This is a genomic window from Escherichia sp. WS1451, from assembly GCF_046487365.1.
Taxonomy (GTDB): domain Bacteria; phylum Pseudomonadota; class Gammaproteobacteria; order Enterobacterales; family Enterobacteriaceae; genus Escherichia; species Escherichia coli.
Window position 1 is genome coordinate 1 of record NZ_JBJQJP010000024.1, and the last position, 57,671, is coordinate 57,671.

The window sequence follows — 57,671 nt, forward strand, 5'->3', positions numbered from 1 at the left end:
ATTACCGACAAGAAGGGAAAGGGCCTTCCCGAGAGTGGTAAAGGAGAGGCCCTGGAAATACCCCACAGCCCCGAAAAAGAGCCAGTCAGTTGCTTAACTGACTGGCATTACAGCCTTGAGCTGCCGTTTTTTTATTCTGTTAGTTGTGAAACTGAAGCGATTTAGTCACTATCGATCTCATCAAATATGGCTCGCTTTGAGATATTCCTCAAGTAAAAAAACACCTCTTCCTGCGATTTCTCACAAAAAAGATTCGTTGACAAAAAGTGACAAAATTATGAGATTTCCATCACACATTTTGACATCAGGAACGGTATGCTGAATTCACCAAGACGGGAAGACAAGAGGTAAAATTTATGACAATGAACATTACCAGCAAACAAATGGAAATTACTCCGGCCATCCGCCAACATGTCGCAGACCGTCTCGCCAAACTGGAAAAATGGCAAACACATCTGATTAATCCACATATCATTCTGTCCAAAGAGCCACAAGGGTTTGTTGCTGACGCCACAATCAATACACCTAACGGCGTTCTGGTTGCCAGTGGTAAACATGAAGATATGTACACCGCAATTAACGAATTGATCAACAAGCTGGAACGGCAGCTCAATAAACTGCAGCACAAAGGCGAAGCACGTCGTGCCGCAACATCGGTGAAAGACGCCAACTTCGTCGAAGAAGTTGAAGAAGAGTAGTCCTTTATATTGAGTGTATCGCCAACGCGCCTTCGGGCGCGTTTTTTGTTGACAGCGTGAAAACAGTACGGGTACTGTACTAAAGTCACTTAAGGAAACAAACATGAAACACACACCGTTTTTCTTCGCATTCTTTTTTACCTTCCCCTGAATGGGAGGCGTTTCGTCGTGTGAAACAGAATGCGAAGACGAACAATAAGGCCTCCCAAATCGGGGGGCCTTTTTTATTGATAACAAAAAGGCAACACTATGACATCGGAAAACCCGTTACTGGCGCTGCGAGAGAAAATCAGCGCGCTGGATGAAAAATTATTAGCATTACTGGCAGAGCGACGCGAACTGGCCGTCGAGGTGGGAAAAGCCAAACTACTCTCGCATCGCCCGGTACGTGATATTGATCGTGAACGCGATTTGCTGGAAAGATTAATTACGCTCGGTAAAGCGCACCATCTGGACGCCCATTACATTACTCGCCTGTTCCAGCTCATCATTGAAGATTCCGTATTAACTCAGCAGGCTTTGCTCCAGCAACATCTCAATAAAATTAATCCGCACTCAGCACGCATCGCTTTTCTCGGCCCCAAAGGTTCTTATTCCCATCTTGCGGCGCGCCAGTATGCTGCCCGTCACTTTGAGCAATTCATTGAAAGTGGCTGCGCCAAATTTGCCGATATTTTTAATCAGGTGGAAACCGGCCAGGCCGACTATGCCGTCGTACCGATTGAAAATACCAGCTCCGGTGCCATAAATGACGTTTACGATCTGCTGCAACATACCAGTTTGTCGATTGTTGGCGAGATGACGTTAACTATCGACCATTGTTTGTTGGTCTCCGGCACTACTGATTTATCCACCATCAATACGGTCTACAGCCATCCGCAGCCATTCCAGCAATGCAGCAAATTCCTTAATCGTTATCCGCACTGGAAGATTGAATATACCGAAAGTACGTCTGCGGCAATGGAAAAGGTTGCACAGGCAAAATCACCGCATGTTGCTGCGTTGGGAAGCGAAGCTGGCGGCACTTTGTACGGTTTGCAGGTACTGGAGCGTATTGAAGCGAATCAGCGACAAAACTTCACCCGATTTGTGGTGTTGGCACGTAAAGCCATTAACGTGTCTGACCAGGTTCCAGCGAAAACGACGTTGTTAATGGCGACCGGACAACAAGCTGGTGCACTGGTTGAAGCGTTGCTGGTACTGCGCAACCACAGTCTAATTATGACCCGTCTGGAATCACGTCCGATTCACGGTAATCCGTGGGAAGAGATGTTTTATCTGGATATTCAGGCCAATCTTGAATCAGCGGAAATGCAAAAAGCATTGAAAGAGTTAGGGGAAATCACCCGTTCGATGAAGGTATTGGGCTGTTACCCAAGTGAGAACGTAGTGCCTGTTGATCCAACCTGATGAAAAAGTGCCGGATGATGTGAATCATCCGGCACTGGATTATTACTGGCGATTGTCATTCGCCTGACGCAATAACACGCGGCTTTCACTCTGAAAACGCTGTGCGTAATCGCCGAACCAGTGCTCCACCTTGCGGAAACTGTCAATAAACGCCTGCTTATCGCCCTGCTCCAGCAACTCAATCGCCTCGCCGAAACGCTTATAGTAACGTTTGATTAACGCCAGATTACGCTCTGACGACATAATGATGTCGGCATAAAGCTGCGGATCCTGAGCAAACAGTCGCCCGACCATCGCCAGCTCAAGGCGGTAAATCGGCGAAGAGAGCGCCAGAAGTTGCTCAAGCTGAACATTTTCTTCTGCCAGGTGCAGCCCGTAAGCAAAAGTAGCAAAGTGGCGCAGAGCCTGAATAAACGCCATATTCTGATCGTGCTCGACAGCGCTAATACGATGCAACCGAGCGCCCCATACCTGAATTTGCTCCAGAAACCATTGGTATGCTTCCGGCTTACGTCCATCACACCAGACCACAACTTGCTTTGCCAGGCTACCGCTGTCCGGGCCGAACATCGGGTGTAACCCCAGTACCGGGCCATCGTGCGCCGCCAGCATGGCCTGTAATGGTCCATTTTTCACCGATGCCAGATCAACCAGAATACAATCTTTCGGTAAAGGCGGTAATTTGCCGATAACTTGCTCAGTAACGTGGATTGGCACACTAACAATCACCATTCCGGCATCGGCAACAATATCAGCCGCTCGATCCCAATCATGTTGCTCCAGAATCCGCACCTGATAACCCGATAGTGTCAGCATCTTCTCGAACAGGCGTCCCATCTGACCGCCACCGCCGACGATAACCACCGGACGCAGTGACGGACAAAGTGTTTTAAATCCTTTGTCGTTTTCACTGGAGTAAGATTCACGCATCACCCGACGCAAAACATCCTCAATCAGATCTGGCGGTACACCCAGAGCTTCCGCCTCTGCACGCCGCGAGGCCAGCATAGATGCCTCGCGCTCCGGAACATAAATAGGCAGTCCAAAGCGGCTTTTCACCTCGCCAACTTCAGCAACCAGTTCCAGACGCTTCGCTAATAAATTCAGCAGCGCTTTATCGACTTCATCAATTTGATCGCGTAATGCGGTCAATTCAGCAACCATAATAAACCTCTTAAGCCACGCGAGCCGTCAGCTGCCCGTTCAGATCCTGATGAATTTCACGCAGCAAGGCATCGGTCATTTCCCAGCTAATACAGGCATCGGTTACGGATACACCGTATTTCATTTCACTGCGCGGTTGCTCGGAAGACTGATTGCCCTCGTGGATATTACTTTCGATCATCAGACCAATAATTGAGCGATTGCCATCTTTGATTTGAGCAACCACGGATTCTGCCACCGCAGGCTGACGGCGATAATCTTTATTGGAATTACCGTGGCTGCAATCTACCATCAGAGACGGGCGCAGTCCCGCCTGTTCCATCTCTTTTTCACATTGCGCAACATCCGCAGGGCTATAGTTCGGCGCTTTACCACCGCGCAGGATCACATGCCCGTCCGGATTCCCCTGAGTTTGTAGCAACGCAACCTGCCCTGCCTGGTTAATGCCAACAAAACGGTGCGGCTGGGCGGCGGCACGCATAGCGTTAATAGCCGTTGCAAGGCTGCCGTCGGTGCCGTTTTTAAAACCAACCGGCATGGAAAGCCCGGAGGCCATTTCACGGTGTGTTTGCGATTCCGTTGTACGAGCACCAATTGCTGACCAGCTAAACAGATCGCCCAGGTATTGCGGGCTATTAGGATCTAACGCTTCCGTCGCCAGTGGCAGTCCCATATTCACCAGCTCAAGCAGCAATTTACGCGCGATCTGCAGCCCGGCTTCTACATCAAAAGAGCCATCCATATGGGGATCGTTAATCAACCCTTTCCAACCGACAGTGGTACGGGGTTTTTCAAAATAGACGCGCATTACCAGATAGAGGCTATCGCTGACCTCTGCGGCAAGGGCTTTAAATCGACGAGCATATTCCAGAGCAGTTTCCGGATCATGAATGGAACAAGGACCACATACTACCAACAGACGAGGATCGCGCCCGGCGATAATATCTGAAATGGTTTTACGCGAGTCAGCAATCTGGGCTTCCTGTTGCAGGCTTAATGGAAAAGCGGCCTTCAGTTGTTCCGGAGTCATTAAAACTTGTTCGTCGGTAATATGTACGTTATTCAGCGCGTCTTTTTGCATGATGGCGATCCTGTTTATGCTCGTTTGCGATAGTTGATCCTCAGCGAGGATGACGTAACGATAACACATAAAGTAAAGTTTTCAATCCATATTTCGTACATTTTTCTTTACAAAAGCAATTTATTCGCGCTTTTAACCCTTGTTTATGTATAAATAAATTTACACCACCTTTGAAAACAATCCGCTATGCTTTGAAAAAGGAGAAAGAAATGATGAAAAAGTTTATCGCCCCCTTGTTGGCTTTACTGGTTAGCGGATGTCAGATTGATCCTTATACTCACGCGCCAACCTTGACCAGCACCGACTGGTATGATGTTGGTATGGAAGATGCGATATCGGGCAACGCCATAAAAGATGACGATGCATTTAGCGATTCACAGGCGGATCGCGGTCTATACCTTAAAGGATATGCCGAAGGACAAAAGAAAACTTGCCAGACCGATTTTACTTATGCCCGAGGACTTTCCGGTAAAAGCTTTCCTGCCAGCTGCAACAATGTTGAAAATGCCAGCCAACTGCATGAAGTATGGCAAAAAGGGGCTGATGAAAATGCCAGCACAATACGATTAAATTAATTAAACCCCCACAAATAAATTAAACATGAGATTCTACTCATTGTGTTTTATTTCTCACATTGATGACGACCGCATGAAAGAATGATATTTTAATGAGCATTCTGAAAAAATATCGATGCATTTCGAGCGAAGATGGTGAGGATCCCTGAATGCGTTTTTCTCACCGACTGTTCTTACTGCTGATTCTCCTGCTGACAGGAGCACCAATACTCGCTCAGGAACCTTCTGACGTTGCGAAAAACGTGCGTATGATGGTTTCCGGTATTGTCAGTTACACCCGCTGGCCTGCGCTATCAGGGCCACCAAAGTTATGTATCTTTTCATCTTCACATTTTAGTAACGCCCTACAAGAGAATGGTACGACATCTTTGCCTTATCTACCTGTCATCATTCACACTCAACAAGAGGCGATGATTTCAGGCTGCAATGGTTTTTATTTTGGCAACGAGTCACCGACATTCCAGATGGAATTAACCGAACAATATCCGTCAAAGGCGTTATTATTAATTGCCGAACAAAATACCGAGTGCATTATTGGTAGCGCCTTTTGTCTAATCATCCACAATAATGACGTCAGATTTGCCGTAAACCTGGATGCCTTATCGCGTAGCGGTGTAAAGGTCAACCCGGATGTCTTAATGCTCGCACGGAAGAAAAATGATGGATAACGATAATTCTCTTAATAAGCGCCCCACGTTTAAAAGAGCATTACGCAACATCAGTATGACCAGCATATTTATCACTATGATGCTGATCTGGTTGCTGCTTTCCGTGACCTCGGTGCTGACCCTGAAACAGTACGCGCAAAAAAACCTGGCACTGACAGCAGCAACAATGACTTACAGTCTGGAAGCAGCGGTCGTTTTTGCCGATGGCCCTGCAGCAACTGAAACACTGGCAGCGCTGGGGCAGCAAGGCCAATTTTCAACTGCAGAAGTGCGTGATAAGCAGCAAAATATTCTGGCATCCTGGCATTACACCCGTAAGGATCCAGGCGATACTTTCAGTAATTTCATAAGCCACTGGCTCTTCCCTGCCCCCATCATTCAGCCGATTCGTCACAATGGTGAAACCATTGGCGAAGTTCGCTTAACCGCTCGCGACAGTTCAATCAGCCATTTCATCTGGTTTTCGCTCGCTGTCCTGACCGCCTGCATTCTGCTAGCGTCAGGCATCGCAATTACCCTCACCCGCCATTTGCACAATGGTCTGGTTGAAGCGTTAAAAAACATCACCGATGTCGTACATGATGTGCGTTCCAACCGCAATTTTTCCCGACGAGTTTCGGAAGAACGTATCGCAGAGTTTCACCGCTTCGCTCTCGACTTCAACAGTCTGCTGGATGAAATGGAAGAGTGGCAGCTTCGTTTACAGGCCAAAAATGCGCAGCTTCTACGTACCGCACTACATGACCCATTAACCGGGCTGGCTAACCGCGCAGCGTTTCGTAGCGGTATCAACACGTTGATGAACAGTTCCGATGCCCGAAAAACGTCGGCGTTACTATTTCTTGATGGCGATAATTTCAAATATATCAATGATACCTGGGGTCATGCGACGGGCGATAGAGTCTTGATTGAAATAGCAAAACGGTTAACTGAATTTGGCGGGCTGCGACATAAAGCATACCGCCTGGGCGGCGATGAATTCGCTATGGTGCTCTATGATGTACAATCGGAATCTGAAGTGCAGCAGATATGCTCAGCACTGACACAAATTTTTAATCTCCCGTTTGATCTTCATAATGGCCATCAGACTACCATGACATTAAGCATTGGTTACGCGATGACCATTGAGCACGCCTCTGCGGAAAATTTACAAGAGCTTGCCGATCACAATATGTATCAGGCCAAACACCAGCGTGCCGAAAAGCTGGTGAGATAACAAGGATATATCGATATGATAAAGCACCTGGTAGCACCCCTGATTTTCACCTCGCTAATACTTACTGGCTGCCAGTCCCCTCAGGGAAAGTTTACTCCTGAGCAAGTCGCCGCTATGCAATCTTATGGATTTACTGAATCCGCCGGCGACTGGTCGCTGGGCTTATCAGATGCCATTCTGTTCGCAAAAAATGACTACAAATTGCTCCCGGAAAGCCAGCAACAAATCCAAACCATGGCAGCCAAATTGGCCTCGACAGGGCTAACACATGCCCGTATGGATGGACACACCGACAACTATGGTGAAGACAGTTACAACGAAGTCTTATCATTAAAACGGGCGAATGTCGTGGCCGATGCATGGGCTATGGGTGGACAAATTCCGCGCAGCAATCTCACCACACAGGGTTTAGGAAAAAAATATCCCATAGCCAGTAACAAGACCGCCCAGGGCCGCGCCGAGAACCGCCGCGTCGCTGTGGTGATTAGTGCACCGTAAACGCAATTTTGATAGATAAAAAAAGGGCCAGCCAATTGGCCAGCCCTTCTTAACAGGATGTCGCTTAAGCGAAATCTTAGTTAAGACGCTCTTTGATACGAGCAGCCTTACCAGTACGCTCACGCAGGTAGTACAGTTTAGCTTTACGAACAGCACCACGACGTTTGACAGAAATGCTGTCAACTACCGGAGAGTGAGTCTGGAAGACACGCTCAACGCCTTCGCCGTTGGAAATTTTACGAACAGTGAATGCAGAGTGCAGACCGCGGTTACGAATAGCGATAACCACGCCCTCGAATGCCTGCAGACGTTTTTTGGAACCTTCAACAACCCATACTTTCACTTCCACGGTATCACCCGGACGGAAGGAAGGTACGTCCTGCTTCATCTGCTCTTGTTCAAGTTGCTTAATAATGTTGCTCATAATTTAATCTCTTATCCTGGGTAAACTGATATCTCGGGGGCTTACGCCATCCCATCATGTTTATGTTGCTGTTGTGCGTGTTCCGTTTTGAACTCCGCCAGCAACCTTGCTTGCTCTTCAGTCAGAGCCAGGTTTTCCAGAAGTTCAGGTCTTCTAAGCCAGGTACGGCCCAGCGACTGTTTCAAACGCCAGCGACGTATCTCGGCATGGTTGCCCGACAGTAACACTGGCGGAACTTCCATCCCTTCTAACACCTCAGGCCGCGTATAGTGCGGGCAATCCAGCAATCCTTCAGCAAAGGAATCTTCCGTTGCCGAGGCCTCATGTCCCAGTACTCCCGGAATAAACCGGGAAACGGAGTCAATCAGCGTCATTGCTGGTAACTCACCACCACTGAGAACGTAATCGCCGATTGACCATTCTTCATCAATTTCGGTTTGGATCACGCGCTCATCTATACCTTCGTAGCGACCGCACACCAGAATCAATTTTTGATTCGTTGCCAGCTCGCTGACGCCCGCTTGATCAAGCTTGCGTCCCTGTGGTGACAGATAAATCACCTTTGCGCCTTCACCCGCCGCGGCTTTTGCTGCATGAATGGCGTCCCGCAAGGGTTGCACCATCATTAACATCCCCGGTCCGCCGCCGTAAGGACGATCGTCCACGGTACGGTGCCGGTCATGCGTGAAGTCGCGAGGACTCCAGCTCTGGATGCTCAGCAGGCCATTTTTAACTGCCCGGCCAGTTACCCCGTAATCGGTAATTGCGCGGAACATTTCAGGAAACAGGCTAATTATGCCAATCCACATAGCGCCGTCTTTTACCGTTTATCCGGTGGTTTAAAAACCAGGATCCCAATCTACTTCGATTGAACGAGTAGTGAGATCGACTTTCTTGATAACCTGCCCATCGAGGAACGGTACAAGACGTTCCTTGATACCAAACGCATCTTTCAGGTTTGCCTTAATGACGAGAACGTCATTAGATCCGGTTTCCATCATATCGACGACTTTACCGAGATCGTAGCCTTCAGTGGTTACTACCTGGCAGCCCATCAGGTCTTTCCAGTAGTAGTCACCCTCTTCAAGCTGAGGCAACTGCGATGAATCCACGACAATTTCACAATTCGTCAGCAGGTTCGCCGCATCACGATCGTCAACGCCTTTCAGCTTGATGATCATGTCCTGATTGTGGTGCTTCCAGCTTTCCAGCTGGACTTGCTGCCACTGACCCGCCTTCTGGATAAACCAAGGCTGATAGTCAAAAATGCTTTCGGCGTCTTCGGTGGAAGAAAACACTCTGAGCCACCCACGAATACCGTAAGACGAACCCATTTTTCCCAAAACGATGGGATCAACAGGTGCTTGCGCGGTGAGTTGTTTGCTCATCATGACCACCGTGACAGATTAAGCTGCTTTGTTTACTTCTTTGATCAGCGCAGCAACGCGATCAGAAATAGTTGCGCCCTGGCCAACCCAGTGAGCGATGCGATCCAGATCCAGGCGAGTGCCTTCTTCTTTTTCGCTAGCGATTGGGTTGAAGAAACCAACGCGCTCGATGAAGCGACCGTTGCGTGCATTACGGCTGTCAGCGACAACAACCTGGTAGAACGGACGCTTTTTAGCGCCGTGACGTGCTAAACGAATAGTTACCATAACATCCTCTTGTGTGAATAAAACAACCGGACCCCATCGAGGAACGGAGTCCGGTGTCATATTAAAAGCCCGAAAATTTTACTGATTTCTGGAGAAAATGCAATCAGCAGTTAATAACTCTGTCGCATAAGGTCATTTAGCGACCAGGAAATCCCGGCGGCATCATCCCTTTCATGCTTCTCATCATCTTTGCCATTCCGCCCTTCTTCATTTTCTTCATCATGCGCTGCATGTCGTCGAACTGTTTCAGAAGACGGTTAACGTCCTGCACCTGCATACCGCAACCGGCAGCGATACGGCGTTTACGCGAACCTTTGATGATTTCTGGCTTAGCGCGCTCTTTCATCGTCATCGAGTTGATGATGGCTTCCATACGCACCAGCACTTTATCGTCCATCTGCGACTTGACGTTATCCGGGATCTGCCCCATGCCCGGCAGTTTGCCCATCAGGCTGGCCATGCCGCCCATATTTTTCATCTGGCGCAGTTGCTCAAGGAAGTCATTGAGATCGAAGCCGTCGCCTTTTTTCAGCTTGCTGGCTAATTTCTCAGCTTGCGCGCGGTCAACTTTGCTTTCGATATCTTCGATCAGCGACAGTACGTCGCCCATGCCGAGAATACGGGAAGCGATGCGGTCCGGATGGAACGGCTCCAGCGCCTCGGTTTTCTCGCCAACACCGAGGAACTTGATCGGTTTGCCCGTAATGTGACGAATAGAGAGCGCCGCACCGCCACGAGCATCGCCGTCGACTTTAGTCAGTACCACACCGGTCAGCGGTAACGCTTCATTGAATGCTTTTGCCGTATTGGCCGCATCCTGACCAGTCATGGCATCAACCACAAACAGGGTTTCAACCGGATTAATCGACGCATGGACTTGTTTGATCTCGTCCATCATCGCTTCGTCAACGTGCAGACGACCGGCTGTATCCACCAGCAGCACGTCGTAGAATTTCAGTTTGGCTTCTTTCAGCGCCGCGTTAACGATATCTACCGGCTTCTGACCAACATCAGAAGGGAAGAAATCAACGCCCACCTGCTCTGCCAGCGTCTCAAGCTGTTTGATTGCCGCCGGACGATAAACGTCGGCAGAAACCACCAGCACTTTCTTCTTGTGCTTCTCGCGCAGGAACTTACCGAGTTTACCAACGCTGGTTGTTTTACCGGCACCTTGCAGGCCCGCCATCAGCACGACCGCAGGCGGTTGCGCAGCCAGGTTCAGGGTCTGGTTCTCTTCGCCCATCGCCGCAACCAGTTCGTTACGGACAATTTTGACGAACTCCTGCCCCGGCGTCAGGCTCTTATTAACTTCATGACCAACCGCTTTCTCTTTTACGCGATTGATAAACTCACGCACTACCGGCAGAGCGACGTCCGCCTCCAGCAGCGCCATGCGCACTTCGCGCAGCGTATCTTTTACGTTGTCTTCAGTGAGGCGTCCACGGCCACTGATATTGCGCAGCGTGCGCGACAAACGATCGGTTAAATTATCAAACATTGTCTCTCGCCTGGGGTGGAAACGGTTGGCCGCAATCGCGACACATCATCAGTATTTTGCCGCAGTATAACATGAAGGCGTCTTTGTTGTTATGCAACGGTTGGAGCAGCGTTCACCTGACGCTATACTGCTTCTCTTTCTTATTGCTCAAACTGTCGACATTACTATGCCCGTTTTTGCTCTGCTCGCGCTTGTCGCCTACTCCGTCAGTCTTGCGCTGATTGTTCCCGGTCTGCTGCAAAAAAACGGCGGCTGGCGGCGCATGGCTATTATTTCTGCGGTCATTGCGCTGGTCTGCCACGCAATCGCTCTGGAAGCCCGCATCCTGCCCGACGGTGATAGCGGACAAAACCTCAGCCTGCTGAACGTTGGTTCATTGGTCAGTTTGATGATCTGTACGGTAATGACCATTGTGGCTTCTCGCAATCGTGGCTGGTTGCTGCTACCCATTGTCTATGCCTTTGCGCTTATCAACCTGGCGCTGGCGACCTTCATGCCCAATGAATACATCACCCATCTGGAAGCAACGCCTGGGATGCTGGTGCACATTGGCTTATCGCTCTTTTCCTATGCCACGCTGATTATCGCCGCCCTGTACGCGCTGCAACTGGCGTGGATTGATTACCAACTGAAGAACAAGAAGCTGGCGTTTAACCAGGAAATGCCGCCATTGATGAGTATCGAGCGTAAAATGTTCCACATCACGCAGATTGGCGTGGTGCTGCTAACGCTCACTCTTTGCACTGGCCTGTTCTACATGCACAACTTATTTAGCATGGAAAATATCGACAAGGCCGTGCTCTCTATCGTGGCGTGGTTTGTCTATATTGTGCTGCTGTGGGGACATTATCATGAAGGATGGCGTGGACGCCGCGTCGTCTGGTTTAACGTTGCGGGTGCAGTCATTCTGACACTGGCCTACTTCGGCAGCCGAATTGTCCAGCAGTTAATCAGCTAAACCCAGAAAAGGAGTTTCCCCTGGAACACATTTCTACTACTACGTTGATCATTATTCTGATCATCATGGTGGTCATTTCAGCCTATTTTTCCGGGTCCGAAACCGGAATGATGACCCTCAACCGCTATCGTCTGCGACATATGGCGAAACAGGGTAATCGCTCGGCCAAACGCGTCGAAAAATTGCTGCGTAAGCCAGACCGCCTGATTAGCCTGGTGTTAATCGGCAATAACCTGGTCAATATTCTTGCCTCCGCGCTAGGCACTATTGTTGGGATGCGTTTGTACGGCGATGCGGGCGTGGCAATTGCGACTGGTGTGCTGACTTTTGTCGTGCTGGTTTTTGCTGAGGTATTGCCGAAAACCATTGCCGCGCTGTACCCGGAAAAAGTCGCTTATCCGAGTAGTTTTCTGCTGGCTCCGCTGCAAATTTTGATGATGCCGCTGGTCTGGTTGCTGAATGCTATCACCCGTATGCTGATGCGCATGATGGGTATCAAAACCGATATCGTGGTTAGCGGCTCTTTGAGCAAAGAAGAGTTGCGCACTATCGTGCACGAATCGCGCTCACAAATTTCCCGTCGCAATCAGGATATGCTGCTGTCGGTGCTCGATCTGGAAAAAATGACCGTTGATGACATCATGGTGCCGCGCAGTGAAATTATCGGTATTGATATCAACGATGACTGGAAATCGATTCTGCGCCAACTCTCCCACTCACCTCACGGACGTATCGTGCTCTACCGTGACTCGCTGGACGATGCCATCAGTATGCTGCGAGTACGTGAAGCCTGGCGACTCATGTCGGAGAAAAAAGAGTTCACCAAAGAGACGATGCTGCGTGCTGCGGACGAAATCTATTTTGTCCCGGAAGGTACGCCGCTCAGCACGCAGTTGGTGAAGTTTCAGCGCAACAAAAAGAAAGTCGGCCTGGTCGTCAACGAGTACGGAGACATTCAGGGGCTGGTGACGGTTGAAGATATTCTGGAAGAGATTGTCGGCGATTTCACTACGTCGATGTCGCCAACACTTGCCGAAGAGGTCACGCCGCAAAACGACGGGTCGGTAATTATCGATGGCACCGCCAACGTGCGAGAAATTAACAAAGCCTTTAACTGGCATCTACCGGAAGATGATGCTCGTACTGTTAACGGCGTCATTCTGGAAGCGCTGGAGGAGATCCCGGTAGCAGGCACCCGCGTGCGTATTGGCGAGTACGATATCGATATTCTCGACGTACAGGACAATATGATTAAGCAAGTAAAAGTTTTTCCTGTAAAACCGCTGCGCGAGAGTGTGGCGGAGTAACGAAAACGGCCCGGCATTCGCATGCTGGGCCGTGATTTATTACGAAAGCTGAAATTAAGCTTTTGCTTTCGCTACAGTAACCATCGCCGCACGAATTGTACGACCGTTCAGCGTATAACCCTTCTGCATAATGCCCAGTACGTTACCTGGTGCAACGTCATCAGATTCCACCATTGCGATGGCCTGATGCACATTCGGGTCCAGCGGCACGTTAGTTTCGGCGATCACTTCAACGCCAAACTTACGCACAACATCCAACATCGACTTCAGCGTCAGCTCAATGCCTTCAACCATCGCGGACATATCCGGGTTAGCTTTATCAGCCACTTCCAGCGCACGATCCAGGCTATCAATCACCGGCAGCAATTCGTTGATGAATTTCTCCAGCGCGAATTTGTGAGCTTTTTCAATATCCAGTTCAGTACGACGACGCAGGTTTTCCATTTCGGCTTTTACGCGCAAAATGCCGTCACGTTCACGGGTCTGGGCTTCAGCCAGCTGAGCTTCGAGATTCGCAATTTTTTCATCGCGCGGATCCACCTGCTCAGCAGAAGCTTCTGGCTCAACTGCCTCAATCTCTTCGTGCTGATCCATGATAATTTCTTCCGGGGCTTGCCCCTCAGGCGTTTTCTGTTCTTTACTACTCATGAATTTCTCCGCGTTTTTTTCGCATTCATCTCGCTAACTTCGCTTATTATGGGGATCAGTTTCAGGGTTTCAAGGGAAGCACTCACATTGTCATCAATCTTCGCAACAAGGACCTCGGAAAAATGAATAATCATTTCAAGTGTATTGGCATTGTGGGACACCCACGGCACCCCACTGCACTGACAACACATGAAATGCTCTACCGCTGGCTGTGCGCAAAAGGTTACGAGGTCATCGTTGAGCAACAAATCGCTCACGAACTGCAACTGAAGAATGTGAAAACTGGCACGCTCGCGGAGATTGGGCAACTGGCAGATCTCGCGGTAGTTGTTGGTGGCGACGGTAATATGCTGGGCGCGGCGCGCACGCTCGCCCGCTACGATATTAAAGTTATTGGAATCAACCGTGGCAACCTGGGTTTCCTGACTGACCTTGATCCCGATAACGCCCAGCAACAATTAGCCGATGTGCTGGAAGGCCACTACATCAGCGAGAAACGTTTTTTGCTGGAAGCGCAAGTCTGTCAGCAAGATTGCCAGAAACGCATCAGCACGGCGATTAACGAAGTGGTACTTCATCCTGGCAAAGTGGCGCATATGATTGAGTTCGAAGTGTATATCGACGAGATCTTTGCGTTTTCGCAGCGTTCCGATGGACTGATTATTTCGACGCCAACAGGCTCCACCGCCTATTCCCTCTCTGCGGGCGGTCCTATTCTGACACCCTCTCTGGATGCGATTACCCTGGTGCCCATGTTCCCGCATACGTTGTCAGCACGACCACTGGTCATAAACAGCAGCAGCACGATCCGTCTGCGTTTTTCGCATCGCCGTAACGACCTGGAAATCAGTTGCGACAGCCAGATAGCACTGCCGATTCAGGAAGGTGAAGATGTCCTGATTCGTCGCTGTGATTACCATCTGAATCTTATTCATCCGAAAGATTACAGTTATTTCAATACATTAAGCACCAAGCTCGGCTGGTCAAAAAAATTATTCTAATTTTACGCCAGCCTCTTTACTGTATATAAAACCAGTTTATACTGTACACAATAACAGTAATGGTTTTTCATACAGGAAAACAACTATGTTGGCACAACTGACCATCAGCAACTTTGCTATCGTTCGTGAGCTTGAGATTGATTTTCATAGCGGCATGACCGTAATAACTGGCGAGACCGGCGCGGGTAAATCTATTGCAATAGATGCCCTCTGTCTTTGTCTCGGTGGTCGCGCTGAAGCCGACATGGTGCGTACCGGCGCTGCTCGCGCTGACCTGTGCGCCCGTTTTTCTCTGAAAGATACGCCAGCGGCCCTGCGCTGGCTGGAAGAAAACCAGCTTGAAGACGGGCATGAATGTTTGCTTCGTCGCGTAATCAGCAGCGATGGTCGCTCCCGTGGTTTTATCAACGGTACAGCGGTTCCTCTTTCACAACTGCGCGAACTGGGTCAGTTGCTGATTCAGATCCATGGTCAGCACGCTCATCAGTTACTCACCAAACCCGAGCACCAAAAATTCCTGCTTGATGGCTATGCCAATGAAACCTCTCTACTCCAGGAAATGACCGCACGTTATCAGTTGTGGCATCAAAGCTGCCGTGACCTCGCGCATCATCAACAGTTAAGTCAGGAACGCGCCGCCCGTGCAGAACTGCTGCAATACCAATTAAAAGAACTTAACGAATTTAATCCGCAGCCCGGAGAGTTTGAGCAAATCGACGAAGAGTACAAACGTCTGGCGAACAGCGGTCAATTGCTGACTACCAGCCAGAATGCATTGGCAGTAATGGCCGACGGTGAAGACGCAAACCTGCAAAGTCAGCTTTACACGGCTAAACAACTGGTGAGCGAATTGATTGGCATGGACAGCAAACTGTCCGGCGTACTTGATATGCTGGAAGAAGCTACCATCCAGATTGCTGAAGCCAGCGATGAACTGCGCCACTATTGCGATCGTCTGGATCTCGATCCCAACCGACTGTTTGAACTTGAACAGCGCATCTCAAGACAGATTTCGCTGGCACGTAAACATCACGTCAGCCCTGAGGCATTGCCACAGTATTACCAGTCGCTACTGGAAGAACAGCAGCAACTGGACGATCAGGCCGACTCACAAGAAACGCTCGCGCTGGCGGTAACGAAACATCATCAGCAGGCACTGGAAACGGCGCGCGCGTTACACCAGCAACGCCAGCACTATGCAGAAGAACTTGCACAGCTGATCACCGACAGTATGCATGCACTCTCTATGCCGCATGGGCAGTTTACGATCGATGTTAAATTTGACGAGCATCACCTGGGCGCTGACGGCGCTGATCGTATTGAGTTTCGGGTAACCACCAACCCAGGTCAGCCAATGCAGCCTATTGCCAAAGTCGCATCCGGTGGTGAATTGTCCCGCATCGCATTGGCAATTCAGGTCATCACAGCGCGTAAAATGGAAACCCCGGCACTGATTTTTGATGAAGTGGATGTAGGGATTAGCGGTCCAACAGCGGCAGTTGTCGGCAAACTGCTGCGTCAACTCGGCGAATCAACTCAGGTGATGTGTGTTACCCACCTGCCACAAGTCGCGGGATGTGGTCATCAACACTATTTTGTCAGCAAAGAAACCGATGGTGCGATGACAGAAACGCACATGCAATCCCTGGATAAAAAAGCGCGGTTACAAGAGCTGGCGCGCCTGCTTGGTGGCTGTGAAGTCACACGTAACACACTGGCGAATGCGAAAGAACTGCTTGCGGCGTAAACTTTTTTCCTGCTTCACGGTCAGAGTAAACAGCAAAACGCCGTAGGACCGGAAAGCAAAAGGTTTTAAAGTGATGAAAGGTCTATTATCATCGGCATATTACAGATGAGCCACGTACTGCTCGGGCCCGAAAAGGAATCAAATCACTATGCGCTGTAAAACGCTGACTGCTGCAGCAGCAGTACTATTGATGTTGACCGCAGGCTGTTCCACTCTGGAGCGAGTGGTTTACCGTCCTGACATCAACCAGGGGAATTATCTGACCGCTAACGACGTATCCAAAATACGTGTTGGCATGACGCAACAACAAGTTGCGTACGCATTGGGTACACCGCTGATGTCCGATCCATTTGGTACAAATACCTGGTTCTATGTCTTCCGCCAGCAACCTGGTCATGAAGGTGTAACGCAGCAAACGCTGACGCTGACCTTTAACAGTAGCGGTGTGTTGACCAACATTGATAACAAACCTGCGCTGAGTGGTAACTAATAATAAAGTTGCTCTCAAAGAGGTTAAAAAAGGTGCTCAATGAGCACCTTTTTTCTGTCTGTTATTTATTCGCTGATTTTTCTGCTCGTTGCCTGCGAAGCTCTTTCGGATCGGCAATGAGAGGACGATAAATCTCCACCCGATCGCCATCATGCACCGTATCGCTCAGTTTGGCCGGACGGCTGTAAATGCCGACTTTGTTTTTAGTTAAATCGATATCGGTACGCAATTCCAGCAAGCCACTGGCGCGAATAGCTTCTTCAACCGTCGCACCCTCCTGCAGCGTCACACGCTGCAGGTACTGCTTCTCAGGTAGCGCATAAGCCACCTCAACGGCAATTTTACCTGGCACTGTAAACCTCTTTCGCACGAACCGTAAAAGCCTGGACCATATTAGCCGCCAGCTCTTTAAACACGCGACCAAAGGCGAGTTCAATCAACTTATTGGTAAACTCAAAGTCGAGATGAAACTCGATACGACACGCCTCCTGGCTCAGCGGCGTAAACTTCCATCCACCGATCAATTTCTTGAACGGCCCATCCACCAGATTCATAAGAATACTTTGGTTACTGGTCAACTGGTTGCGGGTAGTAAACGTTTTGCTGATCCCAGCCTTAGAGACATCTACCGCCGCAGTCATCTGCCCAGGAGTGGACTCCAGAATCCGACTTCCGGTACAACCCGGCAAAAACTGAGGATAAGACTGAACGTCATTCACTAACTGATACATTTGCTCCGCGCTGTAGGGTACCAGTGCGGTCCGGCTAATCTGAGGCATAACAATTTCCATCAACAAAAATCCAACAAATAATATCATTTATCCTGCTGTAAAAAAAACGCTATCCCGGCGCTGGGTAACATCGGGTTCATGCTAAGATAGAGCCTTGTCCCCCGCAGGATTGATATGGGGTGTTTTCGATTTCAGATTACCGATGATTCACGACGCTTATGACGAAGAAAAAAGCACATAAACCTGGTTCAGCGACCATCGCGCTTAACAAGCGCGCCCGTCACGAATACTTTATCGAAGAAGAGTTCGAAGCGGGACTTGCCCTGCAAGGCTGGGAGGTTAAATCCCTGCGCGCAGGAAAAGCCAATATCAGCGACAGCTACGTCCTTCTGCGTGACGGAGAGGCATTTCTGTTTGGCGCTAACATCACGCCAATGGCCGTGGCCTCCACGCATGTGGTGTGCGATCCTACCCGTACCCGCAAGTTACTTCTCAACCAGCGCGAACTGGACTCATTGTACGGTCGCGTCAATCGAGAAGGCTATACCGTAGTGGCGCTCTCCCTGTACTGGAAAAATGCCTGGTGCAAAGTAAAAATCGGCGTCGCCAAAGGTAAGAAACAGCATGATAAACGTTCAGATATCAAAGAACGCGAATGGCAGGTGGATAAAGCGCGTATCATGAAAAACGCCCACCGTTAAACCTGCACTGCAATTATTGACCCGCTCCTCACCGCGCCTCCCTCTCCGGCGGCGCGAATGCACATCTTATTGGCTATCACATCCGACACAAATGTTGCCATCCCATTGCTTAATCGAATAAAAATCAGGCTACATGGGTGCTAAATCTTTAACGATAACGCCATTGAGGCTGGTCATGGCACTCATGAATCTGGTATACTTACCGTTACACATTGGGGCTGATTCTGGATTCGACGGGATTTGCGAAACCCAAGGTGCATGCCGAGGGGCGGTTGGCCTCGTAAAAAGCCGCAAAAAATAGTCGCAAACGACGAAAACTACGCTTTAGCAGCTTAATAACCTGCTTAGAGCCCTCTCTCCCTAGCCTCCGCTCTTAGGACGGGGATCAAGAGAGGTCAAACCCAAAAGAGATCGCGTGGAAGCCCTGCCTGGGGTTGAAGCGTTAAAACTTAATCAGGCTAGTTTGTTAGTGGCGTGTCCGTCCGCAGCTGGCAAGCGAATGTAAAGACTGACTAAGCATGTAGTACCGAGGATGTAGGAATTTCGGACGCGGGTTCAACTCCCGCCAGCTCCACCAATCATGATTGGACGGTGTAAGGACAACACCAATAAAAACAGGAAGTTAGCAGTCTCAGCAGGACACCGACCAGACGGTGAGGAGACAAAAAAGGATACGCAAAGGAGCCGCGGCCCCTGGTGATATGAAAGCCCACAGATGTGGGCTTTTTCGTTGATGGTCAGAACGACCAGTTCACACCAGCCACCGCGTTCCACGGGGATTCCACACCGGCACCATGGCTATACCCCACCCCGAGATGCCCGCTTAACGAACTGCTGAATGAGGCTTTAATACCTGCCTGGTATATTCCACGTCTGCCCGACAAATCATTGACAAAATTACCGTCATTATTCACTTTCACCCGGTTATCATCGACAAATTCTTTGCGCACAGCCGCCTTCAGCCACGGCTCAACTTCCATGCCGTTCCCCAGACGCATGTTGTAACTCAGCGTTGCGCCCAGTTCACGATATATACTGCGGGTATCGACTGATTTCGATTCCATACCATTGGATAAATGATATTCGGGGTTATCAGCGGTGAACCCCGTTAACGATGCATACGGCGTCAGGTTCCAGTTACCATCGGTAAATCGCATCCCGGTTTCAATGTGACCACCCAGCCCGTTGCTGCGATAACTGCCGTTGGCGGCTCCACCGCTGCTCATTTTACCGGCTACGTTACTTTCAAAGCGGTTCAGCTTCACGATACCGTCCAGATAGAAACCACTTTCATGTTCCCAGCTGGCATAGCCCCCCAGAGAATAACTGCCCACACTGCCATGTCCTCCACGATCAAAACCGATATGTGAATGGGAATAACCCATAAAAGCGCCCAGCGTCGCAATCCCCTCAGGAATATCATTACGGCTATCGATCCCCACCGTCATTCCGATCAGCGTCTGCTCAAACCCGGCACCCGCATCGGTGGTGACATTATTACGGGTGTTATACGTCGTCCCCCAGACATTATTGTTGTGTGGACTCGCTTTCATTATGTTCAACCGCTCGCGAATACTGTTTAGCTCAGCATCAAAGACCAACGGTAATGTTGCTGCCATATTGAGTACGGCTGCCGTAGAAGGCGTGATGCGTTTCTCCGGGACGGGTGTCGGCGTTGGATCGGGAGTCGGGTCTGGTTTCGGATCCGGTTTTGGGTCTGGTTTTGGATCCGGCTTCGGATTTGGGGTGGGGTCCGGGTTGGTTTTGACATCATTGGTCAGGTTCCAGTTGCTGTTGCCGTCGCTTTTCAGGACATACTCATAGGTCCCAAGATCAACGAAACCGCCGGTATTACCCAGCGTAAACGAAGCATCCCCTCCCCCTGTTTTCACCAGCGTCATCACGTCGTCAGACTGAGGGCTGACGCCGGTATCCTGAACAAAGATTTTAAAATTACCAGTGGCGTTGTTGTTGACGACCAGTTGATCGCCCCGGGAGCCTGCAACGTTGGTATGCAGGTAGAAATTACCGCTGCCGGAAAGTTCACTGGTTGTCAGCGTATTGTAGATACCGTTAGTTGTGGCAGGCGCTGCTGTTTGTGCTGATAAATAAACATCACCGTCGTTGAGGAGCAAACTGTTTACTCTATATTCGCAGTTGCTGGTACCTGCACAGGAATTATTGCTGTTAAGCCAGACACTGCCCCGGCTGGCAGCCGTCAGGTCGGTAAGCGTCGTATCGACGCCATTTCCGATAGTTAATGTCGCGCTATCGGTAATCCGGATCGCCCCTTCGAGTTTAACTGGCGTAACATTATCCCGTGGCGTCATTAACGACAGGCTTCCTGTCGCGCCACTGACCGATGCATCCGCCAGCGTACCTGCATAGACGATTGCCGTCCCGCCAGCGACCTGGAGATCTTCTGCCCGGGCTAGAGCCTGAAACTCATCTTTTGACCGACCGAGGGTATATTGCCCACCGGAATTAACCTTTGTGGCGAAGTCCTGACCCAGGTTTTGCATTGCCCCACCGTTGCCAACCCTGGAATCGCGGGCTTCGGTACCTGCTAATACCAATAAATTACCGCCATTTTCCAGCAACGCATTGGTCGATAAATTGCCGGCAATGGAAAAGGTGCCGTACTGGTGAGTACCGCTAATTTCAATACCGTTAGCCGTGCTCGTCTGGAGAGCGGCACCGCTGTTCTGGATGATATCTGTCGCTTTGCCATTATCGTTGACTGTCAGCGTACCGCCTTCATTAATCGTTGTTTTTACTGCCTCACCGTTAGCCGAAACTGTTTGTATTCCGCCGTCGTTAATCGTTGTCTCATTCGCCACCCCCTCGACGATTTGTTCGCCGCCGGTGAGCGTCGTGCCTGTCGCAGTGGCTTTTGTTTTGACGATCTCCCGCCCGCCCGCATTGACCTGTGTTTTGGCGGAAGTGGTGTCTGACTCCACGGTTAACACGCCGCCATTTGCCAGCAGGATATTGTTCGCCGCATCCTGCTCAATGCTGAACGCGACGCCATCAGCGCGTGTCCCTGTGACCCGCGTCGCTCTGGTGGTTGCAACCAACGCGCCCTGGCTACTTTGCTGTATCCCCGTTGCGCTGCCTTTCTCCCGCACATCGAGAGTGCCGCCGTCATTAAGCACCGAGTTTTCAGCCAGACCGCCCTCATTAACTACCTGTGAACCGCCATTAATAATGGAACCTTCCGCTGTCCCGTTTACCATAATTTGTTGTAGGCCAGAGACGATATCGGTATTGATCGCCTTACCATAATTCTGAACGGTTTGCGTACCGCCATTGATGTGCGTTTTATCTGCTGACCCACCATCAACAATTTGTTCACCACTTTCGATATTTGCCTCAGTGGCTAAACCATATACCGTTTGCTTGCCACCTTTGATATTTGCTTTTTCAGAAGTGGCACTGGCATATATTGTTTGGGTACCAGCACTATTAAGTACAGTACCAACATCTTTTCCATAAACATCCATTTTGCCGTTGGCATTAATAATCGTGTCAACTGCCCGGGAACCAGTGACGACTGTTAATGAGCCAGCGTTTTCCAGCACTACATTTTTAGCTTCTGAATTCCTGATGTAGAAAGCATCACCATAACTGTTGGTTCCTTCGATAAGTGTTCCGGAGGTCGTGGAAGCAATTAATGCGCCGCCGGATTGTTGCTCAACATGCTTAGCCTCACCACCGTCCTGAACCTCCAGAACGCCGCCATTATTAAGTCTGGTGCTATCTGTTTTAGCCTCCTTCTGGACAATCAGCTTACCGCCAGCATCAATGGTAGTATTTTTCGCCGAGGTTTTAGCCACTACCGTCAGTTCGCCGGTATTTTCCAGCACAACATAATTAGCCTCCCCTCCGATAATAGTGAAGCGAGAGAGCTTGTTGTATCCTTCAATATCAGTCCCTGCGCCCGTGTTGGCAACTAAAGCACTACCCGTCTCCTGGTTAACCCCATGTGCAATACCGCCGGTATAGACAATCAGCGAGCCTCCGGCGCTAATATTGCTGCCAGTTGCCGTACCATCTTTCTCAACAACCTGCCGGCTCCCGGAGGAGATATTTGTCGTGTCAGCTTTCCCGCTGCTCTTGATATTTTGTGTTCCGCTGTTGATATTGGTTCCCGTGGCAATACCATGATTATTTATATTCTGTGTGCCACCATTAATTATGGTATTTGTCGCGTTTCCGGCGACATCCATAACCCCGCCATTATCTATTCGGGTCGCATCAGCTTTAGCATTCGTTAAAACTGACATTGTTCCTTTATCTTTAATTATCGTCCTGGTTGCCGAACCATATACGTCTAAATGACCACCGTTTTCCAGCAACACATTGTCTGCCACGTTATTGTGGATGGAGAATGCCCCTTCACTATTCGTACCGCTCACCGTCAAATCGTAAGTCGTTACTTTTAAAGCGGCTCCATCGTGCTGAGTAACATTTGTTGCCATACCACCTCTAACATCAAGCACGCCACCGGAATAAATTTCAATAACATCCGAGGTGCTGGTGTAATCAACAATTTGCGTACCACCAGAATAGATCTGCGTATTTTTTGCCGTTGAATTACTATTCAGAGACTGAGTTCCGCCTTCAATCGTAGTGTCCAGCGCACGGCTCTCATATACTCTTTGCTCACCGCCATTTTTGATGGTGGTTGTTTCTACTGTGCTCTGTTCAACATACTGTCGACCACCATTTATGGTTGTGTTCGTTGCCAGACTTCCTTGTACTACGTCCTGAGAGCCAGACTTATTTATCGTTGTACTGTCGACATGCCCCTGAGTTGTTACTCGTTGGCTGCCACCATCAATGATTGTTCCATTCGCAGTCCCCCCACTTATGTGTGAATTACCCCCCTTAATTGTCGTTCCATTGCTGATACCACCTGTATAAACGTCCTGATTGCCACTCTCGATTATTGTACCGGTGGAAATACCCCCGTCATGAATTGTCTGTCTGCCCCCGTTAATGGTTGTATTATTAGCCTGCCCCACATAATTGTTATGACGTCCTATATCTTGATATCCACCAGATTCAATAAGACTTTCATTAGATATCCCACCATAAACATTCTGCTGGCCATGGTTGATAATATGAGTGTTATTTGTTGTACCTCGTTCATCTACTTTTTGGCTGCCATCTACAGTCTCATCGTTTACCACACCAATAACATCAGGAGTGAAGGCCGCCATCCCGGGCGGGGCATATATCAAGGCAGATATCAATAAGGAAAGTACTGAGCGGCGACAATAATGGAGACTGGTCCTGTTCATAAATTTCATCCTCTGAAAAGTGAATACTGAGTAGCGTTTAAGCGACCTTAGCTTTGCTGCAACATCAGCCCACAGGCACCAGACCAGGGGATTCATCCTGAAGAGACAGCGCAAGTGTATTGTGTTCACCGCTCATCAAAGACATCATGATGAAATGATGATATTCCGCATAAGAATGAGGCATTTTTTAAACGCAGTGCGCTGAAGTGTGGTTGGATAAAAAAGTGAATCTATTCAGGAAACACGGGCGTATTCTTTTCTTTTGACAATCAGGCAGTCGGCAAAATAAAATGATTTACATAATCGTTTCTGATGAATATCTTCTGCTCACATAAAAATCACACAATAACTCTGAGATCGCAGATTGTTTTACTTTTACAGCTTCCGTCCCCCCATTGTTGGGCAAATATAGATTGGGCCAGAGCACGAAAGTTAATACCACGTTTGCACAGCTCCTCCAACAGCACGACAAGATGCCACATACTGCGCCCCAGTCGGTTCAGTTTACAGACTAGCAGTGCGTCCCCTACCGATAATGTCCTGAGCCGTTTGTTCTGTCCGGGCCTGCTGCCACGGTTATGCGCTGCAGTGGTAACTCTAAGCACGCAGTTATTCAGTCAGGCGTGGTGCACCGTAACGCTGGTATTGCTGGGTAAGATCAAAAAACTTTCAAGCAGCTAAGGAAAGTTGAACCAGACATTAGATGAAATATTTCAACCAATTACAGCACCAGTTCAGACACCGCCAACTCATCAAATAAATCAAGGGGTTACGTGAAAGCGCAGCCCCTTTTACTTTGGTAGTGACAGCAAAATGGATGCAGTGTGAAGAATAATCCCGTTTACTCAATCAATAATACATATTATTTCAATCTACGTTATTATCTCTTTGTAAAAATCGCCATTTATTTACCATTGAAAACTGCTTTTAGAACTTTATACAAGGAGACTAGTCACAACAGGACTATTCTCAACGGGCTCATCCTCAGAGGAACTATCATCAAAGTCATCATCCATAGATGAAATACCATCGAATAGTGCCACGCCCGTGATCATTTTTATTTTTTTATTACGATCAGATAAGACTCCATTTAAACCGTTTTCGCTCACAGGCTTTAATGATTTTTCATAACTCTCATTGTTAGCAGGCGTATTAAAAATACACGGAGTATCAACATCAAACAATGACGTCCCCCAGTTCACATATTTAATATCATAGTTACTGAAGTTCTGTCCAGAAAAGAAGCACCCCTTAAAGTCCAATCCACCTAAATTGTATAAACCACCCTCTTCTTTTGGGAGAGTAATTTTAATTCTGGCTATCTCCCAGACAAAATTGCCATTTTTGTATTTGAATACCGTTTCAAGATCTCCTCCAGACAGCTTGACTTCTGGAAATAATTTGAAATTAAACCCTACATTATTATGTGTCAACGTAGATGAACAAAAGATGGAAAAAGCTTGCAGTGCTGAATTATAGCTATCGATTTTATCTTGAGGCTGCGCTCTTGGTAAAAACTTATAGCAACACTCATAAAAATTAAGTAGAAACTCTGATGACCTTCCATTTTTATCAAATAATACCCGCTGAAAATGCTGCACAAACTTATTCGTTTTTTCTTGAATATCTACGGTGTGTTCCTTTGACTCTGACAAAGATGAAGCCTGTTGAAGTGCATTGCTCATCTGGTTAATGAACATGTGCATTTCTTTAAATTTATCTCCATAGTGACCTTTAACTTGCTGCGAGTTTTTAGCTACAGGTGAAATCTTATCTATTTGGTTGTCATATAAATTATGTGATTCCATACAGTCATTTGGCGGCGTTTCTGAAATAACACTACGTGTTCTACCTGGCTGAAGTGAAGCAACATGAAAATCACTTTTTATTATATTATCGAAAAGGGCCTGTTCATTTCTTTTAGCGGATTGAACATACTGATCAATATTATTTTCTCTCGATAATTTGTTATTTTCAGAAAACACATTTTCTTTAATCTCCGGTTTTAATTTAATGAGAAGATCTTCCCACTCCTACTTGCTTAAACATACTACGTCAGGCTCACCATCAGTAACTAACTCTTCATTATTATCAAAGTGTACGTTGAATACTTTTAAGTTATTTTCATCAACATCATATTTAATACGTTTTAATTGTTCTCCAGCTCCCATAATGACAAAGGCGTTGCCTTCTTGATATATACATTCAGACATTATTTTTTGTAAAGTTTCAAGAGCACCGCGATACATCCCTGAGGCAGCTTCCTTACAAATTAAATTTATAATACTATAAGCTAGTAGCTCCATGGGGTTGGAAGAATTGTTTTCATTACAACTTCCACTACCCAAAACTGTATTAACGTTATGACCATTACTTTTACTAACTAACATTGTCTATTCCTCAGTTAATGTCTACATGGCTATGTTTAACGTTATTACTGTTTGTCATTATAAAAAACCGCTCATTTGAGACAATTGCTGACATTAACTGTTTCACTTGCTACGCATGGACTTTTTAATTAAATTAGCACAAGAATGTTAAATTTAATAAACAAAAAGTTATTTCGCTGTATGATAAAAACCAACCGTTATGATTTATTAGTGGAATTCGTTTTTCGAGTGTTAGAAATTTATATCTAAATAGCGTTAATTAATGAGCAAAGCCAGACTCCTGTAACGCTCATAAGACTCATCTGCCTGCGGCGGGTGTTCTGGTCAGTAGTAGATATTTAAGGCGTGGCAGAGACATTTCATCCTTACTCTACGGCATTGGTCCACATACAAATCGTGGTTGTGACACTTCACTTATCATCAGTGAGCGAACAGAGAATAGTTCAGTGATTTGAGTAATTAACCTGATTAAATGAAGAGGCATGATAAATGATAATACTCTGGCTTTATCGTTAATTACTTAATTCCACATGTAAGCAATTTGCCCGCTTGGCATAGCGGGCATTTTTTCCAGGTACTTTTGAATGAGTACTGATGGATAAATACATTGCAGTGGCGTGCCACGTACCAAAACACCAGCCCTCATTCGAAACCACCCACCGCACTTCTTCCTTTAAATGGCGTTAGTCATGAAATATAGACCGCCATCGAGTACCCCTTGTACCCTTAACTCTTCCTGATACATGAATGATGATTTGGTGGCCCCTGCTGGACTTGAACCAGCGACCGGGCGATTATGAGTCGCCTGCTCTAACCACTGAACTAAAGGGCCTTAAGTATGCAATAACAATACTTATAAACCACGCAATAAACATGATGATCTTATGATGTAAATAACAGATTTTTATGCGTTCTCATCCATCCTGGGTCGTCAATACATGCGACATAAATCCCGACACCGCTTCCATTCGCAAAGTCGATACTCGCAGTCAACAAGCATGTTAATAATAAGCACTATCTATAGTTATCATCGATTCAATGATAGTTTGTAATGATTTTGTATCTAATAATATAACTTTATTACATTAGCTGAAGAGTTTTCGCATCATGACGATATCTGTTACTTTTCACTCCATAAAAATAAACTTCATATTGCAATATATTCTTTTATAGAACTTATTCTGCTAATCATTAGTTTCGTATGAGCGATTTTTGACAGTTGCCTCTCCAGACCAAATCGATAATTAAAAAAACAGATTTAAGCATTATCCTTTCCCATATGAATATTGGATAAAAGTAGGACATCTGTTTGCAATTACTTTCACAACAATTAAACATTTTTATGTTTCCGTATACACCTTATTACTCTACCATTAGAGGAACTTTATTATGTTTTCTATAAAACCAGGACCAGGAAATTTACCTATCGACAACCCCACATTGTTATCATGGAACATTACTGACGGGGATCTAAATTCCAAATTAAATACATTAGAATATCTAAACTGTATAACAAATATTATTAATGCTTGTGGAGTTTATCCTCAGGATTTAAAAGACAGAGAAATTATATCAACTTTTCACGCAGAAAAAGTCATTAATGATCTGTTAAAAAACGATTATAAAATTTCCCTTTCTCCAGATACAACTTACCGAGAGCTGAATAAAGCTGCACAGCGTAGCATTACAGCGCCAGACAGGATAGGAGAAGGGAAAACATGGGTTTATCAACGAGATACAATGGTTGAAAGAGGTGATAACAGCGGTGTTCATCAGTATGGTCCAGCTGAACATTTCACTCACATTATATCTGACAAACCGTCCCCAAAAGATAAGTATGTTGCATATGCTATTAACATTCCTGACTATGAACTGGCAGCTGATGTATATAATATTAACGTAACGTCACCTACCGGCCAGCAAGAAACATTTAAAATATTAATCAATCCAGAACATCTACGGCAAACACTTGAGCGTAAATCTCTTACTGCTGTTCAGAAATCACAATGTGAAATCATCACCCCCAAAAAACCTGGCGAAGCGATTCTTCATGCTTTTAATGCCACCTATCAGCAAATCAGGAAAAATATATCTGAGTTTGCACGTTGTCATTATGGGTATATACAAATCCCTCCCGTAACCACTTTCCGCGCCGACGGACCAGAAACTCCCGAAGAAGAAAAAGGTTACTGGTTTCACGCTTATCAACCCGAAGATCTTTGTACTATCCATAATCCAATGGGAGATTTGCAGGATTTTATCGCATTGGTTAAAGATGCTAAAAAATTTGGTATCGATATCATTCCTGATTATACCTTTAATTTTATGGGAATCGGGGGTAGTGGTAAAAATGATCTGGATTATCCCTCTGCCGATATACGAGCGAAGATCAGTAAAGATATAGAAAGTGGTATCCCTGGCTATTGGCAAGGTCAGGTTTTGATTCCATTTACTATAGATCCAGTAACAAAAGAACGTAAACAAATCCATCCAGAAGATATACATCTCACTGCAAAAGACTTCGAAGCAAGTAAAGATAATATTTCTAAGGATGAATGGGAAAACCTCCATGCATTAAAAGAAAAGCGTTTAAATGGAATGCCTAAAACAACCCCCAAAAGTGACCAGGTTATTATGTTGCAAAATCAATACGTTCGTGAAATGCGAAAATATGGCGTACGAGGTTTACGTTATGATGCAGCAAAACACTCAAAGCATGAACAAATAGAAAGATCAATAACTCCACCGCTTACAATTTATAATGAGCGATTACACAATACTAACTTATTTAAGCCAATATATCATGAAAAAGCCGTTATGAATTACATGGAATACCTGGTAACTTGTCAGTTGGATGAAGAACAAATGTCATCGCTGCTTTATGAAAGAGATGATTTAAGCGCCATTGATTTTTCATTGCTCATGAAGACGATAAAAGCCTTTTCATTTGGTGGCGATCTCCAAACCCTTGCATCAAAACCGGGTTCAACAATCTCAAGCATCCCGTCAAAAAGACGGATATTGATTAACATTAACCACGATTTTCCTAACAATGGCAATCTTTTCAATGACTTTCTATTTAACCATCAACAAGATGAACAATTAGCAATGGCATATATGGCCGCTCTCCCGTTCAGCAGGCCTTTAGTTTACTGGGATGGCCAAGTATTAAAATCAACGACTGAAATTAAAAATTATGATGGGTCGACGCGTGTCGGCGGTGAGGCGTGGCTTAATAAAGGTTGCTCTACCTATCAGCAGCTCTACAATGAATTCCACGCATTATATATAGATAAAGCAGGAATATGGAGCGCATTTGAGGGTGTATTTGCAACTAAAAACGTTCTGGCCTTTAGTCGTGGGGATTCTGTGAACATTAATCACTCTCCTCATGATGGACTAGTTATAATAAATAAAGGAAACGAAGAAGTTGAAGGTACCTGGCCTAACAAATTGCAACCTGGAGTATATAAAAACATGGGGAGTAATAGCGTTAACATTATTATTAATAATACCCGAAAAATTATCCCCCCTGGTAAAGCATTTATGCTTAGAGGCGGAACTCTAAATATCAATATTCCTGGGCGTAGCGCTCTTCTTTTAGGGAAAACTGGAGAACCGCCGAACTATCTCTATTTGTAATTTAATGTTATATCTGCCCCGCTAAAACGGGGCAGATAATATGTTTAGTTTACTAACGGTCATTTTGCAGTGAAGCCATTTACCGTTTTTTATCGACCAGAAAATCTGTTCTCTGATGGTAATCCACCCCTAACCTGTTGCTTTAGTTATTCATTTCCTGTCTCACTTTGCCTTAATACCCTACGTTAAATGTTACCAATTTGTTGCTTTTGATCACAATAAGAAAACAATATGGCGCATTTGTGCGCATTTTTCAGAAATGTAGATATTTTTAGATTATGGCTACGAAATGAGCATCGCCATGTCACCCTACATCTCATAAGAGGATCGCTTCTGATGAATGCACTGACCGCCGTACAAAATAACGCTGTCGATTCAGGCCAGGACTATAGCGGATTCACTCTCATCCCGTCGGCGCAATCCCCGCGTCTGCTGGAACTCACCTTCACCGAACAGACGACCAAACAGTTTCTCGAACAGGTTGCCGAATGGCCCGTGCAGGCGCTGGAGTACAAATCTTTTCTGCGTTTTCGGGTAGGCAAAATTCTTGACGATCTGTGTGCGAACCAGCTGCAACCATTGCTGTTGAAGACCCTGCTAAACCGTGCTGAAGGTGCGCTGTTGATCAATGCGGTGGGTGTCGATGATGTGAAGCAAGCGGATGAGATGGTGAAGCTGGCAACGGCGGTAGCGCATCTGATTGGCCGTTCCAATTTCGATGCGATGAGCGGTCAGTATTACGCGCGTTTTGTAGTGAAAAATGTCGATAACTCAGACAGCTATCTGCGTCAGCCGCACCGCGTAATGGAGCTGCATAACGACGGCACCTACGTCGAAGAGATCACTGACTATGTGCTGATGATGAAAATCGACGAGCAGAACATGCAGGGTGGAAATTCGTTGCTGCTGCATCTCGATGACTGGGAACATCTGGACCACTATTTCCGCCACCCGCTGGCGCGTCGCCCGATGCGCTTTGCCGCGCCGCCGAGCAAAAACGTCAGCAAAGATGTTTTCCATCCGGTGTTCGACGTTGATCAACAGGGTCGCCCGGTGATGCGTTATATCGACCAGTTCGTCCAGCCAAAAGACTTCGAAGAAGGCGTGTGGCTGAGCGAGCTTTCCGATGCCATTGAAACCAGCAAAGGCATTCTTTCTGTGCCCGTTCCCGTTGGCAAATTCCTGTTGATTAACAATCTATTCTGGCTGCACGGTCGCGACCGCTTTACTCCGCACCCGGATCTGCGCCGTGAACTGATGCGTCAGCGTGGCTATTTCGCTTACGCCACTAACCACTACCAGACGCATCAGTAAGCGCAAAGGAATTGAGCGGATGTATGATTTTGTGATTATTGGCGGCGGCATCATCGGCATGTCGACCGCCATGCAACTGATTGATGTTTATCCGGATGCCCGCATTGCGTTGCTGGAAAAAGAGTCCGGCCCGGCCTTTCATCAGACGGGCCACAACAGCGGCGTGATCCATGCCGGGGTCTATTACACGCCCGGTAGCCTGAAGGCACAGTTTTGCCTGGCGGGAAACCGCGCCACCAAAGCCTTTTGCGATCAAAACGGCATTCGCTATGACAACTGCGGCAAGATGCTGGTCGCCACCTCTGAACTCGAAATGGAACGGATGCGCGCGTTGTGGGAACGCACGGCGGCGAACGGTATCGAGCGCGAGTGGTTAAACGCCGAGGAACTGCGCGAGCGCGAACCGAATATCACCGGGCTTGGCGGCATTTTTGTGCCGTCCAGCGGCATTGTCAGCTATCGCGAAGTGACGGCGGCGATGGCAAAAATCTTCCAGGCCAGAGGCGGCGAGATTATTTATAACGCCGAAGTCAGCGCCCTCAGTGAGCATAAAAACGGCGTGGTGATACGTACCCGTCAGGGCGGTGAATATGAAGCATCGACGCTGATTAGCTGTTCCGGGCTGATGGCTGACCGGCTGGTGAAAATGCTCGGCCTCGAACCGGGCTTTATTATCTGCCCATTCCGTGGCGAGTATTTCCGCCTTGCCCCGGAGCATAACCAGATTGTTAACCACCTGATTTACCCCATCCCCGACCCCGCGATGCCATTTTTGGGCGTTCATCTCACCCGCATGATCGATGGCAGCGTGACCGTCGGGCCAAACGCGGTGCTGGCTTTCAAACGTGAAGGCTATCGCAAGCGCGACTTCTCATTTAGCGACACGCTGGAGATTTTGGGCTCGTCGGGGATTCGCCGGGTGCTGCAAAACCATCTACGCTCAGGATTGGGCGAGATGAAAAACTCGCTGTGCAAAAGCGGCTATCTGCGGCTGGTGCAAAAGTATTGTCCCCGGCTTTCGTTAAGCGATCTCCAGCCCTGGCCCGCCGGTGTGCGGGCGCAGGCGGTATCGCCGGACGGCAAGCTGATTGACGATTTTCTGTTTGTCACCACCCCGCGCACGATCCACACCTGCAATGCGCCCTCCCCGGCAGCGACATCAGCAATTCCTATTGGTGCGCATATTGTCAGCAAGGTACAAACGCTGTTGGCAAGCCAGAGTAACCCCGGACGCACGCTGCGAGCGGCACGTAGTGTGGATGCCTTACACGCCGCATTTAATCAATAACCTTTGAAAACAGGATGTAGCGATGAAACTTAACGACAGTAACTTATTCCGCCAGCAGGCGTTGATTAACGGGGAATGGCTGGACGCCAACAATGGCGAGGTCATCGACGTCACCAATCCGGCGAACGGCGACAAGCTGGGTAGCGTGCCGAAAATGGGCGCTGATGAAACCCGCGCTGCTATCGACGCCGCCAACCGCGCCCTGCCCGCCTGGCGTGCGCTCACCGCCAAAGAACGCGCCAACATTCTGCGCAACTGGTTCAATTTGATGATGGAGCATCAGGACGATTTAGCGCGCCTGATGACCCTCGAACAGGGCAAACCACTGGCCGAAGCGAAAGGCGAAATCAGCTACGCTGCCTCTTTTATTGAGTGGTTTGCCGAAGAAGGCAAACGTATTTATGGCGACACCATTCCTGGTCATCAGGCCGATAAACGCCTGATTGTTATCAAGCAGCCGATTGGCGTTACCGCGGCTATCACGCCGTGGAACTTCCCGGCGGCGATGATTACCCGTAAAGCAGGTCCGGCGCTGGCGGCAGGCTGCACGATGGTGCTGAAGCCCGCCAGTCAGACGCCGTTCTCTGCGCTGGCGCTGGCAGAACTGGCGATTCGCGCGGGCATTCCGGCTGGCGTGTTTAACGTAGTCACCGGTTCGGCGGGAGCGGTCGGTAACGAACTGACCAGCAACCCGCTGGTGCGCAAGCTGTCGTTTACCGGCTCGACCGAAATTGGCCGTCAGTTAATGGAACAGTGCGCGAAAGACATCAAAAAAGTGTCGCTGGAGCTGGGCGGCAACGCACCGTTTATTGTCTTTGACGATGCCGATCTCGATAAAGCCGTGGAAGGCGCGCTGGCCTCGAAATTCCGCAACGCCGGGCAAACCTGCGTCTGCGCCAACCGTTTATACGTGCAGGACGGCGTGTATGACCGCTTTGCCGAAAAATTGCAGCAGGCGGTGAGCAAACTGCACATCGGCGACGGGCTGGAGAAAGGCGTCACCATCGGGCCGCTGATCGATGAAAAAGCGGTAGCAAAAGTGGAAGAGCATATTGCCGATGCGCTGGAGAAAGGCGCGCGCGTGGTTTGCGGCGGTAAAGCGGATGAACGCGGCGGCAACTTCTTCCAGCCGACCATTCTGGTGGACGTTCCAGCCAACGCCAAAGTGTCGAAAGAAGAGACGTTCGGCCCCCTCGCCCCACTGTTCCGTTTTAAAGATGAAGCCGATGTGATTGCGCAAGCCAATGACACCGAGTTTGGCCTTGCCGCCTATTTCTACGCCCGTGATTTAAGCCGCGTCTTCCGCGTGGGCGAAGCGCTGGAGTACGGCATCGTCGGCATCAATACCGGCATTATTTCCAATGAAGTGGCCCCGTTCGGCGGCATTAAAGCCTCGGGTCTGGGTCGTGAAGGTTCGAAGTATGGCATCGAAGATTACTTAGAAATCAAATATATGTGCATCGGTCTTTAACTGGAGAACGCGAATGAGCAGCAATAAAGAGTTAATGCAGCGCCGCAGTCAGGCGATTCCCCGTGGCGTTGGGCAAATTCACCCGATTTTCGCTGACCGCGCGGAAAACTGCCGGGTGTGGGACGTTGAAGGCCGTGAGTATCTTGATTTCGCGGGCGGCATTGCGGTGCTCAATACCGGGCACCTGCATCCGAAGGTGGTGGACGCGGTGGAAGCGCAGTTGAAAAAACTGTCGCACACCTGCTTCCAGGTGCTGGCTTACGAGCCGTATCTGGAGCTGTGCGAGATTATGAATCAGAAGGTGCCGGGCGATTTCGCCAAGAAAACGCTGCTGGTTACGACCGGTTCCGAAGCGGTGGAAAACGCGGTGAAAATCGCCCGCGCCGCCACCAAACGTAGCGGCACCATCGCTTTTAGCGGCGCGTATCACGGGCGCACGCATTACACGCTGGCGCTGACCGGTAAGGTGAACCCATACTCTGCGGGCATGGGGCTGATGCCGGGTCATGTTTATCGCGCGCTTTATCCTTGCCCGCTGCACGGCATAAGCGAGGATGACGCTATCGCCAGCATCCACCGGATCTTTAAAAATGACGCCGCGCCGGAAGATATCGCAGCCATCGTGATTGAGCCCGTTCAGGGCGAAGGCGGTTTCTACGCCGCGACGCCAGCCTTTATGCAGCGTTTACGCGCTCTGTGTGACGAGCACGGGATCATGCTGATTGCCGATGAAGTGCAGAGCGGCGCGGGGCGTACCGGCACGCTGTTTGCGATGGAGCAGATGGGCGTTGCGCCGGATCTTACCACCTTTGCGAAATCGATCGCGGGCGGCTTCCCGCTGGCGGGCGTCACCGGGCGCGCGGAAGTGATGGATGCCGTCGCTCCAGGCGGTCTGGGCGGCACCTATGCCGGTAACCCGATTGCCTGCGTAGCGGCGCTGGAAGTGTTGAAGGTGTTCGAGCAGGAAAATCTGCTGCAAAAAGCCAACGTTCTGGGGCAGAAGCTGAAAGACGGATTGCTGGCGATCGCCGAAAAACACCCGGAGATCGGCGACGTACGCGGGCTGGGGGCGATGATCGCCATCGAGCTGTTTGAAGATGGCGATCCCAGCAAACCGGACGCAAAACTCACCGCCGAGATCGTGGCACGCGCCCGCGATAAGGGTCTGATTCTTCTCTCCTGCGGCCCGTATTACAACGTGCTGCGCATCCTTGTACCGCTCACCATTGAAGACGCTCAGATCCGTCAGGGTCTGGAGATCATCAGCCAGTGTTTTGCTGAGGCGAAGCTGTAGCACCGCACCATGCCGGAGGCGACGCTTTGCGGCTTGTCCGGGCTACGAGAATCCAGGTCGGATAAGGCGTTTACGCCGCATCCGACAATCTGTACGTGAACAGGAATAAATCTATGTCGGCCGGATAAGGCGGAGCCGCTCTCCGGCAAAAAGAACCAATAACAATTAAACGCGTGACCCGACGCGGGAAATGTCGGGGCGCTCTCCCAAGTGACACACTTTCGAGAGGATTCAGGATGGGGCAATCATCGCAACCACATGAGTTAGGCGGCGGGCTGAAGTCACGCCACGTCACCATGTTGTCTATTGCCGGTGTTATCGGCGCAAGTCTGTTTGTCGGTTCCAGCGTCGCTATCGCCGAAGCGGGCCCGGCGGTATTACTGGCCTATCTGTTCGCCGGATTACTGGTGGTTATGATTATGCGGATGTTGGCGGAAATGGCGGTTGCCACGCCCGATACCGGTTCGTTTTCCACCTATGCCGATAAAGCCATTGGACGTTGGGCGGGCTATACCATCGGCTGGTTGTACTGGTGGTTTTGGGTACTGGTTATCCCACTGGAAGCCAACATCGCCGCCATGATCCTGCACTCGTGGGTTCCAGGCATTCCCATCTGGTTATTTTCCCTGGTCATTACCCTCGCCTTGACTGGCAGTAATTTATTAAGCGTTAAAAACTACGGCGAATTTGAGTTCTGGCTGGCGCTGTGTAAAGTCATCGCTATCCTGGCCTTTATTTTCCTTGGTGCAGTCGCAATTAGCGGTTTTTACCCTTATGCCGAAGTGAGCGGGATCTCAAGATTGTGGGATAGCGGCGGCTTTATGCCCAACGGCTTCGGTGCGGTATTAAGCGCGATGTTGATCACCATGTTCTCGTTTATGGGCGCAGAAATTGTCACCATTGCCGCTGCGGAATCCGACACGCCGGAAAAACATATTGTCCGCGCCACCAACTCGGTTATCTGGCGTATCTCTATTTTCTATTTGTGTTCTATTTTTGTCGTTGTGGCATTAATCCCGTGGAATATGCCGGGGCTGAAAGCCGTTGGTTCTTATCGCTCGGTTCTGGAATTGCTCAATATTCCTCATGCGAAATTAATCATGGACTGCGTGATATTACTTTCCGTAACCAGCTGCCTGAACTCGGCGCTGTATACCGCTTCCAGGATGCTCTACTCCTTAAGCCGTCGCGGTGATGCTCCCGCGGTAATGGGTAAAATCAACCGCAGTAAAACCCCGTATGTGGCGGTATTACTCTCCACCGGCGCGGCATTCTTAACGGTGGTGGTGAACTATTACGCGCCTGCGAAGGTGTTTAAATTTCTGATCGACAGCTCCGGCGCTATCGCCCTGCTGGTTTATTTAGTCATCGCCGTTTCACAATTGCGGATGCGCAAAATTCTGCGAGCAGAAGGAAGCGAAATTCGCCTGCGGATGTGGCTTTATCCGTGGCTCACCTGGCTGGTCATCGGCTTTATTACCTTTGTGTTGGTAGTGATGCTATTCCGCCCGGCGCAACAGTTAGAAGTGATCTCCACCGGCTTATTAGCGATTGGGATTATCTGTACCGTGCCAATTATGGCTCGCTGGAAAAAGCTGGTATTGTGGCAAAAAACACCCGTTCATAATACGCGCTGATAATGATCAGGAGTCACACCATGACCATTACGTCTCTGGATGGCTATCGCTGGCTGAAGAACGATATTATTCGCGGTAATTTTCAACCGGATGAAAAATTACGGATGAGTTTGCTGACATCGCGTTATGCACTTGGCGTTGGGCCGTTACGGGAAGCTCTTTCGCAACTGGTGGCGGAACGGCTGGTCACGGTGGTGAATCAAAAAGGGTATCGGGTGGCGTCTATGTCAGAGCAGGAGCTGCTCGATATTTTCGACGCCCGCGCCAATATGGAAGCGATGCTGGTCAGTCTGGCGATTGCCCGCGGTGGCGATGAATGGGAGGCAAACGTTCTCGCAAAAGCGCATCTGCTCAGTAAGCTTGAGGCCTGCGACGCCAGTGAGAAAATGCTTGATGAGTGGGATCTGCGTCATCAGGCGTTTCATACTGCAATTGTGGCGGGCTGTGGTTCTCACTATTTGCTGCAAATGCGTGAACGGTTGTTTGATCTGGCAGCGCGTTATCGATTTATCTGGCTGCGGCGAACAGTGCTTTCGGTGGAAATGCTGGAAGATAAACACGATCAGCACCAGACCCTGACTGCGGCGGTACTGGCGCGAGATACCGCGCGCGCCAGTGAGTTAATGCGCCAGCATTTACTGACGCCAATTCCCATTATCCAGCAGGCGATGGCTGGCAATTAACTACTCTTCAGGAATACGCAACACTTGCCCCGGGTAAATTTTATCCGGGCTTTTTAACATCGGTTTATTCGCTTCGAAGATTTTATTGTACAGATTGGCGTTACCGTAGACCTGTTTGGAAATGGCACTCAGAGTGTCGCCAGACTTAACGGTATAAAACTGGCTGGCAGCGGCTGGTGTCGCCGTTTTCACCTGATCATCGACACTGGCAATACCGGAAATATTCCCCACCGCAACAAGGATTTTCTCCTTCGCCTCCTGACTCAGGCCATCACCCGTGACCGTCGCTTTGCCGTCGGCAATTTGAATATTCACTTTATCGGCATCAGGTATACCGGTTTTGTTCAGATGCTCCTGCACCTTCTTCGCCTGATCGTCTTTATCGTGCTGACCTGTAACCGCGTCCCAGAGTTTTTCTCCGGCATCTTTCACAAAATTGAACAGACCCATAGCTACCTCATTCGTTAACGGAAACACTCAGAAAGTGTAGCAGAGGAACGCGGCGCGTTAACGCCGCGGGGGTGAACACAGATTTAATCGCGGGTTTGCACCCAAAACGCGTGAATCAAACCGGGGATATACCCAAGCAGTGTCAGCAGAATATTAATAATGAACGCCCAACCGAACCCTTTACCGAGCAGCACGCCGAGCGGCGGCAGAATGATGGTGATGACGATTCTCCAGAAACCCATATGTACTCCCTATAAGAAAATTACTCATTGTTTAAAAAGAGATTTTATCTCTTAAGCGTAGTAATTTTAGCGGAGCCTGCCAGTTTCAGCTTACGCTTTTACTCTCATTTACGCTGCTGAGGCTGGTATATGTTGCATTTTTAGTTTAGAGTTTGCTTAATTTAGAAAATACTTAAATAACTATGACTGAACTCGCGCAATTACTGGCCAGTGCCGAACAGGCAGCGGCCTTATTGAAAGCAATGAGCCACCCTAAACGGTTGCTGATTCTGTGCATGCTTAGCGGTTCCCCCGGCACCAGCGCGGGAGAGCTGACTCGCATTACCGGACTGAGTGCCTCTGCGACATCACAGCATCTCGCTCGTATGCGGGACGAAGGGCTTATCGACAGCCAACGGGATGCCCAACGCATTCTATATTCCATTAAAAATGAGGCGGTAAATGCCATTATCGCCACCCTGAAAAATGTCTATTGTCCGTAAGGAGTCACTATGGCTTTGACAACCATTTCGCCGCATGATGCACAAGAATTAATCGCACGCGGCGCAAAGTTAATCGATATTCGTGACGCTGATGAATATCTTCGTGAACATATTCCTGAAGCAGATCTGGCTCCATTATCCGTACTGGAACAGTCAGGTCTTCCGCCTAAATTACGTCGCGAGCAAATTATATTCCACTGCCAGGCAGGTAAACGCACCAGTAATAACGCCGATAAATTAGCAGCGATTGCCGCCCCCGCAGAAATCTTTTTACTCGAAGATGGGATTGATGGCTGGAAAAAAGCAGGATTACCAGTAGCGGTAAATAAATCTCAACCCTTGCCGTTAATGCGCCAGGTGCAGATCGCTGCGGGTGGTTTAATATTAATCGGCGTTATACTGGGTTATACCGTAAATAGCGGTTTCTTCTTATTAAGCGGCTTTGTTGGTGCCGGGTTACTGTTTGCAGGAATTAGCGGTTTTTGTGGGATGGCAAGGTTGTTAGATAAGATGCCGTGGAACCAACGAGCTTGAGAAGAGACGCCGGACGCGCCATAGCGGCGGCATCCGGCCTCAGTAATTAGATCAGGAAATCGTCGAGAGATTTACCTTCTGCCAGCGCCTGAGCGATTGGCTTCGGTGTACGGCCCTGACCGGTCCAGGTTTTAGTTTCACCGTTAACATCGGTGAATTTATATTTCGCCGGACGCGGCTGGCGTTTTTTACCAGCGCGTGGGGCAGCCGCAGAGTTATTACCCAATAACTCTTCCGGGTTAATTCCGTCAGCTTTCATCAGCTCCAGCCAGGTGCTAATTTTTTCCTGGCGCTCTGCCAGCTCACGCTGCTGCTGTTCTTCTTCTTCACGTCTTTCTTTAGTGACAACCCTGAATTTTTCGAGCATTTCTTCAAGAACGTCAATGGAGAATTCGCGAGCCATCGCACGGAGAGTGCGAATGTTATTTAAACTTTGTAACATTACGGACATAATAAAGAAAACCTTTTAACGCCAAAACAAAAAAGTATTTCGTCGCGTAGTGTAAGCGATCACTTATTATATTTCCACAAAATTTAATCTATTTACAGTCCTGCACGAGATTATTTCAGCTGTTATTTTCTGAAACTCTCAGAATAATTTCAAGATTATATATTAGCCATTTTGATGAGTAATTTCGGTTATTGGTGAACAGAGCGGCGCTCTCTGCTCGCTAATTCCGCAAGCCTGACAAAACCAAAGTGAATAAAAATGCAACTCAACAGAATAAAAGAAAACATCACTCACTGGTGCTTTCTGCTGTCAATGTACGTTATCTGGCATAAAAAATGCTGAAAATGACCCGGTCACGACATACACCGAATTCTCTACGCTTATAGCGTTACCTCCCCCCAAACCTTCATGAGTGAAAATAAAGGTAAACACATATCCAATTGATTTAATTAAAAATAAATCATATCGGCATGTAAAAACCCACAATGTACAAAAAACGCGCCGTTACGGAATATTTTATCTACAAAAACAGATTAAATAAAAATTTTTCACTAATTGATTAGTCATAGCCAGCGATATACGCTATGCGAAAATGCAGATGGCAATGAGATCCACTGCTTTCACCTCCATTAACATCCCATTACGCTTTTATTAAGGAGCATTAGCATGTTCTCACCGCAGTCACGCTTGCGTCATGCAGTTGCAGATACGTTCGCGATGGTTGTTTACTGTTCTGTCGTGAACATGTGTATTGAAGTTTTCCTCTCCGGAATGAGCTTCGAACAGTCTTTTTATTCCAGATTGGTAGCGATTCCGGTGAACATCTTAATTGCATGGCCATACGGTATGTACCGCGATCTGTTTATGCGCGCAGCACGCAAAGTTAGCCCGTCGGGCTGGATAAAAAATCTGGCGGATATCATGGCTTATGTGACGTTCCAGTCACCGGTGTATGTGGCGATCTTGTTAGTGGTGGGCGCAGACTGGCATCAGATTATGGCGGCAGTCAGTTCAAACATCGTTGTTTCGATGTTGATGGGGGCGGTTTATGGCTACTTCCTCGATTATTGCCGCCGACTGTTTAAAGTCAGCCGTTACCAGCAGGTAAAAGCCTGACCCTTCTTTTCGCGACTGGCATCGCCAGTCGCGTCTTTAACTGGCTTCGCCAAATAAACCATTCAAATAACGTTCAAGCGCAACACGCGAACTAAAGCCATGTGGGATACCGTAATGCTCATGACGTTCACCCGCTAAATAGAGCGGAAATTGCTGGTAATGATCGCAAGTTTTAATATCGGAAGCGGGTTCAGCCAGTGTTGAACTACGTTCTTTTAATGTTGGATGAATCACCAGGGCGGTACGTCCCATTCGCGCTTCGCGATTAACATAGACATAATTTTCCCCACGGCGGTAACCATACGCTTTCTGGGTTACCACATCGACAGTAAAACCGACTTTTTCAAGTACGCGCGCCACCTCGTCTGGTCGTAAATACATATCTGATCCTCGTTATTATCAACCGCGGGCCTACCTTACCTGATTGCGCATTCACAACGCTTTCAGAAAAGTCCATAAAGCCGCGATGAACCTCAGTTAAGAAAATTATGGTCTACACTGAAAATTACATCGAATTCTAATGGGGGATCATATGTTTAACCGACCGAACCGCAACGACGTTGATGATGGCGTGCAGGATATCCAGAATGATGTCAATCAATTAGCTGACAGTCTCGAATCTGTATTGAAGTCCTGGGGCAGCGACGCCAAAGGGGAAGCCGAAGCCGCTCGTAGTAAAGCGCAGGCTCTACTGAAAGAAACCAGGGCGCGAATGCATGGTCGTACTCGCGTCCAGCAAGCCGCGCGCGATGCCGTTGGCTGCGCGGATTCTTTTGTTCGTGAAAGACCCTGGTGTAGTGTGGGTACAGCGGCAGCGGTGGGTATTTTTATCGGCGCACTGTTAAGCATGCGCAAATCGTAGTGCAAAAATGATAATAAATACGCGTCTTTGACCCCGAAGCCTGGCTTCGGGGTTTTTTAGCTTAAGGCTTTACGTAATTGTTGTGCTACCTGTCGCGCCATACCTTCGTTAACGATATTAGTAAACGAAAGCAGTAATCCACCTTCCCCACTTGAACGGATACGCCAGTCGCTAAGTGCCTGCACCGCAAGGCCTGCAGCATTGGCTTTACGCGCATGGGCAATATCATCGCCTATCATTCTGATCACCATCTGGATACCACCTTTCTGCGGCACAACCTGAAATCCTTGCTGCGTCAACGCTTGCTCAATCCATTGCCGACGTTGAGCATAATGCTGACGCATTTTCTTCAGATGCCGCCAGAAATGCCCCTCGCGAAGAAAGTCTGCCAGTGTGTTCTGCCATAGAACAGGTACCGCACATGGAGCCAGTGACGCCTGGTGGCGGAATTGTGCAATTTGCTTCACCGGCACCACCAGCCACGCACAGCGCAATGCAGGAAATAGCGCTTTGCTGAATGTTCCGGCATAAATTACCCGCTGCGGTGCGTCGAGACTTTTTAACGCCGGTAACGGCTTACCGTGATAGCGAAACTCACTGTCATAATCATCTTCAATAATCCATGCCTGACTACGATCTGCCCATTCCAGTATCTGATGCCTGCGCGCTAAAGAGAGCGCCACACCCAGCGGACTTTGGTGTGCTGGTGTTATCAGGGCAAAACGCGCATCAGGATAATTTTGTATTCCGCTTGTGATATCCAGTCCATTGTCATCAACCGGCACAGGCAAAATTTCCACATCATGGCGAGTGACAATCGGGCGAATCAGTGGAAAGCCGGGATCTTCTATCCACATCCCGTTTCCCGGTTTCGCCAGCGCGTGCAGAATTAAAGCTATTGAGGCCGCATAACCGTGAGTGATAAAGACCTGCTCTGGCTGACAATCAATCCCACGTGAAACGCGTAAGTAATCAACTATTGCCTCGCGCAACGCCACCTCACCGCAAACATCGCCTAACGCCAAATCAAAGCGCGTCTGGGTACGAAGGCGACGCCCCATCACCCGCGCCCACAGCTCTCGCGGAAAGAGATCGAGTGCGGGTAATCCCATTTGAAATGGCAACGGTTGCTGACTTTCACCGGCAAAAGCTACAACTTGTACAGTAGATTGTTGCGGATATATCCGCTCACTGACAAATGTGCCAGCCTGTCCCCGCCTGATCAGCCATCCTTGCGCCACCAGCTCAGCATACGCATTTTCGACAGTGGAACGAGACACCCCCAGCTCCTGCGACCAGGTACGACTTGAAGGCAGCCTTGCGCCGGGTTTCAGTTCCCCTTGCTCAATAGCCGTTTTTAACTGACGGGCGATATCCTGATAGCGCGGCATATGGTCTGCTTTTTTAGGTAATTTATGGCTCTCTTTAGCAGTCCATTATAGTGCTACATTGCGGGCGTTAATAAGAGGAGAAACTGTATGACTACATTACGTCAGCCTTACTACGAACTTAGCCCGGCAGTGTATAACGCACTAGTGCAGGCCAAAACGGCACTGGAAAATAGCACGCTGGATACCACGTTGATGGAGTTAGTTTATTTGCGCGTCTCGCAAATCAACGGCTGCGCATTTTGTCTGGAGATGCACAGCAAAGCATTGCGCAAATCCGGCGTGCCACAGCACAAACTGGACGCCCTGGCAGGTTGGCGCGTAAGCCATCATTTTGATGAACGCGAGCGGGCGGCGCTGGCATGGGCGGAATCGGTAACCGAAATTGCCAGAACCCATGCGGAAGACGAGGTTTATCAGCCTTTGCTTGAGCATTTCAGCGCAGCAGAGATCAGCGACTTAACGTTTGCCATCGGGCTGATGAATTGTTTTAACCGTCTGGCCGTTTCCATGCGGATGTAACTTCTTGATGCCGGGTATTCGCCCGGCAAAAAAACACAAAATCCCCTACCCCGTTGAGCCATTCATCGGTGGCGTAATCAATCTAAAATTCCCATATCTTGTGTGGTTGAATCTTTTTTCAACTACATCTAGTATCTCTGTATCAACAGAGAGACAACCCGACGCGTATCATCGCGCCGTATCTTCATTTTAAACGGAAATACGAATCATGCGCATTACTATTTACACTCGTAACGATTGCGTTCAGTGCCACGCCACCAAACGGGCGATGGAAAACCGGGGCTTTGATTTTGAAATGATTAATGTCGATCGCGTTCCTGAAGCGGCAGAAGCGCTGCGTGCTCAGGGCTTTCGTCAGTTGCCGGTTGTGATTGCAGGCGATCTTAGCTGGTCTGGTTTCCGCCCGGACATGATCAATCGTCTGCATCCAGCGCCACACGCGGCCAGTGCATGAGCCAGCTCGTCTACTTTTCCAGCAGCTCCGAAAATACGCAGCGTTTTATCGAACGTTTAAGGCTGCCCGCGGTGCGCATCCCGCTCAATGAGCGGGAACGGATTCAGGTAGACGAGCCTTACATCCTGATCGTGCCCTCTTACGGCGGCGGCGGTACGGCTGGCGCGGTGCCACGACAGGTCATTCGCTTTTTAAACGACGAGCATAACCGGGCGTTGCTGCGCGGCGTTATTGCTTCGGGTAATCGCAACTTTGGTGAGGCATATGGCCGCGCCGGAGATGTGATTGCCCGGAAATGCGGCGTGCCGTGGCTGTACCGCTTTGAACTCATGGGTACGCAAAGCGATATCGAAAACGTTCGTAAAGGAGTAACCGAATTTTGGCAACGACAACCGCAGAACGCCTGACGCAGGAAACGATGGATTATCACGCTCTGAATGCGATGCTTAACCTTTACGATAGCGCAGGTCGCATTCAGTTCGATAAAGATCGCCAGGCAGTAGACGCCTTTATGACAACGCATGTGCGTCCGAACAGTGTGGCCTTCAGTAGCCAGCAGCAGCGCCTGAACTGGCTGGTTAACGAAGGTTACTATGATGAAAGCGTCCTTAATCGCTACTCTCGCGATTTTGTCATTACGCTGTTTGCCCACGCGCACGCCAGCGGTTTTCGTTTCCAGACATTCCTCGGAGCATGGAAGTTTTACACCAGCTATACGTTGAAGACATTCGACGGTAAGCGTTATCTGGAAGATTTTGCCGATCGCGTCACGATGGTGGCGCTGACGCTGGCACAAGGCGATGAAACACTGGCGACGCAGCTCACTGATGAGATGCTGTCAGGACGCTTTCAGCCAGCCACGCCAACATTCCTCAACTGCGGTAAGCAGCAGCGCGGCGAACTGGTTTCCTGTTTTCTGCTGCGTATTGAAGACAATATGGAGTCGATTGGCCGGGCAGTAAATTCCGCACTACAACTGTCGAAACGCGGCGGCGGCGTAGCATTTTTGCTGTCGAATCTGCGGGAAGCGGGCGCGCCAATTAAACGTATTGAAAATCAATCTTCTGGCGTGATTCCGGTGATGAAAATGCTGGAAGACGCATTTTCCTATGCCAACCAACTCGGCGCGCGTCAGGGGGCTGGGGCAGTCTATTTACATGCTCATCATCCCGATATTCTGCGTTTTCTCGATACAAAACGGGAAAATGCCGACGAAAAAATCCGCATTAAAACACTGTCGCTGGGCGTGGTGATCCCGGATATCACTTTCCATCTGGCGAAAGAGAATGCGCAGATGGCGCTGTTTTCGCCCTATGACGTTGAGCGGGTTTATGGCAAGCCGTTTGCCGATGTCGCCATCAGTGAACACTATGACGAACTGGTTGCCGATGAACGCATTCGCAAAAAATACCTCAACGCCCGTGATTTCTTCCTGCGACTGGCAGAGATCCAGTTTGAGTCTGGCTATCCGTACATCATGTATGAAGACACGGTTAACCGTGCTAACCCTATCGCCGGACGCATAAATATGAGCAATCTCTGCTCAGAAATTTTGCAGGTTAACAGCGCCTCAGAATATGACGAGAATCTCGACTATGCTCGTACAGGACATGATATTTCCTGCAATCTAGGGTCGTTGAATATTGCCCACACCATGGATTCCCCCGACTTTGCCCGCACGGTAGAGACTGCCGTACGCGGTTTAACGGCGGTGTCAGATATGAGTCATATCCGCAGCGTGCCGTCCATCGAAGCCGGAAATGCCGCCTCACACGCCATCGGTCTGGGGCAGATGAATTTACACGGTTATCTGGCGCGAGAAGGCATCGCTTATGGTTCGCCGGAAGCACTGGATTTCACCAATCTCTATTTCTATACCATCACCTGGCACGCACTGCGTACCTCGATGTTGCTGGCACGCGAACGTGGTGAAACCTTCGCTGGATTCAAACAGTCACGCTATGCCAGTGGTGACTATTTTAACCAATATCTGCAAGGTAACTGGCAGCCGAAAACGGCGAAAGTTGGCGAACTGTTTGCCCGTAGTGGTATTACGTTACCTACCCGTGAGATGTGGGCGCAGCTGCGCGACGACGTGATGTGCTATGGCATATACAACCAGAATCTCCAGGCGGTGCCGCCAACCGGTTCTATCTCTTATATCAACCATGCCACGTCGAGTATTCATCCGATTGTGGCGAAAGTAGAGATACGCAAAGAGGGCAAAACAGGACGCGTTTACTACCCTGCCCCGTTTATGACTAACGAAAATCTGGCGCTGTATCAGGACGCTTACGAAATCGGCGCAGAAAAGATCATCGACACCTACGCGGAAGCGACTCGCCATGTCGATCAGGGGCTGTCGCTGACGCTGTTTTTCCCCGATACCGCCACCACTCGCGATATCAACAAAGCGCAGATTTACGCCTGGCGCAAGGGTATCAAAACGCTCTATTACATTCGCCTGCGTCAGATGGCGCTGGAAGGCACTGAAATTGAAGGCTGCGTCTCCTGTGCACTTTAAGGAATATCTATGAAACTCTCACGTATCAGCGCCATCAACTGGAACAAGATATCTGACGATAAAGATCTGGAGGTGTGGAATCGCCTGACCAGCAATTTCTGGCTACCAGAAAAGGTGCCACTGTCGAACGATATTCCTGCATGGCAGACATTAAGTGTCGTAGAACAACAACTGACGATGCGCGTTTTTACTGGCCTGACGCTGCTCGACACGCTGCAAAATGTTATCGGCGCGCCTTCGCTGATGCCCGATGCGCTCACGCCTCATGAAGAGGCAGTATTATCGAATATCAGCTTTATGGAAGCGGTTCATGCCCGCTCTTACAGTTCAATTTTCTCGACGCTGTGCCAGACCAAAGATGTCGATGCCGCCTACGCCTGGAGTGAAGAAAACGCGCCGTTGCAGCGAAAAGCACAGATTATTCAGCAACATTATCGCGGTGATGATCCGCTGAAAAAGAAAATCGCCAGTGTGTTTCTTGAATCTTTTTTGTTCTATTCCGGTTTCTGGCTGCCGATGTATTTTTCCAGCCGCGGAAAGCTAACCAATACCGCAGACCTGATCCGTCTGATTATCCGGGATGAAGCAGTCCACGGTTACTACATCGGCTATAAATATCAGAAAAACCTGGAAAAGCTCTCCCTGGCACAACGTGAAGAGTTGAAGAGTTTCGCCTTCGATTTGTTGCTGGAACTCTATGACAACGAGTTGCAATATACCGATGAGCTGTACGCCGAAACCCCGTGGTCTGACGATGTGAAAGCGTTTCTCTGTTACAACGCCAATAAAGCGTTGATGAATCTGGGCTACGAACCGCTATTCCCCGCAGAAATGGCGGAAGTGAATCCTGCAATCCTCGCCGCGCTTTCGCCGAATGCCGATGAAAATCACGATTTCTTTTCCGGTTCAGGCTCTTCATATGTGATGGGAAAAGCGGTCGAAACAGAAGATGAAGACTGGAATTTCTGAGGGGGTTATTTTCAAAAATATCACTACCCGCTGCAGGGAAATAATTCACGCCAAATAGCTTTATATCACGCAAATAATTTGTGGTGTTCTACACTGATACTCTGTTGCATTATTCGCCTGAAACCACAATATTCAGGCGTTTTTTCGCTATCTTTGATAAAAAATATCAACTTTTCTCGATTTGCTCTCAGCCCTTATATCATGGGAAATTCCGGCGATTTGCTCACATCAATATTCATGCCACATTTGCCATCAGGGGTTGCCTCAGATTCTCAGTATGTTAGGGTAGAAAAAAGTGACTATTTCCATTGGGTAATGTATCGACATAAACAAATAACAGGAATCTTTCTATTGCATGGCAATTAAATTAGAAATTAAAAATCTTTATAAAATATTTGGTGAGCATCCACAGCGAGCTTTCAAATATATCGAACAAGGACTTTCAAAAGAACAAATTCTGGAAAAAACTGGGCTATCGCTTGGCGTAAAAGACGCCAGTCTGGCCATTGAAGAAGGCGAGATATTTGTCATCATGGGATTATCCGGTTCGGGTAAATCCACAATGGTACGCCTTCTCAATCGCCTGATTGAACCCACCCGCGGGCAAGTGCTGATTGATGGTGTGGATATTGCCAAAATATCCGACGCCGAACTCCGTGAGGTGCGCAGAAAAAAGATTGCGATGGTCTTCCAGTCCTTTGCCTTAATGCCGCATATGACCGTGCTGGACAATACTGCGTTCGGTATGGAACTGGCCGGAATTAATGCCGAAGAACGCCGGGAAAAAGCCCTTGATGCACTGCGTCAGGTCGGGCTGGAAAATTATGCCCACAGCTACCCGGATGAACTCTCTGGCGGGATGCGTCAACGTGTGGGATTAGCCCGCGCGTTAGCGATTAATCCGGATATATTATTAATGGACGAAGCCTTCTCGGCGCTCGATCCATTAATTCGCACCGAGATGCAGGATGAGCTGGTAAAATTACAGGCGAAACATCAGCGCACCATTGTCTTTATTTCCCACGATCTCGATGAAGCTATGCGTATTGGTGACCGAATTGCCATTATGCAAAATGGTGAAGTGGTGCAGGTTGGTACACCGGATGAAATTCTTAATAATCCGGCGAATGATTATGTCCGTACCTTCTTCCGTGGCGTCGATATTAGTCAGGTATTCAGTGCGAAAGATATTGCTCGCCGGACACCGAACGGCTTAATTCGTAAAACCCCCGGCTTCGGCCCGCGTTCGGCACTGAAATTATTGCAGGATGAAGATCGCGAATATGGCTACGTCATCGAACGTGGTAATAAGTTTGTCGGCGCAGTGTCTATCGATTCGCTTAAAACCGCGTTAACGCAGCAGCAAGGTCTTGATGCGGCGCTGATTGATGCGCCGTTAGCGGTCGATGCACAAACGCCTCTTAGCGAGTTGCTCTCTCATGTCGGACAGGCACCCTGTGCGGTGCCCGTGGTCGACGAGGACCAACAGTATGTCGGCATTATTTCGAAAGGAATGCTGCTGCGCGCTTTAGATCGTGAGGGGGTAAATAATGGCTGATCAAAATAATCCGTGGGATACCACGCCAGCGGCGGACAGTGCTGCACAATCCGCAGACGCCTGGGGTACACCGGCGACTGCACCGACTGACGGCGGTGGCGCTGACTGGCTGACCAGTACGCCTGCGCCAAACGTCGAGCATTTTAATATTCTCGATCCGTTCCATAAAACGCTAATCCCGCTCGACAGTTGGGTCACTGAAGGGATCGACTGGGTCGTTACCCATTTTCGTCCCGTCTTTCAGGGCGTGCGCGTTCCGGTTGATTACATCCTCAACGGTTTCCAGCAATTGCTGCTGGGTATGCCCGCGCCGGTGGCGATTATCGTTTTCGCTCTCATCGCCTGGCAGATTTCCGGGGTCGGAATGGGCGTGGCGACGCTGGTTTCGCTGATTGCCATCGGCGCAATCGGTGCCTGGTCGCAGGCCATGGTTACCCTGGCGCTGGTGTTAACCGCCCTGCTGTTCTGTATCGTCATAGGTTTGCCGTTGGGGATCTGGCTGGCGAGAAGTCCGCGAGCGGCGAAAATTATTCGTCCACTGCTTGATGCCATGCAGACCACGCCCGCGTTTGTTTATCTGGTGCCAATCGTCATGCTGTTTGGTATCGGTAACGTGCCGGGCGTGGTGGTGACGATCATCTTTGCGCTGCCGCCGATTATCCGTCTGACGATTCTGGGAATTAACCAGGTTCCGGCGGATCTGATTGAAGCCTCGCGCTCATTCGGTGCCAGCCCGCGCCAGATGCTGTTCAAAGTTCAGTTACCGCTGGCGATGCCGACCATTATGGCGGGCGTTAACCAGACGCTGATGCTGGCCCTTTCTATGGTGGTCATCGCCTCGATGATTGCCGTCGGCGGGCTGGGTCAGATGGTACTTCGCGGTATCGGTCGTCTGGATATGGGGCTTGCCACCGTTGGCGGCGTCGGGATTGTGATCCTCGCCATTATCCTCGACCGCCTGACGCAGGCCGTTGGGCGCGACTCACGCAGTCGCGGCAACCGTCGCTGGTACACCACTGGCCCTGTCGGTCTGCTGACCCGCCCATTCATTAAGTAACTCTGCACTTGCCCGGTGACGCCGGGCATTATCACCCTGCCAAAAAAAGGAATAACAATGCGACATAGCGTACTTTTTGCGACAGCGTTTGCCACGCTTATCTCTACACAAACTTTTGCTGCCGATCTGCCGGGCAAAGGCATTACTGTTAATCCAGTTCAGAGTACCATCACTGAAGAAACCTTCCAGACGCTGCTGGTCAGTCGTGCACTGGAGAAATTAGGTTATACCGTCAATAAACCCAGCGAAGTGGATTACAACGTTGGCTACACCTCGCTTGCTTCCGGCGATGCAACCTTCACCGCAGTGAACTGGACGCCACTGCATGACAACATGTACGAAGCTGCCGGTGGCGATAAGAAATTTTATCGTGAAGGAGTATTTGTTAACGGCGCGGCACAGGGTTACCTGATCGATAAGAAAACCGCCGACCAGTATAAAATTACCAACATCGCGCAACTTAAAGATCCGAAGATCGCCAAACTGTTCGATACCAACGGCGATGGTAAAGCGGATTTAACCGGCTGTAACCCAGGCTGGGGCTGCGAAGGTGCGATCAACCACCAGCTTGCCGCGTATGGACTGACCAATACCGTGACGCATAATCAGGGGAACTACGCAGCGATGATGGCTGACACCATCAGTCGTTACAAAGAGGGTAAGCCGGTGTTTTACTACACCTGGACGCCGTACTGGGTGAGTAACGAACTGAAACCGGGGAAAGATGTGGTCTGGTTGCAGGTGCCGTTCTCCGCACTGCCGGGCGATAAAAATGCCGATACCAAACTGCCGAATGGCGCGAATTACGGCTTCCCGGTCAGTACCATGCATATCGTTGCCAACAAAGCCTGGGCCGAGAAAAACCCGGCAGCAGCGAAACTGTTTGCCATTATGCAGTTACCAGTGGCTGATATTAACGCCCAGAACGCCATTATGCATGACGGCAAAGCCTCAGAAGACGATATTCAGGGCCACGTTGATGGTTGGATCAAAGCCCACCAGCAGCAGTTCGATGGCTGGGTGAATGAAGCGCTGGCAGCGCAGAAGTAATTTTTATTCGGGCGGATAAGGCGTTTTTGCCTCATCCGCCGCTCTGTACACAATGCCTGATGCGACGCTGGTGCGTCTTATCATACCTACAAACCACACCGCACATTTCAACAATCTATCTTTCATCCCATATTCATCAACATCCGCTATTATTGATTTCCAGCTTAATCATCACCTGATGAACAAAAATAATGACTAAACCTAATCATGAGCTTAGCCCGGCGCTGATCGTGCTGATGTCTATCGCCACCGGTCTGGCGGTAGCCAGTAACTATTACGCCCAGCCATTGCTCGACACCATCGCGCGTAACTTTTCCCTTTCCGCCAGTTCGGCAGGCTTTATTGTTACCGCCGCGCAGTTGGGCTATGCCGCAGGTCTGCTGTTTCTTGTTCCCCTCGGTGATATGTTTGAACGCCGCCGCCTGATTGTCTCGATGACCTTACTGGCGGCAGGCGGCATGTTAATCACTGCCAGCAGTCAGTCGCTGGCGATGATGATCCTCGGTACGGCATTAACCGGTTTATTCTCAGTCGTGGCACAAATTCTGGTTCCGCTGGCAGCGACGCTGGCTTCACCGGACAAACGCGGCAAAGTGGTCGGCACCATTATGAGCGGGCTGCTGTTGGGGATCTTGCTGGCACGGACCGTTGCCGGATTGCTGGCGAGTCTCGGTGGCTGGCGAACTGTCTTTTGGGTCGCTTCGGTATTAATGGCACTGATGGCGCTGGCGTTATGGCGTGGTCTGCCACAAATGAAATCAGAAACCCACCTCAACTACCCACAGTTGTTGGGTTCCGTTTTCAGCATGTTTATCAGCAATAAGATCCTGCGCACCCGCGCGTTGCTGGGCTGCCTGACCTTTGCCAACTTCAGCATTCTCTGGACCTCAATGGCCTTTTTGCTTGCCGCTCCACCTTTTAACTACAGCGATGGTGTAATTGGTCTGTTTGGGCTTGCGGGAGCTGCCGGAGCGTTGGGCGCTCGTCCGGCGGGCGGTTTTGCCGATAAGGGCAAATCACACCACACCACAACTTTCGGCCTGCTGCTGCTGTTACTTTCATGGCTGGCTATCTGGTTTGGACACACTTCTGTACTGGCGCTGGTTATCGGCATCCTGGTGCTGGACCTCACCGTGCAGGGGGTGCACATCACTAACCAGACGGTAATTTATCGAATTTACCCCGATGCGCGTAATCGCCTGACTGCAGGTTACATGACCAGCTACTTTATTGGCGGTGCTGCCGGTTCGCTAATTTCAGCCTCAGCCTGGCAACATGGCGGTTGGGCTGGCGTTTGTCTGGCTGGCGCGACGATTGCCCTGGTTAACTTACTGGTCTGGTGGCGAGGTTTTCATCGTCAGGAAGCCGCAAATTAAGCAATCAGCAACCGTTTTCGTGGCTTTACACTTATAAGGGTGTTAAGAAGCCCATCAGTCTGATAAGGTTAAGATATTCATTCAGTCTATTTATAATATTAACAATCGTTAAGCGTACACTCTATGGAAAGCCCTACTCCACAGCCTGCTCCTGGTTCGGCGACCTTCATGGAAGGATGCAAAGACAGTTTACCGATTGTTATTAGTTATATTCCGGTGGCCTTTGCGTTCGGTCTGAATGCGACCCGTCTGGGATTCTCTCCTCTCGAAAGCGTTTTTTTCTCCTGCATCATTTATGCAGGCGCGAGCCAGTTCGTCATTACCGCGATGCTGGCAGCCGGGAGTAGTTTGTGGGTTGCTGCACTGACCGTCATGGCAATGGATGTTCGCCATGTTTTGTATGGCCCGTCACTGCGTAGCCGTATTATTCAGCGTCTGCAAAAATCGAAAACCGCCCTGTGGGCGTTTGGCCTGACGGATGAGGTTTTTGCCGCCGCAACCGCAAAACTGGTACGCAATAATCGCCGCTGGAGCGAAAACTGGATGATCGGCATTGCCTTCAGTTCATGGTCATCGTGGGTATTTGGTACGGTAATAGGGGCATTCTCCGGCAGCGGCTTGCTGCAAGGATATCCCGCCGTTGAAGCAGCATTAGGTTTTATGCTTCCGGCACTCTTTATGAGTTTCCTGCTCGCCTCTTTCCAGCGCAAACAATCTCTTTGCGTTACCGCAGCGTTAGTTGGTGCCCTTGCAGGCGTAACGCTATTTTCTATTCCCGTCGCCATTCTGGCAGGCATTGTCTGTGGCTGCCTCACTGCGTTAATCCAGGCATTCTGGCAAGGAGCGCCCGATGAGCTATGAGGTTTTGCTGCTTGGGTTACTGGTTGGCACGGCGAATTATTGCTTCCGCTATTTGCCGCTGCGCCTGCGTGTGGGTAATGCCCGCCCAACCAAACGTGGCGCGATAGGCATATTGCTCGACACCATTGGCATCGCCTCGATATGCGCTCTGCTGGTTGTCTCTACCGCACCAGAAGTGATGCACGATACACGCCGTTTCGTGCCCACGCTGGTCGGCTTCGCGGTACTGGGTGCCAGTTTCTATAAAACACGCAGCATTATCATCCCAACACTGCTTAGTGCGCTGGCCTACGGGCTCGCCTGGAAAGTGATGGCGATTATATAACCCACAAGAATCATTTTTCTAAAACAATACATTTACTTTATTTGTCACTGTCGTTACTATATCGGCTGAAATTAATGAGGTCATACCCAAATGGATAGTTCGTTTACGCCCATTGAACAAATGCTAAAATTTCGCGCCAGCCGCCACGAAGATTTTCCTTATCAGGAGATCCTTCTGACCCGTCTTTGCATGCATATGCAAAGCAAGCTGCTGGAGAACCGCAATAAAATGCTGAAGGCTCAGGGGATTAACGAGACGTTGTTTATGGCGTTGATTACGCTGGAGTCTCAGGAAAACCACAGTATTCAGCCTTCTGAATTGAGTTGTGCTCTTGGATCATCCCGTACCAACGCGACGCGTATTGCCGATGAACTGGAAAAACGCGGTTGGATCGAACGTCGTGAAAGCGATAACGATCGCCGCTGCCTGCATCTGCAATTAACGGAAAAAGGTCACGAGTTTTTGCGCGAGGTTTTACCACCGCAGCATAACTGCCTGCATCAACTCTGGTCCGCGCTCAGCACAACAGAAAAAGATCAGCTCGAGCAAATCACCCGCAAATTGCTCTCCCGTCTCGACCAGATGGAACAAGACGGTGTGGTTCTCGAAGCGATGAGCTAACGCGTCATCTCGCTCAAAAATCCAGATTTATAAAAGAAAAAATAACCGGCCAGCATCGCAACATGCTGGCCTTTTTGGCAAGCAGGTCGGCTCAGCCGATGAGTTAAGAAGATCGTGGAGAACAATATGAGCGCAAATGCGGAGACTCAAACCCCGCAGCAACCGGTAAAGAAGAGCGGCAAACGTAAGCGTCTGCTCCTCCTTCTCACCTTGCTCTTTATAATTATTGCCGTAGCGATAGGGATTTATTGGTTTTTAGTACTGCGTCATTTCGAAGAAACCGATGACGCATACGTGGCAGGGAATCAGATTCAAATTATGTCTCAGGTGTCTGGCAGCGTGACGAAAGTCTGGGCCGATAACACCGATTTTGTAAAAGAAGGCGACGTGCTGGTCACTCTCGACCCGACAGATGCTCGCCAGGCGTTTGAAAAAGCCAAAACTGCACTGGCTTCCAGCGTTCGCCAAACCCACCAGCTGATGATTAACAGCAAACAGTTGCAGGCGAATATTGAGGTGCAAAAAATCGCACTCGCGAAAGCACAAAGCGACTACAACCGCCGTGTGCCGCTGGGCAATGCCAACCTGATTGGTCGCGAAGAGCTGCAACACGCCCGCGACGCCGTTACCAGTGCCCAGGCACAACTGGACGTCGCTATTCAACAATACAATGCCAATCAGGCGATGATTCTGGGGACGAAACTGGAAGATCAGCCTGCCGTGCAACAGGCTGCCACCGAAGTACGTAACGCCTGGCTGGCGCTGGAGCGTACCCGTATTGTCAGTCCGATGACCGGTTATGTCTCCCGCCGCGCGGTACAGCCTGGGGCGCAAATTAGCCCAACGACGCCGCTGATGGCGGTCGTTCCAGCCACCAATATGTGGGTGGATGCCAACTTTAAAGAGACGCAGATTGCCAATATGCGTATCGGTCAACCGGTCACCATCACCACCGATATTTACGGCGATGATGTGAAATACACCGGTAAAGTGGTTGGTCTGGATATGGGCACAGGTAGCGCGTTCTCACTGCTTCCGGCGCAAAACGCCACCGGTAACTGGATCAAAGTCGTTCAGCGTCTGCCTGTGCGTATTGAACTGGACCAGAAACAGCTCGAGCAATACCCGCTGCGTATCGGTTTATCCACGCTGGTGAGTGTCAATACCACTAACCGTGACGGTCAGGTACTGGCAAACAAAGTACGTTCCACACCGGTCGCGGTAAGCACCGCGCGTGAAATCAGCCTGGCACCTGTCAATAAACTGATCGACGATATCGTAAAAGCTAACGCTGGCTAATCCAGAGGTGCGTGTGATGCAACAGCAAAAACCGCTGGAAGGCGCACAACTGGTCATTATGACAATTGCGCTGTCACTGGCGACATTCATGCAGGTGCTGGACTCCACCATTGCTAACGTGGCGATCCCCACTATCGCCGGGAATCTGGGCTCATCGCTCAGCCAGGGAACGTGGGTGATCACTTCTTTCGGGGTGGCGAATGCCATCTCGATCCCGCTTACCGGCTGGCTGGCAAAGCGCGTCGGGGAAGTGAAACTGTTCCTCTGGTCCACCATCGCCTTCGCTATTGCGTCGTGGGCATGTGGTGTCTCCAGCAGCCTGAATATGCTGATCTTCTTCCGCGTGATTCAGGGGATTGTCGCCGGGCCGTTGATCCCGCTTTCGCAAAGTCTATTGCTGAATAACTACCCGCCAGCCAAACGCTCGATCGCGCTGGCATTGTGGTCAATGACGGTGATTGTCGCGCCAATTTGCGGCCCGATCCTCGGCGGGTATATCAGCGATAATTACCACTGGGGCTGGATATTCTTCATCAACGTACCAATTGGCGTGGCGGTGGTGTTGATGACCCTGCAAACCCTGCGCGGACGTGAAACCCGCACCGAACGGCGGCGGATTGATGCCGTGGGGCTGGCACTGCTGGTTATTGGTATCGGCAGCCTGCAGATTATGCTCGACCGCGGTAAAGAGCTGGACTGGTTCTCATCACAGGAAATTATCATCCTCACCGTGGTGGCGGTGGTGGCTATCTGCTTCCTGATTGTCTGGGAGCTGACCGACGATAACCCGATAGTCGATCTGTCGTTGTTTAAGTCGCGCAACTTCACCATCGGCTGCTTGTGTATCAGCCTCGCGTATATGCTCTACTTCGGCGCGATTGTTCTGCTGCCGCAGTTGTTGCAGGAGGTCTACGGTTACACGGCGACGTGGGCAGGGCTGGCCTCTGCGCCGGTAGGAATTATTCCGGTGATCCTGTCGCCGATTATCGGCCGCTTCGCGCATAAACTGGATATGCGGCGGCTGGTAACCTTCAGCTTTATTATGTATGCCGTCTGCTTCTACTGGCGTGCCTATACCTTTGAACCGGGTATGGATTTTGGCGCGTCGGCCTGGCCGCAGTTTATCCAGGGTTTTGCGGTGGCCTGCTTCTTTATGCCGCTAACCACCATTACGCTGTCCGGTTTGCCACCGGAACGACTGGCGGCAGCATCGAGCCTCTCCAACTTTACGCGAACGCTGGCGGGGTCTATCGGCACATCGATAACCACGACTATGTGGACCAACCGCGAGTCGATGCACCATGCGCAGTTGACTGAGTCGGTAAACCCGTTCAACCCGAATGCCCAGGCGATGTACAGTCAACTGGAAGGACTGGGAATGACGCAACAGCAGGCATCAGGCTGGATTGCCCAGCAGATCACCAATCAGGGGCTGATTATTTCCGCCAATGAGATCTTCTGGATGTCAGCCGGGATATTCCTCGTCTTGCTGGGGCTGGTGTGGTTTGCTAAACCGCCATTTGGCGCAGGTGGCGGCGGAGGCGGTGCGCACTAAGTACAACTAAGCCAGTTCATTTGAACTGGCTTTTTTCAATTAATTGTGAAGATAGTTTACTGACTAGATGTGCAGTTCCTGCAACTTCTCTTTCGGCAGCGCCAGTTCTTCGTTGCTGTTGATGCGCACGTCACGTTCCAGAATGTTACGCGCAATATCCTGCGCTTCCTGCAACGAGTGCATCTGGTAAGTGCCACACTGGTAGACGTTCAGTTCCGGGATCTGATTCTGATCCTGCACTTTCAGCACGTCTTCCATTGCCGCTTTCCAGGCATCAGCGACACGCTGCTCATCTGGCGTACCAATCAGACTCATATAAAAACCGGTGCGGCAGCCCATTGGCGAGATATCGATAATCTCTACGCCATTACCGTTAAGATGGTTACGCATAAAACCAGCAAACAGGTGCTCCAGGGTATGGATCCCTCTTTCTGGCATCACTTCTTTGTTCGGCACGCAGAAGCGCAGATCGAACACGGT

57 protein-coding genes, 1 tRNA gene, 1 other RNA gene, 2 pseudogenes and 1 other annotated feature (1 of these 62 running past the window's edge) are annotated in these 57,671 nt (G+C 49.4%); of the genes and pseudogenes, 40 read left to right on the forward strand and 21 right to left on the reverse strand.

What is annotated here, in order from left to right:
- The 4 genes from ACJHX7_RS21945 to pheA form a co-directional block, all read left to right on the forward strand.
- Positions 1–97, forward strand: a 97-nt coding sequence (locus tag ACJHX7_RS21945) for a hypothetical protein (RefSeq protein ID WP_223963258.1), incomplete at its 5' end; no start/stop codon positions are given.
- Between the two features lie 259 nt (positions 98–356).
- The gene (gene raiA, locus ACJHX7_RS21950; protein ID WP_000178456.1) at positions 357–698 is read left to right on the forward strand and encodes a ribosome-associated translation inhibitor RaiA; all 342 of its coding nucleotides are present in this window, start codon (positions 357–359) and stop codon (positions 696–698) included.
- 102 nt (positions 699–800) lie between these two features.
- Positions 801–926, forward strand: a sequence feature (Phe leader region).
- Positions 802–849 (forward strand): pheA operon leader peptide PheL, encoded by a 48-nt coding sequence (gene pheL, locus ACJHX7_RS21955; RefSeq protein ID WP_001386991.1) that lies wholly within the window; start codon positions 802–804, stop codon positions 847–849. Its footprint overlaps the feature before it by 48 nt.
- Before the next feature lie 21 nt (positions 927–947).
- Positions 948–2,108: a bifunctional chorismate mutase/prephenate dehydratase gene (gene pheA / locus ACJHX7_RS21960; RefSeq protein ID WP_000200124.1), complete on the forward strand. Its 1,161-nt coding sequence runs from the start codon at positions 948–950 to the stop codon at positions 2,106–2,108.
- A gap of 42 nt (positions 2,109–2,150) precedes the next feature.
- Here the strand turns inward: pheA and tyrA are convergent, their stop codons facing one another.
- Together tyrA and aroF are read right to left on the reverse strand one after the other, a co-directional pair.
- Entirely contained in the window at positions 2,151–3,272 is a 1,122-nt protein-coding gene (tyrA, locus tag ACJHX7_RS21965) for a bifunctional chorismate mutase/prephenate dehydrogenase (protein WP_000225221.1), read from the reverse strand.
- Positions 3,273–3,282: 10 nt separating this feature from the next.
- Entirely contained in the window at positions 3,283–4,353 is a 1,071-nt protein-coding gene (gene aroF, locus ACJHX7_RS21970; RefSeq protein WP_001168045.1) for a 3-deoxy-7-phosphoheptulonate synthase AroF, read from the reverse strand.
- Positions 4,354–4,562: 209 nt separating this feature from the next.
- Here aroF and ACJHX7_RS21975 point away from each other — a divergent pair, with 209 nt between their 5' ends.
- The 4 genes from ACJHX7_RS21975 (at position 4,563) to ACJHX7_RS21990 (ending at position 7,310) form a co-directional block, all read left to right on the forward strand.
- Complete coding sequence (locus ACJHX7_RS21975) at positions 4,563–4,928, forward strand: DUF2799 domain-containing protein (protein ID WP_001353010.1); 366 nt, start codon at positions 4,563–4,565, stop codon at positions 4,926–4,928.
- 149 nt (positions 4,929–5,077) lie between these two features.
- Complete coding sequence (locus ACJHX7_RS21980; RefSeq protein ID WP_001212386.1) at positions 5,078–5,596, forward strand: YfiR family protein; 519 nt, start codon at positions 5,078–5,080, stop codon at positions 5,594–5,596.
- Positions 5,586–6,812, forward strand: a complete 1,227-nt coding sequence (dgcN, locus tag ACJHX7_RS21985) for a diguanylate cyclase DgcN (RefSeq protein ID WP_077770330.1) — start codon at positions 5,586–5,588, stop codon at positions 6,810–6,812. The genes ACJHX7_RS21980 and dgcN overlap by 11 nt, the downstream gene beginning before the upstream one ends.
- A 15-nt stretch (positions 6,813–6,827) precedes the next feature.
- Positions 6,828–7,310: an OmpA family protein gene (locus tag ACJHX7_RS21990; RefSeq protein ID WP_000589833.1), complete on the forward strand. Its 483-nt coding sequence runs from the start codon at positions 6,828–6,830 to the stop codon at positions 7,308–7,310.
- Positions 7,311–7,386: 76 nt separating this feature from the next.
- Here the strand turns inward: ACJHX7_RS21990 and rplS are convergent, their stop codons facing one another.
- From rplS to ffh, 5 genes are all read right to left on the reverse strand, one after another.
- On the reverse strand, positions 7,387–7,734 hold the full coding sequence (rplS, locus tag ACJHX7_RS21995) for a 50S ribosomal protein L19 (RefSeq protein WP_000065253.1): 348 nt from the start codon (positions 7,732–7,734) through the stop codon (positions 7,387–7,389).
- 41 nt (positions 7,735–7,775) lie between these two features.
- On the reverse strand, positions 7,776–8,543 hold the full coding sequence (gene trmD / locus ACJHX7_RS22000) for a tRNA (guanosine(37)-N1)-methyltransferase TrmD (protein ID WP_000264777.1): 768 nt from the start codon (positions 8,541–8,543) through the stop codon (positions 7,776–7,778).
- A 30-nt stretch (positions 8,544–8,573) separates the two neighbouring features.
- Complete coding sequence (rimM, locus tag ACJHX7_RS22005) at positions 8,574–9,122, reverse strand: ribosome maturation factor RimM (RefSeq protein ID WP_000043335.1); 549 nt, start codon at positions 9,120–9,122, stop codon at positions 8,574–8,576.
- An 18-nt stretch (positions 9,123–9,140) separates the two neighbouring features.
- Positions 9,141–9,389, reverse strand: coding sequence for a 30S ribosomal protein S16 (gene rpsP, locus ACJHX7_RS22010; RefSeq protein WP_000256450.1), 249 nt, complete (start codon positions 9,387–9,389; stop codon positions 9,141–9,143).
- Between the two features lie 136 nt (positions 9,390–9,525).
- Positions 9,526–10,887 carry a signal recognition particle protein gene (gene ffh, locus ACJHX7_RS22015; protein ID WP_000460035.1) on the reverse strand — a complete coding sequence of 454 codons (1,362 nt, stop codon included), beginning with the start codon at positions 10,885–10,887 and terminating at the stop codon, positions 9,526–9,528.
- 166 nt (positions 10,888–11,053) lie between these two features.
- Here ffh and ACJHX7_RS22020 point away from each other — a divergent pair, with 166 nt between their 5' ends.
- Positions 11,054–11,845: an inner membrane protein YpjD gene (locus ACJHX7_RS22020; protein ID WP_001338897.1), complete on the forward strand. Its 792-nt coding sequence runs from the start codon at positions 11,054–11,056 to the stop codon at positions 11,843–11,845.
- Between the two features lie 20 nt (positions 11,846–11,865).
- Positions 11,866–13,152 carry an HlyC/CorC family transporter gene (locus ACJHX7_RS22025; protein WP_010723175.1) on the forward strand — a complete coding sequence of 429 codons (1,287 nt, stop codon included), beginning with the start codon at positions 11,866–11,868 and terminating at the stop codon, positions 13,150–13,152.
- A gap of 54 nt (positions 13,153–13,206) precedes the next feature.
- On the opposite strand, the gene grpE is transcribed toward ACJHX7_RS22025, so the two are convergent.
- The gene (gene grpE, locus ACJHX7_RS22030) at positions 13,207–13,800 is read right to left on the reverse strand and encodes a nucleotide exchange factor GrpE (RefSeq protein WP_001296310.1); all 594 of its coding nucleotides are present in this window, start codon (positions 13,798–13,800) and stop codon (positions 13,207–13,209) included.
- Positions 13,801–13,922: 122 nt separating this feature from the next.
- On the opposite strand from grpE, the gene nadK reads away from it, so the two are divergent.
- The 3 genes from nadK to bamE all read left to right on the forward strand — a co-directional run bounded on the left by nadK (position 13,923) and on the right by bamE (position 17,038).
- Entirely contained in the window at positions 13,923–14,801 is an 879-nt protein-coding gene (gene nadK / locus ACJHX7_RS22035) for an NAD(+) kinase (protein ID WP_001059146.1), read from the forward strand.
- A gap of 85 nt (positions 14,802–14,886) precedes the next feature.
- Positions 14,887–16,548, forward strand: a complete 1,662-nt coding sequence (recN, locus tag ACJHX7_RS22040) for a DNA repair protein RecN (protein WP_094030045.1) — start codon at positions 14,887–14,889, stop codon at positions 16,546–16,548.
- A gap of 148 nt (positions 16,549–16,696) precedes the next feature.
- Complete coding sequence (gene bamE, locus ACJHX7_RS22045; RefSeq protein WP_001203437.1) at positions 16,697–17,038, forward strand: outer membrane protein assembly factor BamE; 342 nt, start codon at positions 16,697–16,699, stop codon at positions 17,036–17,038.
- 61 nt (positions 17,039–17,099) lie between these two features.
- Here the strand turns inward: bamE and ACJHX7_RS22050 are convergent, their stop codons facing one another.
- Both ACJHX7_RS22050 and ratA read right to left on the reverse strand, forming a co-directional pair.
- Positions 17,100–17,390, reverse strand: a complete 291-nt coding sequence (locus ACJHX7_RS22050; RefSeq protein WP_001117840.1) for an RnfH family protein — start codon at positions 17,388–17,390, stop codon at positions 17,100–17,102.
- A complete protein-coding gene (gene ratA, locus ACJHX7_RS22055; protein ID WP_001300750.1) occupies positions 17,380–17,817 on the reverse strand; it encodes a type II toxin-antitoxin system toxin RatA in 438 nt (145 codons plus the stop codon). Before ratA ends, ACJHX7_RS22050 begins: the two co-directional genes overlap by 11 nt.
- A gap of 170 nt (positions 17,818–17,987) precedes the next feature.
- Here ratA and smpB point away from each other — a divergent pair, with 170 nt between their 5' ends.
- Positions 17,988–18,470 (forward strand): SsrA-binding protein SmpB, encoded by a 483-nt coding sequence (smpB, locus tag ACJHX7_RS22060; RefSeq protein WP_000162574.1) that lies wholly within the window; start codon positions 17,988–17,990, stop codon positions 18,468–18,470.
- A gap of 214 nt (positions 18,471–18,684) precedes the next feature.
- Positions 18,685–19,047: a transfer-messenger RNA gene (ssrA, locus tag ACJHX7_RS22065) on the forward strand.
- Between the two features lie 160 nt (positions 19,048–19,207).
- On the opposite strand, the gene ypjA is transcribed toward ssrA, so the two are convergent.
- From ypjA to ACJHX7_RS22090, 5 genes and pseudogenes are all read right to left on the reverse strand, one after another.
- Positions 19,208–23,776, reverse strand: a complete 4,569-nt coding sequence (ypjA, locus tag ACJHX7_RS22070; protein WP_094030070.1) for an adhesin-like autotransporter YpjA/EhaD — start codon at positions 23,774–23,776, stop codon at positions 19,208–19,210.
- A 64-nt stretch (positions 23,777–23,840) separates the two neighbouring features.
- Positions 23,841–23,960, reverse strand: a complete 120-nt coding sequence (locus ACJHX7_RS22075; protein ID WP_001120794.1) for a hypothetical protein — start codon at positions 23,958–23,960, stop codon at positions 23,841–23,843.
- Between the two features lie 223 nt (positions 23,961–24,183).
- Positions 24,184–24,351 (reverse strand): annotated as a pseudogene (locus tag ACJHX7_RS22080) (recombinase family protein); the annotation flags it as partial.
- Between the two features lie 360 nt (positions 24,352–24,711).
- Positions 24,712–26,166, reverse strand: a pseudogene (locus ACJHX7_RS22085) (DUF5507 domain-containing protein).
- A 756-nt stretch (positions 26,167–26,922) separates the two neighbouring features.
- A tRNA-Ile gene (locus ACJHX7_RS22090) sits at positions 26,923–26,998 on the reverse strand.
- A 557-nt stretch (positions 26,999–27,555) separates the two neighbouring features.
- Between ACJHX7_RS22090 and ACJHX7_RS22095 the strand changes: the two genes are divergently transcribed.
- The 7 genes from ACJHX7_RS22095 to csiR all read left to right on the forward strand — a co-directional run bounded on the left by ACJHX7_RS22095 (position 27,556) and on the right by csiR (position 37,495).
- Positions 27,556–29,808, forward strand: a complete 2,253-nt coding sequence (locus ACJHX7_RS22095; RefSeq protein WP_094030047.1) for an alpha-amylase family glycosyl hydrolase — start codon at positions 27,556–27,558, stop codon at positions 29,806–29,808.
- 336 nt (positions 29,809–30,144) lie between these two features.
- Positions 30,145–31,122, forward strand: coding sequence for a glutarate dioxygenase GlaH (gene glaH / locus ACJHX7_RS22100; RefSeq protein WP_000993114.1), 978 nt, complete (start codon positions 30,145–30,147; stop codon positions 31,120–31,122).
- 19 nt (positions 31,123–31,141) lie between these two features.
- A complete protein-coding gene (gene lhgO / locus ACJHX7_RS22105; protein WP_000272000.1) occupies positions 31,142–32,410 on the forward strand; it encodes an L-2-hydroxyglutarate oxidase in 1,269 nt (422 codons plus the stop codon).
- A 22-nt stretch (positions 32,411–32,432) separates the two neighbouring features.
- On the forward strand, positions 32,433–33,881 hold the full coding sequence (gabD, locus tag ACJHX7_RS22110) for an NADP-dependent succinate-semialdehyde dehydrogenase (RefSeq protein ID WP_094030048.1): 1,449 nt from the start codon (positions 32,433–32,435) through the stop codon (positions 33,879–33,881).
- Positions 33,882–33,894: 13 nt separating this feature from the next.
- The gene (gabT, locus tag ACJHX7_RS22115; protein ID WP_032171905.1) at positions 33,895–35,175 is read left to right on the forward strand and encodes a 4-aminobutyrate--2-oxoglutarate transaminase; all 1,281 of its coding nucleotides are present in this window, start codon (positions 33,895–33,897) and stop codon (positions 35,173–35,175) included.
- A gap of 236 nt (positions 35,176–35,411) precedes the next feature.
- Positions 35,412–36,812: a GABA permease gene (gene gabP / locus ACJHX7_RS22120; protein WP_001295173.1), complete on the forward strand. Its 1,401-nt coding sequence runs from the start codon at positions 35,412–35,414 to the stop codon at positions 36,810–36,812.
- Positions 36,813–36,832: 20 nt separating this feature from the next.
- The gene (csiR, locus tag ACJHX7_RS22125) at positions 36,833–37,495 is read left to right on the forward strand and encodes a DNA-binding transcriptional regulator CsiR (RefSeq protein ID WP_094030049.1); all 663 of its coding nucleotides are present in this window, start codon (positions 36,833–36,835) and stop codon (positions 37,493–37,495) included.
- Here the strand turns inward: csiR and kbp are convergent, their stop codons facing one another.
- Positions 37,496–37,945 carry a potassium binding protein Kbp gene (kbp, locus tag ACJHX7_RS22130; RefSeq protein WP_000522413.1) on the reverse strand — a complete coding sequence of 150 codons (450 nt, stop codon included), beginning with the start codon at positions 37,943–37,945 and terminating at the stop codon, positions 37,496–37,498.
- Positions 37,946–38,028: 83 nt separating this feature from the next.
- Positions 38,029–38,187, reverse strand: a complete 159-nt coding sequence (locus ACJHX7_RS22135) for a YqaE/Pmp3 family membrane protein (RefSeq protein ID WP_000508177.1) — start codon at positions 38,185–38,187, stop codon at positions 38,029–38,031.
- A gap of 182 nt (positions 38,188–38,369) precedes the next feature.
- Here ACJHX7_RS22135 and ACJHX7_RS22140 point away from each other — a divergent pair, with 182 nt between their 5' ends.
- Complete coding sequence (locus tag ACJHX7_RS22140) at positions 38,370–38,669, forward strand: ArsR/SmtB family transcription factor (protein ID WP_094030050.1); 300 nt, start codon at positions 38,370–38,372, stop codon at positions 38,667–38,669.
- 9 nt (positions 38,670–38,678) lie between these two features.
- Complete coding sequence (gene ygaP / locus ACJHX7_RS22145) at positions 38,679–39,203, forward strand: thiosulfate sulfurtransferase YgaP (RefSeq protein ID WP_001229458.1); 525 nt, start codon at positions 38,679–38,681, stop codon at positions 39,201–39,203.
- Between the two features lie 46 nt (positions 39,204–39,249).
- Here ygaP and stpA read toward each other — a convergent pair whose 3' ends face one another.
- The gene (stpA, locus tag ACJHX7_RS22150) at positions 39,250–39,654 is read right to left on the reverse strand and encodes a DNA-binding protein StpA (protein WP_000115379.1); all 405 of its coding nucleotides are present in this window, start codon (positions 39,652–39,654) and stop codon (positions 39,250–39,252) included.
- Positions 39,655–40,320: 666 nt separating this feature from the next.
- Here stpA and alaE point away from each other — a divergent pair.
- Positions 40,321–40,770 carry an L-alanine exporter AlaE gene (gene alaE, locus ACJHX7_RS22155; protein WP_000492658.1) on the forward strand — a complete coding sequence of 150 codons (450 nt, stop codon included), beginning with the start codon at positions 40,321–40,323 and terminating at the stop codon, positions 40,768–40,770.
- Between the two features lie 36 nt (positions 40,771–40,806).
- Here alaE and ACJHX7_RS22160 read toward each other — a convergent pair whose 3' ends face one another.
- Positions 40,807–41,151 (reverse strand): DUF2002 family protein, encoded by a 345-nt coding sequence (locus ACJHX7_RS22160; protein ID WP_000281320.1) that lies wholly within the window; start codon positions 41,149–41,151, stop codon positions 40,807–40,809.
- Positions 41,152–41,302: 151 nt separating this feature from the next.
- Here ACJHX7_RS22160 and ACJHX7_RS22165 point away from each other — a divergent pair, with 151 nt between their 5' ends.
- Complete coding sequence (locus tag ACJHX7_RS22165; RefSeq protein WP_001295174.1) at positions 41,303–41,632, forward strand: DUF883 domain-containing protein; 330 nt, start codon at positions 41,303–41,305, stop codon at positions 41,630–41,632.
- Between the two features lie 56 nt (positions 41,633–41,688).
- On the opposite strand, the gene ACJHX7_RS22170 is transcribed toward ACJHX7_RS22165, so the two are convergent.
- Positions 41,689–43,023, reverse strand: coding sequence for a PLP-dependent aminotransferase family protein (locus tag ACJHX7_RS22170; protein WP_001138436.1), 1,335 nt, complete (start codon positions 43,021–43,023; stop codon positions 41,689–41,691).
- A gap of 87 nt (positions 43,024–43,110) precedes the next feature.
- On the opposite strand from ACJHX7_RS22170, the gene ACJHX7_RS22175 reads away from it, so the two are divergent.
- The 14 genes from ACJHX7_RS22175 (at position 43,111) to emrB (ending at position 57,191) form a co-directional block, all read left to right on the forward strand.
- On the forward strand, positions 43,111–43,542 hold the full coding sequence (locus ACJHX7_RS22175; protein WP_000209797.1) for a carboxymuconolactone decarboxylase family protein: 432 nt from the start codon (positions 43,111–43,113) through the stop codon (positions 43,540–43,542).
- 208 nt (positions 43,543–43,750) lie between these two features.
- Positions 43,751–43,996: a glutaredoxin-like protein NrdH gene (gene nrdH / locus ACJHX7_RS22180; RefSeq protein WP_001223227.1), complete on the forward strand. Its 246-nt coding sequence runs from the start codon at positions 43,751–43,753 to the stop codon at positions 43,994–43,996.
- A complete protein-coding gene (nrdI, locus tag ACJHX7_RS22185) occupies positions 43,993–44,403 on the forward strand; it encodes a class Ib ribonucleoside-diphosphate reductase assembly flavoprotein NrdI (protein WP_089583003.1) in 411 nt (136 codons plus the stop codon). The genes nrdH and nrdI overlap by 4 nt, the downstream gene beginning before the upstream one ends.
- The gene (gene nrdE, locus ACJHX7_RS22190) at positions 44,376–46,520 is read left to right on the forward strand and encodes a class 1b ribonucleoside-diphosphate reductase subunit alpha (RefSeq protein WP_094030052.1); all 2,145 of its coding nucleotides are present in this window, start codon (positions 44,376–44,378) and stop codon (positions 46,518–46,520) included. Before nrdI ends, nrdE begins: the two co-directional genes overlap by 28 nt.
- Before the next feature lie 9 nt (positions 46,521–46,529).
- On the forward strand, positions 46,530–47,489 hold the full coding sequence (nrdF, locus tag ACJHX7_RS22195) for a class 1b ribonucleoside-diphosphate reductase subunit beta (RefSeq protein WP_094030053.1): 960 nt from the start codon (positions 46,530–46,532) through the stop codon (positions 47,487–47,489).
- A 355-nt stretch (positions 47,490–47,844) separates the two neighbouring features.
- Positions 47,845–49,047 (forward strand): glycine betaine/L-proline ABC transporter ATP-binding protein ProV, encoded by a 1,203-nt coding sequence (gene proV, locus ACJHX7_RS22200; RefSeq protein ID WP_000985494.1) that lies wholly within the window; start codon positions 47,845–47,847, stop codon positions 49,045–49,047.
- Complete coding sequence (gene proW / locus ACJHX7_RS22205; protein WP_000774978.1) at positions 49,040–50,104, forward strand: glycine betaine/L-proline ABC transporter permease ProW; 1,065 nt, start codon at positions 49,040–49,042, stop codon at positions 50,102–50,104. The genes proV and proW overlap by 8 nt, the downstream gene beginning before the upstream one ends.
- Before the next feature lie 57 nt (positions 50,105–50,161).
- Positions 50,162–51,154 (forward strand): glycine betaine/L-proline ABC transporter substrate-binding protein ProX, encoded by a 993-nt coding sequence (proX, locus tag ACJHX7_RS22210; protein ID WP_001216530.1) that lies wholly within the window; start codon positions 50,162–50,164, stop codon positions 51,152–51,154.
- 191 nt (positions 51,155–51,345) lie between these two features.
- Entirely contained in the window at positions 51,346–52,530 is a 1,185-nt protein-coding gene (locus ACJHX7_RS22215; protein ID WP_022646012.1) for an MFS transporter, read from the forward strand.
- 123 nt (positions 52,531–52,653) lie between these two features.
- Positions 52,654–53,391, forward strand: a complete 738-nt coding sequence (gene ygaZ, locus ACJHX7_RS22220) for an L-valine exporter subunit YgaZ (RefSeq protein WP_000445658.1) — start codon at positions 52,654–52,656, stop codon at positions 53,389–53,391.
- Entirely contained in the window at positions 53,381–53,716 is a 336-nt protein-coding gene (gene ygaH, locus ACJHX7_RS22225; protein ID WP_000119759.1) for an L-valine transporter subunit YgaH, read from the forward strand. The genes ygaZ and ygaH overlap by 11 nt, the downstream gene beginning before the upstream one ends.
- Before the next feature lie 90 nt (positions 53,717–53,806).
- Positions 53,807–54,337: a multidrug efflux transporter EmrAB transcriptional repressor EmrR gene (gene emrR / locus ACJHX7_RS22230; protein WP_000378442.1), complete on the forward strand. Its 531-nt coding sequence runs from the start codon at positions 53,807–53,809 to the stop codon at positions 54,335–54,337.
- Between the two features lie 126 nt (positions 54,338–54,463).
- Positions 54,464–55,636 (forward strand): multidrug efflux MFS transporter periplasmic adaptor subunit EmrA, encoded by a 1,173-nt coding sequence (gene emrA, locus ACJHX7_RS22235; protein ID WP_001295175.1) that lies wholly within the window; start codon positions 54,464–54,466, stop codon positions 55,634–55,636.
- A 16-nt stretch (positions 55,637–55,652) separates the two neighbouring features.
- Positions 55,653–57,191, forward strand: coding sequence for a multidrug efflux MFS transporter permease subunit EmrB (emrB, locus tag ACJHX7_RS22240; RefSeq protein WP_001295176.1), 1,539 nt, complete (start codon positions 55,653–55,655; stop codon positions 57,189–57,191).
- A 63-nt stretch (positions 57,192–57,254) separates the two neighbouring features.
- Here the strand turns inward: emrB and luxS are convergent, their stop codons facing one another.
- Positions 57,255–57,671 carry the 3' portion of an S-ribosylhomocysteine lyase gene (gene luxS / locus ACJHX7_RS22245; protein WP_001130208.1) on the reverse strand. Its footprint extends 99 nt past the window's final position, so the window shows 417 of its 516 coding nt (coding positions 100–516); its start codon lies beyond the right edge, outside the window — the gene reads right to left on this strand; it ends in the stop codon at positions 57,255–57,257.

Coding starts and splice junctions, on each gene's coding strand:
- tyrA (WP_000225221.1), bottom strand. CDS start 3,272: ATGGTTGCTGAATTGACCGCATTACGCGATCAAATTGATGAAGTCGAT.
- emrR (WP_000378442.1), top strand. CDS start 53,807: ATGGATAGTTCGTTTACGCCCATTGAACAAATGCTAAAATTTCGCGCC.
- bamE (WP_001203437.1), top strand. CDS start 16,697: ATGCGCTGTAAAACGCTGACTGCTGCAGCAGCAGTACTATTGATGTTG.
- ACJHX7_RS22160 (WP_000281320.1), bottom strand. CDS start 41,151: ATGTATTTACGACCAGACGAGGTGGCGCGCGTACTTGAAAAAGTCGGT.
- nrdH (WP_001223227.1), top strand. CDS start 43,751: ATGCGCATTACTATTTACACTCGTAACGATTGCGTTCAGTGCCACGCC.
- stpA (WP_000115379.1), bottom strand. CDS start 39,654: ATGTCCGTAATGTTACAAAGTTTAAATAACATTCGCACTCTCCGTGCG.
- ygaH (WP_000119759.1), top strand. CDS start 53,381: ATGAGCTATGAGGTTTTGCTGCTTGGGTTACTGGTTGGCACGGCGAAT.
- lhgO (WP_000272000.1), top strand. CDS start 31,142: ATGTATGATTTTGTGATTATTGGCGGCGGCATCATCGGCATGTCGACC.
- rpsP (WP_000256450.1), bottom strand. CDS start 9,389: ATGGTAACTATTCGTTTAGCACGTCACGGCGCTAAAAAGCGTCCGTTC.
- ygaZ (WP_000445658.1), top strand. CDS start 52,654: ATGGAAAGCCCTACTCCACAGCCTGCTCCTGGTTCGGCGACCTTCATG.
- ACJHX7_RS22175 (WP_000209797.1), top strand. CDS start 43,111: ATGACTACATTACGTCAGCCTTACTACGAACTTAGCCCGGCAGTGTAT.
- dgcN (WP_077770330.1), top strand. CDS start 5,586: ATGATGGATAACGATAATTCTCTTAATAAGCGCCCCACGTTTAAAAGA.
- emrA (WP_001295175.1), top strand. CDS start 54,464: ATGAGCGCAAATGCGGAGACTCAAACCCCGCAGCAACCGGTAAAGAAG.
- nrdI (WP_089583003.1), top strand. CDS start 43,993: ATGAGCCAGCTCGTCTACTTTTCCAGCAGCTCCGAAAATACGCAGCGT.
- pheA (WP_000200124.1), top strand. CDS start 948: ATGACATCGGAAAACCCGTTACTGGCGCTGCGAGAGAAAATCAGCGCG.
- ACJHX7_RS21975 (WP_001353010.1), top strand. CDS start 4,563: ATGATGAAAAAGTTTATCGCCCCCTTGTTGGCTTTACTGGTTAGCGGA.
- aroF (WP_001168045.1), bottom strand. CDS start 4,353: ATGCAAAAAGACGCGCTGAATAACGTACATATTACCGACGAACAAGTT.
- nadK (WP_001059146.1), top strand. CDS start 13,923: ATGAATAATCATTTCAAGTGTATTGGCATTGTGGGACACCCACGGCAC.
- kbp (WP_000522413.1), bottom strand. CDS start 37,945: ATGGGTCTGTTCAATTTTGTGAAAGATGCCGGAGAAAAACTCTGGGAC.
- ACJHX7_RS22075 (WP_001120794.1), bottom strand. CDS start 23,960: ATGCCTCATTCTTATGCGGAATATCATCATTTCATCATGATGTCTTTG.
- ACJHX7_RS22135 (WP_000508177.1), bottom strand. CDS start 38,187: ATGGGTTTCTGGAGAATCGTCATCACCATCATTCTGCCGCCGCTCGGC.
- nrdF (WP_094030053.1), top strand. CDS start 46,530: ATGAAACTCTCACGTATCAGCGCCATCAACTGGAACAAGATATCTGAC.
- proW (WP_000774978.1), top strand. CDS start 49,040: ATGGCTGATCAAAATAATCCGTGGGATACCACGCCAGCGGCGGACAGT.
- ratA (WP_001300750.1), bottom strand. CDS start 17,817: ATGCCTCAGATTAGCCGGACCGCACTGGTACCCTACAGCGCGGAGCAA.
- ACJHX7_RS22170 (WP_001138436.1), bottom strand. CDS start 43,023: ATGCCGCGCTATCAGGATATCGCCCGTCAGTTAAAAACGGCTATTGAG.
- csiR (WP_094030049.1), top strand. CDS start 36,833: ATGACCATTACGTCTCTGGATGGCTATCGCTGGCTGAAGAACGATATT.
- ACJHX7_RS22140 (WP_094030050.1), top strand. CDS start 38,370: ATGACTGAACTCGCGCAATTACTGGCCAGTGCCGAACAGGCAGCGGCC.
- gabT (WP_032171905.1), top strand. CDS start 33,895: ATGAGCAGCAATAAAGAGTTAATGCAGCGCCGCAGTCAGGCGATTCCC.
- proX (WP_001216530.1), top strand. CDS start 50,162: ATGCGACATAGCGTACTTTTTGCGACAGCGTTTGCCACGCTTATCTCT.
- ACJHX7_RS21990 (WP_000589833.1), top strand. CDS start 6,828: ATGATAAAGCACCTGGTAGCACCCCTGATTTTCACCTCGCTAATACTT.
- trmD (WP_000264777.1), bottom strand. CDS start 8,543: ATGTGGATTGGCATAATTAGCCTGTTTCCTGAAATGTTCCGCGCAATT.
- rplS (WP_000065253.1), bottom strand. CDS start 7,734: ATGAGCAACATTATTAAGCAACTTGAACAAGAGCAGATGAAGCAGGAC.
- raiA (WP_000178456.1), top strand. CDS start 357: ATGACAATGAACATTACCAGCAAACAAATGGAAATTACTCCGGCCATC.
- smpB (WP_000162574.1), top strand. CDS start 17,988: ATGACGAAGAAAAAAGCACATAAACCTGGTTCAGCGACCATCGCGCTT.
- ACJHX7_RS22165 (WP_001295174.1), top strand. CDS start 41,303: ATGTTTAACCGACCGAACCGCAACGACGTTGATGATGGCGTGCAGGAT.
- ACJHX7_RS22020 (WP_001338897.1), top strand. CDS start 11,054: ATGCCCGTTTTTGCTCTGCTCGCGCTTGTCGCCTACTCCGTCAGTCTT.
- glaH (WP_000993114.1), top strand. CDS start 30,145: ATGAATGCACTGACCGCCGTACAAAATAACGCTGTCGATTCAGGCCAG.
- emrB (WP_001295176.1), top strand. CDS start 55,653: ATGCAACAGCAAAAACCGCTGGAAGGCGCACAACTGGTCATTATGACA.
- ACJHX7_RS21980 (WP_001212386.1), top strand. CDS start 5,078: ATGCGTTTTTCTCACCGACTGTTCTTACTGCTGATTCTCCTGCTGACA.
- grpE (WP_001296310.1), bottom strand. CDS start 13,800: ATGAGTAGTAAAGAACAGAAAACGCCTGAGGGGCAAGCCCCGGAAGAA.
- rimM (WP_000043335.1), bottom strand. CDS start 9,122: ATGAGCAAACAACTCACCGCGCAAGCACCTGTTGATCCCATCGTTTTG.
- gabD (WP_094030048.1), top strand. CDS start 32,433: ATGAAACTTAACGACAGTAACTTATTCCGCCAGCAGGCGTTGATTAAC.
- ACJHX7_RS22095 (WP_094030047.1), top strand. CDS start 27,556: ATGTTTTCTATAAAACCAGGACCAGGAAATTTACCTATCGACAACCCC.
- alaE (WP_000492658.1), top strand. CDS start 40,321: ATGTTCTCACCGCAGTCACGCTTGCGTCATGCAGTTGCAGATACGTTC.
- gabP (WP_001295173.1), top strand. CDS start 35,412: ATGGGGCAATCATCGCAACCACATGAGTTAGGCGGCGGGCTGAAGTCA.
- ffh (WP_000460035.1), bottom strand. CDS start 10,887: ATGTTTGATAATTTAACCGATCGTTTGTCGCGCACGCTGCGCAATATC.
- recN (WP_094030045.1), top strand. CDS start 14,887: ATGTTGGCACAACTGACCATCAGCAACTTTGCTATCGTTCGTGAGCTT.
- proV (WP_000985494.1), top strand. CDS start 47,845: ATGGCAATTAAATTAGAAATTAAAAATCTTTATAAAATATTTGGTGAG.
- ygaP (WP_001229458.1), top strand. CDS start 38,679: ATGGCTTTGACAACCATTTCGCCGCATGATGCACAAGAATTAATCGCA.
- ypjA (WP_094030070.1), bottom strand. CDS start 23,776: ATGAACAGGACCAGTCTCCATTATTGTCGCCGCTCAGTACTTTCCTTA.
- ACJHX7_RS22215 (WP_022646012.1), top strand. CDS start 51,346: ATGACTAAACCTAATCATGAGCTTAGCCCGGCGCTGATCGTGCTGATG.